This is a genomic window from Streptomyces sp. NPDC096132 (genome assembly GCF_044763345.1).
GTDB lineage: Bacteria > Actinomycetota > Actinomycetes > Streptomycetales > Streptomycetaceae > Streptomyces.
The window spans coordinates 1-46,427 of the sequence record NZ_JBIWGA010000044.1; the positions used below are offsets into that span (position 1 = coordinate 1).

Genomic DNA, 46,427 nt, shown 5'->3' on the forward strand with positions numbered 1-46,427 from the left:
GCCGCACTGCTCCATGTGAGCAACACCGAACAGTGGCTGAGGGAACATCTGCTCACCACGCGCCCCCACTGAGGCCCACCGCGGGCCGGGTCCCGCGCAGGTGCTCTCGCGAGCGCCCCACCCAGGGTGGATGCTGAAGGCGTCCGCAGAAGGAGATCCATGTCGCACGCCCCGTCACGGCTGCGCCCACTGCCCGGGCTCGCCGTGCTGGTCCGTTACCGTCGTACGTGGCTGCGCGGCGACCTGCTCGCCGGGGTGACCGTGGCCGCGTACCTCGTGCCGCAGGTCATGGCGTACGCGGGCGTGGCCGGGCTGCCGCCGGTGGCCGGGCTGTGGGCGATCCTGCCCGCCCTCGGCCTGTACGCGTTGTTCGGCTCCTCGCGGCTGCTGTCGGTGGGCCCGGAGTCGACGACCGCGCTGATGACGGCCACAGTGGTGGCGCCGCTCGCCGCGGGTGATCCGGGGCGCTACGCCGTGCTGGCGGCCGCGCTGGCCGTCACGGTGGGTCTGCTGTGTCTCGCGGCGTGGGCGCTGCGGCTGGGTTTCGTCGCGGATCTGCTGTCCCGGCCGGTCCTGATCGGGTATCTGACGGGCGTGGCGCTGATCATGATGGTGGACCAGCTGCCCAAGCTGACCGGGGTGGAGACCACGGGTTCGAAGTTCTTCCCCCAGGTCTGGTCGTTCATCCGGAACCTGCCGGAGCTCCACCTCGCCACGCTGCTGTTCTCGGTCGGCATTCTCGCCCTGCTGTTCGCGGTGGCCAGATGGTTCCCCAGGGTTCCGGGCCCGCTGCTGGCGGTGGTCCTCGCCACCTCCGCGGTGGCCCTGTTCGACCTGGACGACCGCTACGACCTGAAGGTGATCGGCGAGATCCCCTCGGGCCTGCCGAGCCTGTCCGTGCCGGACCTGTCGGACCTGCCGCAGCTCGTCCTGCCCGCGGTGGGTGTGCTCCTGGTGGCCTACACCGACTTCGTGCTCACCGCACGCGCGTTCGCCGACCCCGAGGCCGAGGGTCCGCAGCTCGACGCCGACCAGGAGTTCCTGGCGCTGGGCGCGGCCAACCTGGGCGCGGGCGCGCTGCACGGCTTCCCGGTCAGCAGCAGCGCCAGCCGCACCGCGCTGGCCTCCTCGGCGGGCGCCCGCAGTCAGGCGTACTCGCTGGTCGCGGGGGCGGTGGTACTGGCCGTCCTGCTGTTCCTCGGCCCGCTGCTGACCAACACGCCGTCGGCGGTGCTCGGCGCGCTCGTCGTCTACGCCGCCGTCCGCATGATCGACCTGGCGGGCTTCCGCCGGCTGGCCTCCTTCCGCCGCCGCGAACTGCTGCTCGCCCTCGGCTGCCTGGCCGGCGTCCTGGTCCTGGACATCCTGTACGGCGTGCTGGTGGCCGTCGGGCTGTCGGTGGCGGAGCTGCTGACCCGGGTGGCCCGCCCGCACGACGCGGTCGAGGGGCTGGTGCCCGGTCTGGCCGGGATGCACGACATCGACGACTATCCGCAGGCCCGTACGATCCCGGGACTGCTGGTGTACCGGTACGACTCCCCGCTGTTCTTCGCCAACGCGGAGGACTTCCGGCGCCGGGCGCTGGCCGCTGTCGACGAGCAGAAGGACCCGGTGCGGTGGTTCGTGCTGAACGCCGAGGCGAACGTGGAGGTCGACATCACCGCGCTCGACGCGGTCGACGAGCTGCGCCGCGAACTCGCCCGGCGTGATGTGGTGTTCGCCCTGGCGCGGGTGAAGCAGGACCTGCGGAACGACCTGGACGCGTACGGTCTGACGGAGTCCGTCGGCGAGGGGCTGATCTTCCCGACGCTGCCGACCGCGGTGGCCGGGTACCGGGAGTGGGGCGAAGGTCGCTGAGCGGCTGCCGGGCCGGCTCGCAACTTCCGCCCCGGCCTCGCAACTTGACGCGCCATCATATAGTGGCCGACTACGCGTGGTGATCCGTTGTCCCCACCACGCGGCCGTCTCCACCGGAAAGGCACGACCCTGCGGAACGACCCGCGCAGCAGCGGCTCCGACTCACCCGACCCCCTGTCCTCGCGCCGCCGGTCGGTGTTCTCCCCCGCGGCCGACGTCATCGGCTCGGAACTCGATCTGCGGCTGACCGGCAGCCATGTCGTCCACGCGCTGACGCCCGGCTTCTGCGACGCGGCGTCGGTGTACCTGCTGGAGCGCTGGCGCCGCGAGGAGGACACGCACGCGGTCGCGGATCCGCCCCGCGTCGAGGCGCGCCGGCTGGCGCTGCGGGTGGCGCCCGGAGCGGCCGAGGACTGGGAGGGGGCGCTGCCGGTCGGCGAGATGGTCTCCTTCCCCCGTGACACGCCGTACGCGCGTGTCCTGGCGGCCGGGCACGCGCAGGTGCTCGACAAGGTGGACCCGTACATGGTCGAGCGGCTCATCGCCTCCGGAGACGGCGAGGTCCGCGCCGGTGATCTGCTGCGCGTGGCGTCCTTCCTTGTCGTCCCGCTGTGGCTGCGGGGTGTGCCGATCGGGTTCATGACGTGTACGCGCGGGACGGGACGGAAGCCGTTCCGGCCGGCGGACGTGGCCGCCGTGGAGGCGCTGGCCGCCCGGGCCTGTGTGGCCCTGGACAACGCGCGCCGCTATGAGCGTGAGCGCCGTACCGCCCTGGCCATCCGGGACAGTCTGCCGCCGGGTCCCGCGCAGAAGTTCGAGGGCTGCCGTATCGCGCACGGCTGTCTGCCGGCCGGGAAGGGCAGTGTGGTCGGCGGCGACTGGTACGACGTGCTGCGGCGGCCGGGCGACCGGGTGGGTCTGATCGTCGGGGACGCCATGGGGCACGGTCCGGAGTCCGCCGTCGCGATGATCCAGCTGCGCACCGCCCTGCGCACGCTGGCGGGCCTCGACGTCCCGGCGGCCGAGCTCATACGGCGGCTCGACGCGCTCGCCAGCGAGACCCCGGGGGCCTCGTTCGCGACCTGTGTGTACGCCGAGTGGGACGCGCGGGAGCACACCTGCACCCTGGTGGGGGCGGGGCACCCTCCGCCGCTGCTGCGCGGCCCGGACGGCCGCACCTCCCCGGTCGCGCTGACCGGTGCGGGCCTGCCGCTCGGACTGGGCGCGGGCAGCTACGAGCCGACGGTGCTGAATCTGCCCGAACCGGCGCTGCTCGCGCTCTACAGCGACGGTCTGGTGGAGTCCCGGGACGCCGACATAGACCAGGAGATCGGCCGGTTCGCGCGCGCCCTGGACGAGGCCGCCGCCGAGTCCGCCGACACCGGGGACCCGGGCGCGCTGCCCGCCCTCTGCGAACGGCTCCTGAGCATGCCGTCGGGTACGGCCGGCACCGACGACCGCACCCTGCTGCTGGCCGAACTGACCCCGGCCGCGGGCTGATTCCACCACCCGGTCACCGCACGCTGTCTTGACGTGTTCATTACCGTCGTCGAGCATACCTGAGGCCGATCGCTTCTGGTCGATTCTGTTCCTCTCTGTTTTATGGAAGGGAGCTTCGTGTCCAGACGTCAGCGCATGGTCCGTGCATGGGCGCCGGCGGTCCCCCTGGTGCTCGGCGCGGGTCTCGTCACCGCCCCCGCCCCCGTCGCCGTCGCGGACACCCCCGCGGCGGCGAGCGCGGTCACCGTGCGGATCGATCCGTCGTACCAGCAGCAGGAGTTCGAGGGCTGGGGGACGAGCCTCGTCTGGTTCGCCAACGCCACCGGCGGCTACCCGGAGCCGATCCGGCGACGGCTCGTCGACCTGCTGTTCGGCGAGGACGGGCTCCGCCTGAACATCGCGCGCTACAACATCGGCGGCGGCAACGCCCCCGACGTCCGCACGGACTACATGAAGGCGGGCGCCACGATGGAGGGCTTCTGGAAGGCCCCCGAGGGCACCACCCGCAACGACATGGACTGGTGGGACCCGGACAACCCCGACCACTGGGACTGGGACGCCGACGCGGGCCAGCGCTGGTGGGTGGACCAGGTCAAGGACAAGGTCACCCGCTGGGAGGCGTTCAGCAACTCGCCGCCCTGGTTCCAGACGGTCAGCGGGTACGTCTCCGGCGGCTTCGACTCCGGTGCCGACCAGATCCGCGCGGACCGTGTCGACGACTTCGCCTCCTACCTCGTCCGCGTCACCGAGCGGCTGGAGCGGGAGCACGGCATCGCGTTCGACACCATCGACCCGCTGAACGAACCCAACACCACCTACTGGGGCACCCAGTTGGGCAGCGACGGCCAGCCCACGGGCGGGCGCCAGGAGGGCGCGCACGCCGGTCCCGCCCTTCAGCAGAAGGTGGTCCTCGCCCTCGGCGAGGCCCTCGGGGGCGCCACGACCGACGCCCGGGTGTCGGCGATGGACGAGACCAACCCCACGATCTTCACCCAGAACTGGAACGCCTACGACACCGCCGCCCGGGCCGCCGTCGACCAGCTCAACGTGCACACCTACGGCACGGGCGGGCGCACGAGCGCCCGGGACATCGCCAAGGGCGCCGGCAAGAAGCTGTGGATGAGCGAGGTCGAGGGCACCTGGGGCACCGGCACCGACTTCACCGGCATGGAACCGGGGCTCGGCATCGCCACCCGGATGCTGGACGACATGCGGGAACTGGAGCCCTCCGCCTGGGTGTTCTGGCAGCCGATCGAGGACGCGATCCCCCAGGCCGCGGCGGGCAAGAACTGGGGCAGCATCCACATCCCCTTCGACTGCACGGCCGAGGACACCCTGGAGACCTGCCCGATCCGCACCAACTCGAAGTTCCACACCATCCGGAACTTCACCCACTACATCCGCCCAGGTGACCACTTCGTGAAGGCCGACGACCCGTCCAGCGTCGCCGCCGTCGCCCGGTCCGGCCGTGCGGCCACCGTCGTGCACGTGAACGGCAACGCGTCCGCCCGCGCCGTCACCCTCGACCTCTCGCGCTTCGGCCGGATCGCGCCGGGCGCCTCCGTCACCCCGGTGGTGACGAGCGCGGACGGCGCCCTCGTCCGGGGCACTCCGGTCCCGGTCACCGGCCGCTCGGCGACCCTCACCGTGCCGGCCAAGTCGGTCACGACGTTCCTCGTCGAGGGCGTCGGCGGGGTCGCGAAGGACGCCGCACTCGTCCGCCCCGGCCATGTCTACCGGCTGCAGGGCGCACAGAGCGGGAAGTCGCTCACCCCGTCGGACGACGGCGCCGCCGCCGTGATCCGTACGACCGACCCGAGCAGTCCCCGACAGCTGTGGTCCCTACGGCAGTTGACGTCCGGCACCGGCAACCGCGAGCGCTACGCCGTCGTCAGCGCCGCCACCGGCAAACAGCTCGCGGTGCGCGACGACCAGGCCGTCCTGGAGGAACCGGGGGACGGCGAGCCCGGGAGCACCGCGCAGTGGATCATGTCCACGACCGGCGACGGCACCTGGACCCTCGTCAACGCGGCCACCGGCCGCCTCCTGGACGTCACCGGGCAGTCCACCGCGGACGGCGCCAAGGTGTCCACGTACACCCCGACCTCGGCGGCGAACCAGCGCTGGGCCGTCACGGACGAGACCGTGCTGCGCACCCGGCCGGCCGACGTGTTCACCGTCCCCGGTCTGGCCCCGGAACTCCCCGCGACGGTGACCCCCGTGTACCGGGACGGCGCCCGCGGCACCCTCCCCGTGGTGTGGGACCTGCCGCCGGACCGGACATGGCGCGAGCCCGGGACGGTACGCGTCACCGGCCGGGCGACCGACCCGCTCGGCCGGGAGATCCCCGCGAAGGCGGTCGTCACCGTCGACACCGTCGCCTCCACCCTGCCCGGCCGCGCCAAGACATACGTGGGCGGGAACCCGGAGCTGCCGGCCACGGTCGTCGGCGTGGGCGCCCACGGCGGCCGGACCGACCTGCCGGTGACCTGGGACCCCGCACCCGACGGGGCGTTCGCCACGACCGGCGTCGTGACACTCCACGGCGCCGCGCGGATCGTCGACGGCAGCACGGCCGCCGCGACCGTACGCGTGCAGGTCACCGAACCGGCGGAGGCCAACATCGCGCCGGACCCCGGTGTCCTGGTCGCCGCCACCTTCACCGAGAGCGGCTACTCCGCCGAGCGGCTGCGCAACGGCGACACCTCCGAGAAGGCGTGGTCCAACTGGAAGCCGGGGACCACCAAGAACCCCTCCGACACCGTCACCTTCACCCTGCCCGCGGCCCGCGACCTCACCCGGCTCGTGGCGCACTTCTACCGGGACGGGAGCAACGCGTCGTTCCCGGCGAGCCTCAAGGCCCAGGTGCGCGCCGCCGACGGCACCTGGAGCGACGCGAGCGAGGAGATCGCGGTCGGTACCGAGGGCACGCCGGTGGTCGACGTCCCGCTGAGGGCCGCCCCGGCAACCGGGGTGCGGCTGGTCATGACGGCACGGCAGGGCGGCTACCTGACCATGAGCGAGATCGAGGTGTACGCGAGGACGGCCGGGGTGTCCTCGGACGCGGCCGCCGCGTCGGTCGCGGTGGCCGACGTCCCGGTCGCGGGGTTCGACCCCGCCACGACCGACTACCGCGTGGTGACCGGCGATCCGGCCCGCGCCGTGGTCACGGCGACCGCCCGCGACCCCTACGCCACCGTCACGGTCACGAAGAGGCGCGAGTCCCACCGGACCCTGGCCGTCGTCTCCGTGACCGGTGAGGACGGGTCACGGACGACGACGTACCGGATCGAACTGGTACGGCGCTGACGGCTCTCAGCGCCTCAGGTTCGCCCGGGCCGCGGCGGCGACCACGGCGTCCCGCTCGGCCCGGGTGAACCGTCCCTCATCGGTCGGGGTCGGTCGTGGGCAGCCATACCCGCATGGTCGAGGGGCCGCGGTTCGCCCAGGAGTGGTAGGGCACGAGGACGACTCCCGTGCGGTCGGCGGGGGCCGCGGGGGCCGGGTCGAGCGGGCGGTACGGCCAGGCCCGTTCCCCGGGTGCGGTGAGCTCGCCGGGCACGACCACGGTCGCGTCGGGCCCGTCCTGCGGTGCGGCGGACGTGTCCACCCGGATCGCGTCGGTCTCGTGCCCGTCCGGCAGGTCCACCGACTCCGCGCAGTACACCAGCGGCCCGCGCTGGACGGCGGCCGTGCCGCGGACGGCGTCGATGCGCGGGTCGGGCGCGATCCAGCGCGGTGCGACGGGGAGTTCGAGGTGTATCTCGTCCCCGGGGCGGAAGACGCGGGTGACCGTGGCCGTGCCCGGCGCCACGGTCCGGTGTGCCCCGTCCGGGTCGGCCAGCCGGGCCGTGGCGCCCTCCGTCCAGGCGGGGACCCGCAGTGAGAGGGTCCAGGGATGGTCCGGCGACCGGTCGACCCGTACCGTCACCCGGTCGGCCGAGGGGTAGTCGGTACGGATCCGTAGCGCGACGCCGCCGGTGGAGATGTCCGCGTCGGCGTACTGGTGGAGCTGGATGCCGGACTCGTCCGTCGTCGCCAGGTACCCGGGCAGCAGGGCCAGGGTGCGCGCCACGTTGGTCGGGCAGCAGGACACCGCGAACCAGGGGGCGCGCAGGCTCGATTCGGCGCGCGGGAGCTGGACGTCCGCGGGAGGGACGGTGCCTCGGCGGCGGCGGTGCAGGGTGTTGGCGTAGAAGAAGGAGCGGCCGTCCTCGGACGGCGAGGTGGCGACCACGTTGAACAGGGTCCGCTCGGCCAGGTCGGCGAAGCGTGGCTCGCCGGTGGCGAGGAGGAGCCGCCAGCTGAGCATGACGGAGGCGACCCCGGCGCAGGTCTCCGAGTAGGCGCGGTCGGGCGGGAGGACGAAGTCGTCGCCGAAGGACTCGTCGCGGTGGTGGGAGCCCATGCCTCCCGTGAGGTAGGTGCGTCGGGCGACGGTGTTCTCCCACTGGCGTACGACCGCCGCGAGCAGGTCGTCGTCCCCGGTCTCCACGGCCACGTCGACGGCTCCGGCGGCGAGGTAGAGGGCGCGGACGGCGTGGCCGCGCAGGACGGTCGCCTGCCGTACGGGGATGTCGTCCTGGTAGTAGGCGTGGCCGAACTCGCCGTCGTCGAGGGTGCGTCGGCCTCTGCGCTCGATGAAGAGGGCGGCCTGGTCGAGGTAGCGCTGCTCGCCCGTCACGCGGGCCAGTTCGACCAGGGCCGTCTCGATCACCGGGTGTCCGCAGACGCCCTGGACGCCTTGGCTGCCGAAGGTGGCGCACACGTGGTCGGCGGCCCGTCGGGCGATCTTCGTCAGCTCGCCCTCGCCGCGCGCCCGGGCGTGGGCGACGCCCGCCTGGATCAAGTGGCCGTAGCAGTACAGCTCGTGTCCCCATTCGAGGTCGCTGTAGCGGGGCTGCTGGCCGGGACGGCCGTAGGCGGTGTTGAGGTAGCCGTCCGGTTCCTGGGCGGCGGCGACGGCCTCGGTGAGGGCGGGGTCGAGGTCGTGGCCGGTCTGCCAGGACATGGCTTCGAGGAGCTTGTAGACGTCGGAGTCGGCGAACTCCCGCCCGCGTCGGTCGTGTGGGACGCGGCCCTCGACGGCCGCGCGGAAGTTGCCGGTCCAGCCGACGCGTTCCATCCAGTCGCGGCAGTGGTCGAGCGTGGCGGTCGCGTTGACCTGCCGGCGCCGGGCCCAGAAGCCCCCGGTGATCCTGACCTCGTCCAGGCCGAGGGGCCGCAGCCGGCCCCGGGTCGGTGCCACCGGCAGCACGGGTACCCCCTCTGTGTTCCGCTTCACCGCGTCATCCCTTCAGCGCACCCGACATGAAACCCCTTACGTAATGCCGTTGGAGGAGCAGGAAGAGGAGGAGGCAGGGCACGGCGAGGACCACCACGCCCGCCTCGGTGGCGCCGTAGTCGACGGCGCCCATGCTCTGCTGGCGCAGGTTCGCGACGGCCAGCGGCAGAGGCGCCTTCTCGCTGTCGGAGATGAGGATCAGCGGGGCGATGAAGTCGTTCCAGGCGGCGAGGAAGGCGAAGAGGCCCACGGTGATCAGTCCGGGCCGTACCGCCGGCAGGAGCACCCGGCGCAGCGCGCCCGCCGTGCCGCAGCCGTCGACCAGCGCGGCCTCCTCCAGTTCGCGCGGCACCGCCTCGAAGGAGATCCGCATCATGAAGGTGGCGAACGGCAGTTGGAACATGGCCAGTACGAGGCTCAGCCCGATCAGCGAGTTCTGCAGATGGAGCCGGCCGAGCAGCACGTAGAGCGGGATGAGGAGGGTGGCGTACGGGACCATGAGGATGGCCAGGGTCAGCAGGAACAGCAGGTTCCTGCCGGGGAAGTCGAAGCGGGCGAAGGCGTAGCCGCCGAGCAGGGAGACCGTGAGGGTCACGGCGACGGTGAGGGCCGAGACGAGGGTGCTGTTGAGGAGGTAGCGCCACAGGCCGGCGTCGTAGTCGAGCAGGGTGCGGTAGTTGCCGAGGCCGTGGCCGGACTCCTGGGCGGTGCCGGGCTGGGCGCTGACCGAGGCCCAGGCGTTCCACAGCAGCGGGAAGAGGAAGACGACGGCGAGACCTCCGGCGACGACGTAGTGGGGCGTCCGGCCGAGGGCGCGGGTGAGCACCGTGGGATACCTCCTCAGGAAGCGTCGGCGTGGCGCAGGGCGCGGAACTGCAGGACGTTGAGCAGGAGCAGCACGGCCAGCACGACGATCGAGAGGGCGGCGGCGGTGCCGAGGTCCATCCGCTGGAACGCCTCCCGGTAGATCAGCTGCACGACCGTGACGGTGCTGTTGTCCGGTCCGCCCTTGGTGAGGACGAAGAACTGGTCGAAGGCGAGCAGGGATCCGGTCACGCAGAGAAGGAGGGACAGGGCGAGGGAGGGGCGCAGGAGGGGCAGGGTGATCGAGCGGAAGGTCTGGGCGCGGCTCGCCCCGTCCGTGCGGGCGGCCTCGTACACCTCGTGGGGGATGCGCTGGAGGCCCACGAGCAGGATCAGCATGTAGAAGCCGGCGAACTTCCAGACGACGAGGAACACCGTCGACAGCAGGGCGGAGGTCGGTGAGCCCAGGAAGGACACGGGGTCGTCGACGAGTCCGAGCCGTTCCAGGGTGCGGCTGAGGGGGCCGGTGGTGGGGCTGTACAGGCCCCAGAAGAGGAGGGAGGCGGAGGCCAGGCCGAGGGCTCCGGGCAGGAAGTAGACGGTGCGGAAGAAGCCGGCGCCGGGGCGGGACTCCTGGACGAGGAGGGCGAGGAGGAGGGCGAGGCCGAGGAGGACGACCGTGACGATCACGGTGTAGAGGAGTGTGAAGCGCACGGCGGGCCAGAACAGGGGGCTGTCGGTGACGTCGGTGTAGTTCTCCGGCGCGTTGCCGCCCTGGTCGCCCGCGAGCAGCGGCCAGTCGCTGAGGGACATCTGTCCGACGAGCAGCAGCGGAAGCAGGAAGAAGACGGCGACGAACAGGGCCGTGGGCGCGGCGTAACCGAGCCCCTGGAGCGTACGGGACACCCGCATGGCGCTCTCCTTGGTTCAGTCGGTGAGCGAGGCGGTGACGGCCTTGTTGTCCTTGTCGACGTTTCCTCCGTCGCCGAACACGGCGTCGCGCATCAGCTCCAGCCAGGGCCCGTTGGGGTCGTTGAAGGTCTGGCCGAACTTCAGCGCGTACGGGGTGCGGCCGGCGGCGACGAGCTGGTTGACGGTGACCAGGCGCGGGTCGGCCTTGGAGTACTTGTTGGCGGCGAGGTCGGTGCGGGCCACCACGTCCTTGTGGGCGGCGACCACGTCGACCTGGGCCTCCTCGCCCAGGGACCAGGCGAGGAAGTTCCACGCCTGGTCGGCCTTGTCGCTGGTGGCGGAGATACCGAGGGCGTCACCGCCGACGAAGGTGGACTCTCCGCCGTCGGGTCCGGGGATGGGTGCGACGCCGAGGTCGAGGTCCTTGGGCATCAGTCCGAGGGTCGTCGACGGCATGGGCATGATCCCGACGTTTCCCTTCGGGAAGACCCCGGTCCAGGTCGTGCCCGTCTCGTCCTTGGCTCCGGGCGCCACGATGTCGTCGCGCACCCAGCCCCGGTAGGTGTCGTAGACCTTCTTCGCGGTGGCGGAGGCGAGGTCGGCCTCGGTGCCGTCCTCGTTGAGCACCTCCTCGCCCGCGGCCCAGATCGACGGCCACCAGGTGAAGACCCCGCAGCCGCCGCAGTTGCCGCCGAAGAACGTGCCGTCGACGTCTCCACCGAGCGCGTCGACGGCCCGCGCCTGCTCGTCCCACTCGGCCAGGGTGGTGGGCGGCTTCTCGGGGTCGAGCTTCGCCTTGCGGTAGAGGTCCTTGTTGTAGAAGAGCACCGACAGGTCGAGGGTGTGCGGCACCACGTACTTCTTGCCCTCGTACGTCCCGGCCTTGATGTGCGACTGGGCCAGCTCGTCGGCGAAGGGCAGTGCGTCGATGCGTTCGGTGAGGTCGGCGAAGAGCCGGCTGGTGGTGTAGTTCGGGACGAACACCACGTCGGAGGCGAAGAGGTCGGGGAGGTCGCGTGAGCCGGCGGCCGCGCCGACCTTGGCCTGGTAGTCGTCGGTGGGCACGACGGTCAGTTCGATCTTGTTCTGGTGGCTGTCGTTGTACGCCTCGACCAGGGCCTCGCTCTGCGTCTTGGTCGCGGCACGGGTCCACATCGTCAGCTCGGTCCCGTCGTCGACCCCCTTGGCGTCCGCCGCGCCGCCACCTCCCCCGCCGCCCGAGCCCCCGTCGCCCGAGCCGCAGGCCGTGACCAGGGTGGCGGTGGCGAGGAGCGCGACGGCACCGGTGACGAGCCGGTTCATCGGTCCACGTGATCGGGTCGTGCTCCCCATGACGTTCCCCCTCGACAGAAATGAACCGAAAAGGCTTTCTGAAAGCTAGGACCGGGCTGACGGCCCGTCAATCCCTCTGTCGGCAACGGTTTTCGGGACCTCTCCGAAACATCTCGCGTACGGTTTACGCACGCGCCGCGAGACAGGAGAACCGTCCATGACACCGGCTGCCGGCTCCGCCCGTTCGCATCCCGCCACCCTGAGCGACGTCGCCCGGCTGGCGGGTGTGTCCGTCGCGACCGCCTCCAAGGCCCTCAACGGCCGCAGCCAGGTGCGCGCCGAGACCCGGCAGCGGGTGATCGACGCGGCCGAGCGGCTGTCGTTCCGGCCCAACCAGCTGGCCCGCGGCCTGCTCGTCGGACGGTCCGGCACGGTCGGTCTGCTCACCAGCGACCTGGAGGGCCGGTTCAGCATCCCGATCCTCATGGGCGCGGAGGACGCCTTCGGAGCGGGCGAGGTCGCGGTCTTCCTGTGCGACGCGCGGGGTGACGCGATCCGCGAGCGGCACCATGTCCGCGCGCTGCTCGGGCGCCGGGTCGACGGGCTGATCGTGGTGGGCAGCCGGACCGACCCCCGCCCGTCCCTGGGCCGTGAGCTGCCGGTGCCCGTGGTGTACGCGTACGCGCCGTCTCAGGACCCGGCGGATCTGTCCATCGTCCCGGACAACGTCGACGCCGGCCGGATCGCGGTGGAGCACCTGCTGGCCTGCGGGCGGACCCGGATCGCGCACATCACCGGCGACCCCGGGTACGCCGCCGCGCACGACCGGGCCGAGGGAGCCGCCGCAGCGCTCGCCGACGCCGGTCTCGCCCCGGTCGGCGACGCGCGGTTCGGGGCCTGGTCGGAGGGGTGGGGACGGGCCGCCACCGCGCTGCTGCTGGACCAGCACCCCGAGGTCGACGCCGTGCTGTGCGGCAGCGACCAGATCGCCCGTGGCGTGATGGACGTCCTGCGCGAGCGGGGCCACCGGGTGCCGGAGGACGTGGCGGTCATGGGCTTCGACAACTGGCAGGTGCTGACCACCGCCTCCCGTCCGCCGCTGACCAGCGTCGACATGAACCTGGAACAGGTCGGGCGGGCGGCCGCGCACGCCCTGTCCGGCGCGATCGGCGGGACCCGGCGCTCGGGCGTGGAGACCGTGCGCTGCCGTGTGGTCATCCGGGGCTCCACGGCACCTCTGTCCTGAACCGCACCTTCACCCGACACCGGCCTCATCGCGCTCCCTTGACACGGCATCAGCTCGCTCCTACGTTGCGAAAACCTTTCAGGTCCGTTTCCGTGCCTCTCGTCACCCCGCCCCAGGGAGCCTCCGATGAGAAGACCGCACGCCCTGCTCGTCGCCCTGCTGCTGACCTTCTGTTCTCTCCTCGCCGCGCCGTCGGCCCACGCGGCGCAGACCATCGGGTTCCCCACGTTCACCGGGCCCGCGATCCCGTCCCCGCCCGTGGCCTACACGCCTGGCGACATGATGCGGAGCATCTACGACGCGGAGAGCGCCGGCACCGACTTCTGGATGGACCGGCTGCTGGCCCGCTCGGGCGACGACCCGGCCGGGCCCTGGCTGATGAGCCGTGGCCGCGCGCTCTTCATGAAGACCCACGACCCCGCGGTGCTCGGCTTCGGCGGCCATGTCGCCTACTGGGAGAGCATCAGCGACAACAACGCCTACACCGTCGCGATCACCCCCGGCACCTTCACCGAGCAGGTCGCCCAGCGCCGCCAGGCCCCCAGCAACTGGCAGAGCGTGCACACCAGCGGCTCGGTCACGGTCACCCAGACCAAGTTCGTCACCGACAACAACGTCGCCGTGACCAACCTGTCGATCAAGAACAACGGCAGCGCCTCCACCACGCTCCAGCTGCGGGCGACCTCGCCGTACGCCACCACGGGCTCCGGCAGTGAGCTGACCGGCCAGGTGAACGCCTACAACAACCTCACCACGCTCCGGCCCCGGCTGACCGGCGACGGCTTCTCGGTCACCAACGGCGGGCTGAACCGGTCGGTCACCGTCGCGGCCGGCGCCACGGTCACCGCCAAGGTGGTGATGGGCTTCGTCACCGACGAGATCCCGGAGTCGCTCACCGAGTACAACGCCTACGCGGGCTACTCCAACGCGACGGCCTTCGCCACCCACGTGCGAGCCTACAACCTGTGGTGGGCGAAGAACGTTCCCTACGTCGACGTACCGGAACCGGCGATCAAGAAGAACATCTACTACCGCTGGTGGCTGATGCGCTTCAACAACCTCGACGCCGACATCCCCGGCCAGACCTTCCAGTTCCCGACCTCCACCGAGGGCGTCCTCGGCTACAACAACGCGATCGCACTCACCCAGCCGATGCACATCGACGACCTCAAGTACCTGCGCGACCCGTCCTACGCCTACGGGGACTGGCTGAGCGTCGGCCAGGTCTCCAAGGGCGGCCGGTTCCTCGACAACCCGGGCGACCCGGAGAACTGGTCCAACAGCTACACCCAGTACATCGCCGAGGCGGCCTGGAAGAGCTACCAGATCCACGGCGGCCAGCCCGCGATCGCCGGCAACCTGGCCCACTACGCCGAGGGAGACGTCAAGGGCCAGCTCGCCTACTACGACCACGACAACAACAAGCTCATCGAGTACGACTGGGGCGCCCTGACCGGCAACGACGCCGACGCGGTCTCCTTCCACTGGAAGCCCGGGAACATGGACCGCGCCGAGTCCGCCTACCAGTACAGCGGCGCGCTCGCCGCCGCGCAGGCCTACGAGGCGACCGGCAACACCGCCAAGGCCACCGAGATGCGCACGCTCGCGAACCAGATCAAGGACGCGATCGTCAACGTGCTGTGGAACCCGAACCGGCAGCTCTTCGAGCACCGGCTGAAGTCGACCAACGAGTGGGTGCCCTGGAAGGAGATCAACAACTACTACCCGTTCTCCGTCGGGGCAGTCCCCAACACCGCGACCTACCGGCAGGCTTTGCGCCTGTACGACGACCCGGCCCAGTACCCGGTTTTCCCCTTCTACACGGCCAACCAGGTCGACAAGAAGGCGGCGGCCGACGCCGGCGAGCCCGGTTCCAACAACTTCTCCACCATCAACTCCACGGTCCAGTTCCGGCTGTACTCCTCGGTCCTGCGCAACTACCCCAACTCCTGGACGACCGCGACCGACTACAAGAAGCTCCTCTACTGGAACACCTGGGCGCAGTACGTCGGCGGCAACACCCAGTGGCCGGACGCCAACGAGTTCTGGGCCGACTGGAACGGCAGCGCGATCACCTACCGCTCCTGGATCCACCACAACATCCTGGGCAGCAGCAACTGGACGGTGATCGAGGACGTCGCGGGTCTCAGGCCGCGGGGCGACGCCAAGGTGGAGCTCTCCCCGATCGACATCGGCTGGAGCCACTTCACGGTCAACAACCTGCGGTACCGCAACGCCGATCTGTCGATCGTGTGGGACGACCCGTCCGACGGTGTGGTGCGCTACCCGGGCGTCCCGGAGGGTTACTCGATCTTCGTCAACGGCACCCGGGCCGCGACCGTGAACTCCCTGGTGCCCTTCACCTGGGACCCGGCCACGGGTGAGGTCACCACGAGCGGCACGGTCGCCTTCCACACCGCCGTCCCCGGTCTCCAGGCACCGAACCAGGTCGTGCAGAACAGCGCCCGCATGACCGACATGCTCGCCAAGGCCGGCGTCGACCTGACCGCCGATCTCACCAACCTCGCCGCCGGGGCGACCGTCTCCGCCTCCTCCACCGGCTCCGGCACCACCGCCTCCGGCGCGGTCGACGGCTATCCGACCAACGAACCGTTCTGGGGCGCGAGCGGCTCGGGCGCGCAGGACTGGTACGAGCTGAACCTCGGCACCGCGCGCCAACTCAACGAGGTCCGGCTGTACTTCAAGGACAGCCGCCCGGCGAGTACGACCTACCGGGCGCCCTCCGCGTACACCATCCAGTACCACAACGGCAGTTCCTGGGTGGACGTGCCGAGCCAGACCAAGAGCCCGGCGGCGCCACGGGCCAACTACAACCTGGTGCGGTTCCCGGCCGTCACCGCCCAGCGGATACGGGTCCTGGCCACCAACGCCTCCGGGGCGAGGACCGGGCTCACCGAGGTGAAGGTCCTCAACCGGGGCGGGGTCCAGCCACCGGCCAACCAGGCCGGCTCCGCGACCGCTTCGGCGTCGTACACCTCGCCCTGGGAGACCGTCACCGCCGTCAACGACGGCCTCGACCCGCCCTCCTCCAACGACACGGTCAACCCGCGCTGGGGCACCTGGCCGGAGACCGGCCAGCAGTGGGCCGAGCTGACCTGGCCGTCGGCGAAGACCCTGAACAAGGCCGAGGTGTACTTCTTCGACGACGACCAGGGCATCGACATGCCGGCCTCCTGGAAGCTGCAGTACTGGAACGGCGGCGCCTACGTCGACGTACCCGGCGCGAGCGGCTATCCGCTGGCGAAGAACCAGTACAACAGCGTCACCTTCACCGCCACGAGCACCACACGGCTGCGCGTGCTGCTCACCGGCAACGGCTCCAGCTCCGTCGGCCTCCTCGAAGCGAAGGTGTACAGCCCGTGACCCGGTCCAGATGTCTCTCCGCGCTCCTCGCGCTGTTCACCTTGGCGGTGGCCTTCCTGGTGGCACCGCCCGCGTCCGCCGCCGTCGCGTTCGGCTCGACGGGGGTCAACCAGAACGGCGGCAACTGCCTGGACCTGCCGGGCGGTTCGACGACCTCCGGAGCCCAGCTGCGTGCTTTCACCTGCTCCTCCGGGGCGAACCAGACCTTCGCCCACACCCCGGTCGGCGCGACCAGTGACACCTATACGATCACCACCCAGTCCGGCCAGTGCGTCGACGTCTACGGGGCCTCGACGGCCGACAACGCGGCGATCATCCAGTGGCCCTGCCACGGCGCGACCAACCAGCAGTGGCGGCTCGTCCCCGTCACCGTGTCCGGCACGGACAAGACCTTCAACCTGGTCTCCGTGGGCTCCGGCAAGTGCGTGGCGCCCAGCGGCGGTTCGTCCGCCTCGAACACCAACCTGGTGCAGCTGCCGTGCTCGGCCGCGAACGGCAGGGTGTGGCGGCTGCCCGGGTTCACCGGCGGCGGCACGAGCCCGGGCACCTTCACCAACCCGCTCTCCCAGCACGGTCCCGACCCCTGGCTGACGTTCTACGACGGGTACTACTACCTGGCGACGACCACCTGGAACTCGACGATCACCATGCGCAAGGCCGCCACCCTGGCGGGCCTCGCCACCGCCACCGACCAGGTGATCTTCAACCTGACCCGGCCCAACGGCGCCGGCACGATGTGGGCGCCGGAGTTCCATCTGCTCGACGGCCCGAACGGCAAGCGCTGGTACTTCTACTACACGGCCGGACGGGAGCCGTACGACCTGGGCACCCAGCGGATCCATGTCCTGGAGAGCGCGGGTGCCGACCCGATGGGTCCCTACACCTTCAAGGCCGATCTGCTCGACCCGACGCAGGACAACACCTGGGAGCTGGACCCGAGCATCCTCCAGCTCAACGGCAACCTCTATCTGCTCGGGACCTACTACAACGGTTCGCAGCCGATGTTCATCCGGCCGCTGTCGAACCCGTGGACCGCGAGCGGCACCCGGCGGGTGCTGTCCACCCCGACCTACAGCTGGGAGACGGTCGGCGGCGCGGTCAACGAGGGCGCCGAGGTCCTCCAGCGGAACGGGAAGACCTTCATCGTGTACTCCGCCAGCCACTGCTCCACGCCCGACTACAAGCTGGGCATGCTCACCTACAACGGCGGGGATCCGCTCAGCTCCTCGTCCTGGGTCAAGTCACCGAACCCGGTGTTCCAGCGGTCCAACGCCAATGGGGTGTACGGCCCCGGCCACAACGGCTTCTTCAAGTCGCCCGACGGGACCGAGGACTGGATCGTCTACCACGCCAACGCGTCGGCGAGCGGCGGCTGCGACATGAACCGCACGACCAGGGCGCAGAAGTTCACCTGGAACGCCGACGGCACCCCGAACTTCGGCACCCCGGTACCGCTCGGTGTCGCCCTGACCGCTCCGTCTGGCGAGTAGCCCGCGGGCTCACGGCTCCGAGGTCTCGGATTCGAGGGACCTGCGGGTCGCCTTCCCGTAGACGCCCGACTCGTCCGCCAGGACGAGCCGGGCGATCTGGTAGCCGCGAACGGCGTCCTCGACCTCGCCGTCGAACTCGCCGTCCGCCTCGCCGTCGTAGAAACCGGCCTGTTCAAGGCGGAGTTGGAGTTCGGTGACCTCCGGTCCGCTGTCGCCGGGACGGAGGACGGGGGCCTGACCGCCGGACTGGGTCGGTGCGGGGGCGGACGTGGCGGTGGCGGTGGCGCCGGTGCCGGTCGGGGACGCGGTCGGGCCGGGGGAACCGGTCGGGGTGGCCGGGCTCTCGGAGGGGGTCGCGCTGGGTGACGCCGTGGGGCTCTCGGACGTCTGCGTGGGGGACGCGGTGCCGGACGGGGTGGAGGACGGTGTACCGGTCCCGGCGGCGCCGGCCGGAACACTCGCCCGAACGTCGTCGGGTCCCGCGCCGTCCCGCGAGGGGCTCTGGTAGGTGAAGAGCGCGGCCAGGACGCCGCCCGTCACCGCCACGGCCGCGGCGGCCGCCACCCCGGCCGTCAGCACGAGGCGGCGGGGACGCCGCCTGCCGCCCTGGTCGCCGTCGGCCGATGCCGAGGGCGGTGGCGGTGACGACGGCGGTGGGGACTGCTCGGTAGGGAGCGGGGCGACATCGGCGGCGGGCGCGGGTACGGCGTCGAGGTCCTGTGACCCGTCCGGCTCGTCCCGTGACGACCCGCGCTCGGGTAAGTCCTCCGCGTCCTCCGGGGCGACGGACGGTTCCGCGAACGGCCGGATGCGCAGGGGGTCGAAATCCTCCGCGGCCGCCGCCTCCGCCGCGCGGGTCTCCAGGTGGACGTCGGCCGCGCGGCGGGCGCAGGAACAGGCCGGACTGCCGTCCGCCGCCCTGGGCGTACCGCACTCCGGGCAGACGAGGCCTGTCGGTTCACTCACGCGCGATTCCTCTCCCGGTCCCTCTCCCTGCGAACTACGGAATTCAACCAAATCTTCTGCACGGAATCCCCAGCAGTCCCTGGAATCCGGAATCAGAGCCTCCGAACCGTCGAGAAACAGCCACCACGGAGAGTCACCACGGAGGCAGTGGATAAATGTCCTGTATGTGCGACAGATGCTTGATCGACCTATTCTGATGCCGTGAGGACTCGGGGCAATCTATGGCCGGTCCTGAGCCGGCGGGAATCGAGCTGCTATGGCTGAGCGGCTGAAAAGATCGGGATTGGTCGGCGAGCTGTCGGCCGAATTCGCCGGAACCATGGTTCTCATCCTCTTCGGCTGTGGCGTGGTGGCCCAGGTCGTGGCCGGCGGAGGACTCACCACACCACCCGGCGGACTGGGCGACCACGACAGCATCGCCTGGGCGTGGGGCATCGGCGTCACCCTGGGTGTCTATGTCTCGGCACGGCTGAGCGGTGCACACATCAACCCCGCGGTGACCCTCGCCCTGGCCGCGTTCAAGGGGTTCCCCTGGAGCAAGGTGGCGCCCTACGCGCTGGCCCAGACAGCCGGCGCCTTCGTGGCGGCCCTCATCGTGCGCTGGAACTACACCGAAGCGCTGGGGACGTACGACCCCGGACACACCATCAAGTCGCAGGGCGTGTTCTCCACGCTCCCCGCCAACGGCAACACCAACCTGCCGGTCCACGAGTGGGGCGCGTTCCGTGACCAGGTCATCGGCACCGCCATCCTGCTGCTGCTGGTCCTGGCCGTCACCGACCTGCTGAACAATCCGCCCGGCGCGAATCTGGCCCCGTGGATCGTCGGCCTGATCGTGGTGGGCATCGGCATGGCCTGGGGCACCGACGCGGGGTACGCGATCAACCCGGCCCGTGACTTCGGCCCCCGGCTGGCCAGCTTCATCACGGGGTACGGCACAGCCTGGAGGGATCAGTACGGCAACTTGTACTTCTGGGTGCCGATCGTCGGCCCGCTGATCGGCGGACTGCTCGGCGCGTTCCTGTACAAGTTCTTCGTCGGCCGGTTCCTGCCGACGGCGGAGCCGGAGCCCCCCGGGCGCGTTCCGAGCCCCGAGGGCAAGGACTGACACCCCCGACGAAAGAGGCGGCATCCCCATGGCGGACTTCGTGGGCGCGGTGGACCAAGGCACCACCAGTACCCGTTTCATGATCTTCGACCACAACGGCAACGAGGTGGCGAAGCACCAGCTGGAGCACGAGCAGATCCTCCCGAAGGCGGGATGGGTCGAGCACGACCCGGTGGAGATCTGGGAGCGCACCAACTCCGTGATCCAGAACGCCCTGCGGCACGGGAACCTCTCCCCGACCGACCTGGCGGCGATCGGCATCACCAACCAGCGGGAGACCACCGTGGTGTGGGACCCGCGCAACGGCCGGCCGTACTACAACGCCATCGTCTGGCAGGACACCCGCACCGACTCCATCGCCGCGGCCCTGGAGCGCGACGGCAAGGGCGACGTCATCCGCCGCAAGGCGGGCCTGCCGCCGGCGACGTACTTCTCCGGAGGAAAGATCCAGTGGATCCTGGAGAACGTCGACGGCGTCCGCGAGGCGGCGGAGCAGGGCCACGCGCTGTTCGGCAACACGGACTGCTGGGTCCTGTGGAACCTCACCGGGGGTCCCGATGGCGGCATCCACGCCACCGACGTGACCAACGCCAGCCGCACGATGCTGATGGACCTGGAAACCCTCGACTGGGACGACGAGTTGCTGGGCTTCTTCGGCATCCCCCGGGCGATGCTGCCCAAGATCAACCCCTCGTCGCACGCGGAGGCCTACGGCACGACCCGGACCTCCCGGCCCCTGCGCGAGGCCATCCCCATCGCCGGTGTGCTCGGCGACCAGCAGGCGGCGACCGTGGGGCAGGTCTGTTACGCACCGGGCGAGGCGAAGAACACCTACGGCACCGGCAACTTCCTGGTGCTGAACACCGGTACGGAGCTGGTCCACTCGCAGAACGGGCTGCTGACCACCGTGGCCTACCAGTTCGGCGACAACCCGGCGATCTACGCCCTGGAGGGCTCCATCGCGGTCACCGGGTCGGCGGTGCAGTGGCTGCGCGACCAGATGAAGATCATCAGTAGTGCGCCGGAGAGCGAGACGCTGGCCCGTACCGTCGAGGACAGCGGAGGCGTCTACTTCGTGCCCGCCTTCTCGGGCCTGTTCGCCCCGTACTGGCGCTCCGACGCCCGGGGCGCGATCGTCGGTCTGACCCGCTACAACGACAACGGCCATCTGGCGCGGGCGGCCCTGGAGGCGATCTGCTACCAGAGCCGTGACGTCGTCGAGGCCATGGAGCAGGACTCCGGGGTCCACCTCGACGTCCTGAAGGTGGACGGCGGAATCACCGGCAACGACCTGTGCATGCAGATCCAGGCCGATGTCCTCGGCGTACCGGTGAGCCGTCCGGTCGTCGCCGAGACCACCGCGCTCGGCGCCGCCTACGCGGCGGGGCTGGCCACCGGCTTCTGGCAGGACACGGACGAGCTGCGCACCCACTGGCAGGAGTCCAAGCGCTGGGAGCCCCAGTGGTCCGACGACCAGCGCGCGGAGGGCTACGACGGCTGGAAGCGGGCGGTGGAACGCACGCTGGACTGGGTCAAGGTCAAGTAGACCGCCGCCGTTCGTCCGCGACTCCCGGCCGCCGTGGCCGGGAGTCGCCGCGGTTGTCGGCGCACGCGGTGCTCAGCGCACGTAGTCGATGATCTGCATCATGCCCTCGTCCTCGTGCTGGGACTGGTGGCAGTGCACCATGGCGCGGCCGACGAAGTCCGTGGCGCGCAGCCGGAAGGTGATCGAGCCGTGGGGCGGGAGGCCCACGGTGTCGTGCCAGACGGGGGTGGCCAGCGGTCGGTTGTTGATCTTTGTGAGGAGGAAGTGGTTGGTGTGCAGGTGGAGGGGGTGGTGGGCGTGGCGGCGGGAGTCGTTGGTGACGGTCCACTCCTCGACCTGGCCCAGCCGGACGCGATGGTTGACGTAGTCGGCCCGGAAGCGGCCCCAGGCGAGGTCGTTCCGCCCGGCCTCGGGGTCGGCGTGCGGTGTCTCGCCCTGGCCCAGGATGCGGTAGGCGTGGGGGAAGGCGCCCGGGAAGACGTTCTCGTAGCTGCGGAAGGTCAGCGCACGGGTGCGGGTGGGTTCGGGCAGGACGGGGGGCCGCCCGGGCAGGCTGGTGGGCATCGGCATCGGACGGGGGGTGCCTTTGACCTTCACGGTCACCAGGGGCTTGGGGAGGCCGCCCGCGGTCAGCCGGTAGACGCCGGGCTCCCCGCCGCGGACCAGCAGGTCGACTCGTCCGCCCACCGGCAGCTGGAAGGCGGTGACGGCGACGGGTTTCATGAAGGTGATGCCGTCGCAGGCGATCTGGTGCATCTTCTGCCCGTCCAGGGTCAGGTAGAGCGTGGTGAGCGCACCGGCGTTGACGATCCGCCACCGCTGGACCTGCCCCGGGGCGATGTTGAGCACGGGGTTGACCGAGCCGTTGACCAGGAAGGTCGAGGTGATGCGCTCGTAGGTGGTCTCCGTGGTCAGGTCGGGCACCCTGCCGCCGGACACCTTGAGCTCGTTGATGCACATGATGATGTCCTCGGCGGCGGCCACCTCGGGCACCTCGTCGATGTCCCCCTCGACGATGAGCACGCCGGACAGGCCGTTGAGCAGCTGGGTCGCGGTGGACCCGTGGTGATGGGGGTGGTACCAGAACGTGCCGGCCGGGTGGTTGGCCGGTACGTCGACGACGCTGCGCCAGGTCGTGGTCTTCCCGGGCGTGTCGGCGGGCGTGAAGGAGCGGAAGACGTTGTCCGCCTCGCCCGTGGGGTCGACGTGCATGCCGTGCAGATGCAGGTTGAAGGTGTTGAAGCCGTGCGGGACGTTGAGGGAGGCGCCGTGGTGCTCCGGCCCGGTGTTGGGCGGCAGCGCGTTGACGTGCGTGATCTCCAGGGAGTCCCCGGGGCGCACCCGCAGGGTCGGCCCCGGGACGGCTCCGTCGTAGGTGCGGCTGAGGACGGTGCCGACCCCGGGCAGTTTCTGCTCGGTGAACCGGACCGTCAGCCGGGTCTTCAGCCTCCTCGGACGCGGCCGGGCCGCGCGGGTCGCGGGTTGCGGGAAGGCGCCCTCGGCCGCCTCACGCGGCGCCGCGTGCGCGCTCGTCGCCCTCCCGGTCATGGCGGCTCCGGCCGCGATCGGCAGGCCTTTCAGAACACCACGACGCGGCAGAGATGCCATGAATCGCCTCCACGGGGCAGCAGCGGGCAGACCATCGGGTTCGGACACACCACACCCCGGGATCACGGAGTGTGATGATAATAGTACGTTGAGTGGCATGCCCGGAGGGTGAACGGCGCGGCCGGACGGGTCAGAGCGGTACCCCGGAACCGGGAGTCGCGTCGATCCGTACGGCGTCGCTGTCACCGTCCGAGAGGAACCGGGCCAGGGCCTGCGCCTCGTCGGCCACGTCGGTGTGCTCGGCGCGGGAGAGGCCGCGCAGCGGGGTGACGCGGACCGTACCGGGCTCGGCGGTCCAGGTGGCGGCGACCCGCCCGTCGACCAGGACCACTCGGGCACCGGCGACCGACAGGCCGCGGTGGGTGTCGTCGACGATCCGGCCGCGGTCGTGGTAGCCGAGGAGCGCGTTGTCGAACGCCGGCAGGAACCGCACCGGAGCGGGCGTGTCGGTGTCGGGGCGCGGCGCGTCGGGGAGGTCCAGCAGTTCCCGGCCCCGCTCGTCGCGGAAGGCGACGAGTTCCTCGCGCAGCGCCGCCACCGCGGCCGGCAGCCCGGCCAGGCCGCACCAGGCGCGCAGGTCGGCCGAGGCGGCCGGACCGAAGGCGGCCAGATAGCGCCGTACCAGTGCCTGGCCCACGGGATCGGAGCCGTCCGGGGACGGCGGGTCGATCTCGCGGCCCAGCCAGACCGAGAGCGGCACATTGCGCACGCCCGCCCTGGTCCGCCACAGTCCGCGCGGTGGCAGTTGCGCCATCGGGACGAGAGCCGCGATCAGCATCTCCCCCAGCGCCCGCGGGCCCGGTCCGGGCCAGCGCCCGGCGAGCGCCCGCGTGAGCTCGGTCATCGTGCGGGGTTCGCCGTCGGCCGTCAACGCCCGCCCCGCCGCGGCGAGTTCGTCGAGATCGACATCGTCCAGCTCGCGGCGGTAGGTGCCGAGCACGCGCTGGCGCAGCATGGGCTCGTGGCGGGCCCGCCAGGCCAGCGCGTCGTCGGCGGTGACGAGGTGGACGGTGCGGCGCATCAGGTGGGTCCGCACCACCCGCCGCCCGGTCAGCAAGCCGGAGAGCACGCCGGGGTCGAAGGCGCGCAGCCGCGACCAGAGGCCGACGAACGGCTCCTGCGGTTCCTGCGCCTGCAACCCGCCGAGGTGCGCGACCGCGTCCAGGACGGGTACGTCGGTACGGTCGAGCAGCAACTGCCGGGCGAGCGTGGCGCGGTTGAGCGCCCGGCTGTCCAGAACGGTCATCGGTCACCCCGTGGTCGGTGTCGTCGTCGGGCCGGGATCACCCTCACAGGGGAAGAGGTCAGGATGTGTCCTCTTCTCCGGTGCGATCCGCCGGCGCGTTGTCCGCGAATCACCCCGGAATTGTCCGTGATCCGTAACAGAGGGATCCCGTGACCGCCCGCCCCCGTCATGCCAGGTGCGCGAAGGACGCGGCAGGCATCGCGGAACGACGGAAATGGGGCGGACATGGCGCGGCACGGCGGGCGGGGCTGGTACGGCAAGGTGGCCGTGGCGGCGGTCGGGGTGACGGTGCTGGCGGCCGGTGCCTCGCAGTGGACCGCGCAGGCCGGTGCCGTGGGCGGCTCGCCCCGGGCGGAGAGCTCCGCCAAGCCGGGCAGTGCGGTCAAGCCGGTGGCGATCACCATCGCGCACGCCTCGGACAAGGGGGCGCGGGGCGTCAACATCACCATCGACGACGGACCCGACCCGGTGTGGACGCCGCAGGTGCTCGACGTGCTGCGGGAGTACGGCGTGAAGGCCACGTTCTGCATGGTGGGGACGCAGGCGCAGGCCCACCCCGACCTCGTGAAGGAGGTCGTCGCGGCCGGGCACCGGCTGTGCGACCACTCCGTGTCGCACGACACCACCATGGACACCAAGTCCCAGACCTACCAGTCGCAGCAGATACTGGACGCCGAACGCATGATCACGAAGGCGTCCGGAGGTGTCCGGCCGATGTACTACCGGGCCCCCGGCGGTGCCTTCACCCCGTACAGCCGCAAGCTCGCCGCCTCACGGGGCATGCGCCCGCTGGGCTGGAACGTGGACACCAAGGACTTCGAGCGCCCGGGCGCCGACGCGATCGTCACCACCGTCCAGCAGGAACTCCCCAACGGGCCGACGCTCCTCTTCCACGACGCGGGCGGCGACCGCTCGCAGACCGTCGAAGCGCTGCGCCGGATCCTGCCCTGGCTGAAGGAGCAGGGCTACTCCTTCGGTTTCCCGGTGCGCTGAGCCCGAGGACCCGCCGCTCATCGGTCCGGCCGCGGCGCCATGTACACGAGCAGGTAACCGGCCCGGGCCGGGGTCCATGAGCGGGCGTAGGAGGGCGGAGCTCCGCCCGGCGGGACGAGTGCGGCGACGGGCACGCGGCGGGCGGTGCGGTGGAGGGCGGCCGCCGTGGTGTTGACGTCGTGGCCGCCGGTCGCGGCGGACGAGCAGCCCGCGTAGTAGGCGATCGGGACGTAGTTGTGCCCGGTGAGCACACAGGGCGGGCGTACGCCCAGACGGTGCAGCCCGGCGGCGGTGCGGGCCCACTCGCGGTGGGAGGCCGTGGTGCGCCGCACGGTGTGCTCCAGCACCGCGAACTGCACCGCCAGATGCCCCGCCAGGGCGACCGTCATCAGCGCCACGGTCAGTGGCCGCCGGATCCGCCCCGGCGCCCTGACCAGGTGCACCAGGAGAGCGGCGACGGGCACGGCGAGCAGCGCGTAGGCGGGCAGCAGGAAGCGGGGGGCCGCGTAGCCGATCAGGAAGAGGTAGGGGACGGCCGCCGAGGCGGCGCACGCCAGCGGGACCAGCGTGGTGGCGGCGCGGCGGGCGCGGACGGCGACGAGGGCCGCGCAGACGGCGAGCACCGGCAGGGTGAACCACCACAGGGTGACCACGGCGGGCGGCAGGGCGCCGGTGCACGGGCGGCACAGCGTACGTCCGGACAGACCGCGCAGCTGGTCCATGACGGCGATGTTCCAGCCGAGGCCGCCCTGGATGCGGGAGGCGTCGGACAGGCGCTGCGCGAGACCGCCGTAGGAGACGTACGCCTCGATCACCCACTCGGCCGCTCCGGCGGCGAGGCCGCCGACCAGCGCCACCAGCAGCGCGGGGCGCCGCCATCGTCGTACCCCCACCAGCAGGACGAGCAGGGGCAGGGTGGCCCAGACCGCGTCCGTGGGACGCATCCAGGCCATGAGAGCGGCACTCAGGGCCAGGCCCCACGGGGCGGTCCGGTCACGGCGCCTCGCCCGGGCGCGCAGGAAGCAGCCCGTGCCGGCCAGGGCGCCGACGGCGACCCAGTAGTTGGGCATGGCCTGCGGGCCGTAGAACAGCGTCACCCACAGGGTGGCGAACAGGGCTCCCGCGGTCATGAGCACACGGGACGGGAAGACGCCCCGCCAGGCGCGCAGCGCGAGCCAGAGCGCGAGGCCGGACAGGACGGCCAGGTAGATCCGCAGCAGCGCGGTGGACGAGGACCAGGCGGCGACCGGCGCCACCAGCAGCGGGACGCCACGGGCGCGCGGGGCGCTGAAGAACGCGGCCGGGGCGTGCGGGGAGACCTGGCTGACGTAGACCGACTCGTCCCAGCCGAGGCCCATCCACGGCCGTACCAGGAGGAGTTGGGCCAGGGTGAAGGCGGCGGCCACGGCCGCGAGGCCCACCTCGCCCCGGAACCGGGACCGCCACGGTGAGCGGACGATGTCCAAGGGGCCGGGCCTGCGCGCTCCGGTCAACGTGGCCTGCGGGCTGTCACTCACCACTCACCCCTGGTCCGTACGGCGGGCGGGTCACGGAGACCGTCCGGGCGGGAAGATCCCTTCCAGGCCACGGTTCCAGTCAGGGCCGGGACGGGCCCCCGGGGCGGAGCCGAACGGCGTAACGCCGGTGGCGGCGGACGGTCGGGCCGTGCGGGGAACGGGCCCCATAGCATGGCGATCATGCAGCCGCTCGTGCCCGCGCCCGTCCATCCCGACCAGGTCCTGCAAGGCCTGGCCGTCAACCCGGCGCTGCCGGTGGCCCTGGTGCGCCGGCTGCTGCCGGACCGCTCGGCCGGTCACCGCGCGGCGCAGTTCCGCGAGGACCTCACCGAGGAGCTGATCGAGGAGATCATCGGGCGGGGGGACGACGACCTCGTGCACAGCCTCGCCTGCAACTGGCACCTGCCGCCCGAGGTCCAGGCCCGCCTCGCGGACTCCCCGGAGGACTCCGTCCGCGCGGCGATCGTCATTCGTGGCAAGGAGCTGCCGAGGCGCGTGTGGGAGCGCGTGGTCACCGACCCGTCCACGGAGGTGCGGAAGTTCGCCGCCGCCAACGCGCACCTCCCGTCCGACTTGCGGTCCCGGTTCGCCGGTGATCCGGATGCGGACGTCCGGGCCGAACTGGCCCAGTGGTGGACGGACGCGCCGGAGGAGGTCCGGCGGGCGCTGCTCACCGACCCGGAGGCGACGGTCCGCGCGGCCGCCTGCTCGACGTACTTCCGCAGGCTCCCGCATCCGGTGCCGCCCGCCGATCTGCACCCCGCGCTGCTCGCCGACCCGGCGACCCGGGCGGGCGTGGTGGCCCATCTGCGGCTCGACGCCGACACGGCCCGCGACCTCGCCGGGGACCCCGACGAAGATGTACGACGAGCCGTCGCGGCCCACCCCGAACTACCGCCCCCGCTACGGGACCTGCTCGCCACTGACCCCGAACCACGGGTGCGCGTCGAGGTCTTCGCCCGCCGGGACACCCCCGAGGAGACGCGGGCCGCGATCCACGCCGAGGTGCACGCCGGATCGGACCCGGCCCGGGCCGACCTCCTCGCCTCGGACGAGCAGGGGTTCTCCTACTACCTCGCGTACCTGGACCTCGTACGGCGGCACATCCCCTGGGCCGCCGAGGCCCCGCTCGACCACCTCGACTCGCCCTATGTGGCCTTCCGCCGTTCGGCGGCCGCGAGCGACGCGCTGCCGGCGGAGACCCTCGCACCGCTGCTCGACGACGAGGACTCCGGCGTCCGGGCGATCGCGGCCCGGCGGATTCCCGTTCTGGATCCCGTGACGGCCGAACGCGTCGAGCGCCGCCACCGCGAGAACCGCAAGGTGCGGGGCGGCCTCCGCCCGGCCGATCGCGTCGTGTTCCCCCGGGAGACCCTGCACCGTTTCGCGACCGACCCGGACCCCCGGATCCGGGACCTCGCGCCGAGGGATCCCGGGCTTCCCGCCGCGCTGGCCGAGCGGTTGGCGGTCGACGGGGCCACCCGGGTGCGGCGCGCGGTGATCGGTCACCCGAACCTGCCGGTCCCCGCCCTGCTGGCCCTGGTCGCGGACCCCGACGCGTATGTGGCCCGCGCCGCCGCCGAGTCACCGACGCTGCCCGTGGAGGCGATGGAAGGGCTCCTCGCCCACGCGGGGCTGTGATCAGAGCCAGGTGGTCCCCAGCCAGGCCGCCGCGGCGGCGGCCACCAGCAGGGCGATGTTGAGTCCGATCATCCGGGCCTCGCCGCGCGAGACGTGCACGACGATCCCCCCGACCTGGATCAGCACCAGGCCGATCGCCGCGGCCACGGCGAGGACGGGCGCGACGCCCGTGAGCGGCGGCAGGACCAGACCGGCCGCGCCGAGGACCTCCAGGGTCCCGATGAGCCGCACGAGCGGCATGGGGACGCGGTCGACCCACCCCATCATGGGCCGGAGCCGCTCCTGGCTCTGCACGACCTTCTTGCCTCCGGCGTAGAGGTAGAACAGCGCCAGCAGCGCGGCGACGATCCAGTAGGCAATGTCCACAGCGGGCCCCCTGCATGATGGTTACCAGGCGTAAGTTGCCCCATCATGAGTCCCCGGCGAGGGGCTTACAAAAGGCACACACATGTGCGTTGGCCACAGGGAGTTGTCATGTCGCAGTACAAACACACGTGTCTGATCCGGGGGGACGGCGGGCGGACGATCCGTGCCGTGCTCGACCGGATCTGCGACAAGTGGACGCTGCTGATCGTGGCGACGCTCGAGCAGGGCCGTCTGCGCTTCACCGATCTGCAGCGGCAGATACCGGGCATCTCGCAGCGGATGCTGACGCTGACCCTGCGGAACCTGGAGCGCGACGGACTGGTCTCCCGGACGGTGTACGCGGAGGTCCCGCCACGCGTCGAGTACGCGCTGACCCCCACCGGGGAGAGCCTCATCCCGCCGGCGCTCGCCCTCGCCGGCTGGGCGATCGAGCACATCGCGGAGATCGAGGCCAGCCGGGCCGCCTACGGTGAGCGGAGCGGGTGATCCCGGGGCGCCCGGCCCGCCGGTTGCGGCGCCTCCGGCACCCGGTGAACGGGGTCACAGTCAAGGGGAGGGCAAGGTCACAGCCGTGCCCTCTGCTGCCCCTTTGTGACTCTGGCCTAACATCCGAGCATGACGGTCCTGCCTGACGACGGGCTTGAGCTGGCCGCCGAGTTCCCTGACTCCACCCACGAGCAGTGGCAGCGCCTCGTCGCTGGCGTGCTGCGCAAGTCGGGCAAGGACGTCGAGGGAGCTCAGGCCGAGGAAGCCCTGTCCACCGCGCTGGAGGACGGGGTGCGCACCCGGCCTCTGTACACCGCGCACGACACCGCGCCCGAGCCCGGCTTTCCCGGATTCGCCCCCTTTGTCCGCGGCAACAGGCCGGAGGGGAACACCGTCGGAGGGTGGGACGTACGGCAGCGGCACACGGCGGCCGACGGCGGCGCGGTGCTCACGGACCTGGAGAACGGCGTCACCTCCCTCTGGCTGGTCGTGGGCGAGACGGGCATCCCCGTGTCGTCGCTCGGCCGGGTCCTCGACGGGGTGTACCTCGACCTGGCACCGGTCGTCCTCGACGCCGGCCGTGAAGTCGAGCCCGCCGCACGGGAGTTGCTGCGGCTCTACGAGGAGCGCGGCGTCGCGAGGGACGCGGCGCGCGGCAACCTGGGGGCGGATCCGCTCGGTCACGAGGCCCGCACCGGGGAGTCGTCCGACTTCGCCCCCGTCGCCGGGCTCGCCCTGCTGTGCGCCGAGACGTACCCGGGGCTGCGGGCGCTGACCGTGGACGCGCTGCCGTACCACGAGGCCGGCGGCTCGGCCGCCCAGGAGCTGGGCGCGTCGCTCGCGACCGGGGTGGCGTATCTGCGGGCGCTGACCGAGGCCGGTCCGAGCGTCGAACAGGCCTGTGCGCAGCTGGAGTTCCGTTACGCGGCCACCGCTGACCAGTTCCTGACGATCGCCAAGCTGCGAGCCGCGCGCCGGCTGTGGGCCCGGGTGGCCGAGGTGTGCGGTGCGCCCGACGCGGGCGCGCAGGTCCAGCACGTCGTGACCTCGCCGGTGATGATGTCGCGCCGTGACCCGTGGGTGAACATGCTGCGCACGACCGTCGCCACGCTGGCGGCGGGGGCGGGCGGGGCGGACTCCGTCACCGTGCTGCCCTTCGACGACGCGCTCGGGCTTCCGGACGCGTTCGCGCGGCGCATCGCCCGCAACACCTCGACGATCCTCATCGAGGAGTCGCAGCTGTCCCGGGTGATCGACCCGGCGGGCGGCTCCTGGTACGTGGAGCGGCTGACGGACGAACTCGCCCAGGCGGGCTGGGAGTTCTTCCAGGAGATCGAGCGCGCCGGCGGACAGGCCGCCGCGCTGCGCTCGGGGCACCTCCGGCAGCGGCTGGCCGACACCTGGGGGGTCCGCAGCAGCAGGCTCGCCAAGCGGCGCGAGCCCATCACCGGTGTCAGCGAGTTCCCGTTCCTCGCCGAGAAGCCGGTCGTCCGCGAGGCCGCGCCCGCGCCGCGCCCGGGCGGTCTGCCGCGCGTGCGCCGCGACGAGGCGTTCGAGGCGCTGCGGGCGCGTTCGGACGCCCAGCTGGCCGCGACCGGCGCACGGCCCCGGATCTTCCTGGCGGCGCTCGGCCCGGCCGCCGCGCACACCGCGCGGCTCACGTTCGCCGCGAACCTCTTCCAGGCGGGCGGCGTCGAGCCCGTCACCGAGGGCACGTTCGAGGAGAGCGGTGCCACGGAGGTCTGTCTGTGCTCCAGTGACGCGCTGTACGAGGAGCAGGCCGAGGCGGAGGCCGCGCGGCTGAGGGCCGCCGGTGCCTCGCACGTGTTCCTCGCGGGGCGCCCCGGGCAGTATCCGGGTGTCGACGCGTACGTCTTCGCGGGCTGTGACGCCGTCGCCGTGCTGTCCGCCACCCTCGACCGCATGGGAGTTGTGTCCTGATGGGAATCCCCGACTTCTCCGGGATCGAGCTGGGGACCCCGGCCGCCGCCGGCGGCGCCGACGAGTGGCGTACGGCCGTGAAGAAGGCGGCCGGCGGGGACGATCTGCTCTGGGACACGCCGGAGGGCATCGCGGTCAAGCCGCTGTACACCGGGCAGGACCTGGAGGGCCTGGACTTCCTGGGCACCCACCCGGGCATCGCCCCGTACCTGCGCGGCCCGTACCCCACCATGTACGTCAACCAGCCGTGGACGATCCGCCAGTACGCGGGCTTCTCCACGGCCGAGGAGTCCAACGCCTTCTACCGCCGCAACCTGGCGGCCGGCCAGAAGGGCCTGTCGGTCGCCTTCGACCTGCCCACGCACCGCGGCTACGACAGCGACCACCCGCGGGTGACCGGTGACGTCGGCATGGCGGGCGTGGCGATCGACTCGATCTACGACATGCGGCAGCTGTTCGACGGGATCCCGCTGGACAGGATGACGGTGTCGATGACGATGAACGGCGCCGTGCTGCCGGTGCTGGCGCTGTACATCGTGGCGGCGGAGGAACAGGGCGTACCGCCCGAGAAGCTGGCCGGGACCATCCAGAACGACATCCTCAAGGAGTTCATGGTCCGCAACACCTACATCTATCCGCCGAAGCCGTCGATGCGGATCATCTCCGACATCTTCGCCTACACCTCGCAGCGGATGCCCCGCTACAACTCCATCTCCATCTCGGGCTACCACATCCAGGAGGCCGGTGCGACGGCGGACCTGGAGCTGGCGTACACCCTCGCGGACGGTGTGGAGTACATCCGGGCGGGACGTGAAGCGGGCCTGGACGTGGACGCGTTCGCGCCCCGGCTGTCGTTCTTCTGGGCGATCGGCATGAACTTCTTCATGGAGGTCGCCAAGCTGCGGGCGGCACGGCTGCTGTGGGCCAAGCTGGTCAAGCAGTTCGACCCGAAGAACTCCAAGTCGCTGTCCCTGCGCACCCATTCGCAGACCTCGGGCTGGTCGCTGACCGCGCAGGACGTCTTCAACAACGTCACGCGGACCTGTGTCGAGGCGATGGCGGCGACCCAGGGCCACACCCAGTCGCTGCACACCAACGCGCTCGACGAGGCGCTCGCGCTGCCCACCGACTTCTCGGCGCGCATCGCCCGCAACACCCAGCTGCTCATCCAGCAGGAGTCCGGCACGACCCGGGTCATCGACCCATGGGGCGGCAGCGCCTATGTGGAGAAGCTGACCTACGACCTCGCGCGGCGGGCCTGGCAGCACATCCAGGAGGTCGAGGCGGCGGGCGGCATGGCCAAGGCCATCGACGCCGGCATCCCCAAGCTGCGCATCGAGGAGGCGGCGGCCCGTACGCAGGCCCGGATCGACTCCGGCAGGCAGCCCGTCATCGGTGTCAACAAGTACCGGGTGGACAGCGACGAGCAGATCGAGGTCCTCAAGGTCGACAACTCCTCCGTACGCGCCCAGCAGATCGAGAAGCTGCGGCGGCTGCGCGCGGAGCGGGACGAGACCGCCTGCCGGGACGCGCTCGACGCGCTGACCCGGGCCGCCGGGGGCGACGGCAACCTGCTGGAGCTGGCGGTGGACGCCGCCCGTGCCAAGGCGACCGTCGGCGAGATCTCCGACGCCCTGGAGAAGGTGTACGGGCGGCACGCGAGCCAGATCCGTACGATCTCCGGGGTGTACCGCAACGAAGCAGGCGAGTCCCCGTCCGTGGACCGCACCCGGTCCCTGGTGGACGCCTTCGCCGAGGCCGAGGGCCGCCGCCCGCGCATCCTGGTCGCCAAGATGGGCCAGGACGGCCACGACCGCGGCCAGAAGGTGATCGCGACCGCGTTCGCCGACCTCGGCTTCGACGTCGACGTCGGCCCGCTGTTCCAGACCCCGGCCGAGGTGGCCCGGCAGGCGGTCGAGGCGGACGTGCACATCGTCGGGGTGTCCTCCCTGGCCGCCGGGCACCTCACCCTCGTCCCGGCGCTGAAGGAGGCCCTCGCCGAGGAGGGGCGCGAGGACATCGTGATCGTGGTGGGCGGGGTCATCCCGCCGCAGGACGTGCCCACGCTCCTTCAGATGGGCGCGGCGGCCGTCTTCCCGCCCGGCACGGTGATCCCGGACGCGGCGTACGACCTCGTGGCGCGGCTGTCGGCCGACCTCGGGCACGAGCAGTGATCGATGTCGACGCGTATGTGAAGGGCGTACTCGACGGGAAGCGGGCGCTCGTCGCCCGCGCCATCACGCTCGTCGAGTCCACCCGGCCCCAGCACCGGGCGCTGGCCCAGGAGCTGCTGACCGCGCTGCTGCCGCACAGCGGCCGGGCGCGGCGGATCGGTGTCAGCGGGGTGCCGGGGGTCGGCAAGTCGACGTTCATCGACGCGTTCGGCACGCTGCTGACCTCGCTCGGGCACCGGGTGGCGGTGCTCGCCGTCGACCCGTCGTCGACCCGTACGGGCGGCTCGATCCTGGGCGACAAGACCCGGATGGAACGCCTCGCCGTCGACCCGGCGGCCTTCGTCCGCCCCTCCCCCAGCGCCGGCACCCTCGGCGGGGTCGCCAAGGCGACCCGGGAGTCGATGGTGGTGATGGAGGCGGCCGGCTACGACGTGGTCCTCGTCGAGACGGTCGGCGTCGGACAGTCCGAGACCGCCGTGGCGAACATGGTCGACTCCTTCCTGCTGCTCACCCTCGCCCGGACCGGCGACCAGCTCCAGGGCATCAAGAAGGGCGTCCTGGAGCTGGCCGACGTGATCGCCGTCAACAAGGCGGACGGCCCGCACGAGCGGGACGCGCGGGCCGCGGCGCGGGAACTCTCCGGTGCCCTGCGGCTGATGCACGGCCCGGACCCGGCCTGGACCCCGCCCGTGCTGAGTTGCAGCGCGCGCGAGTCGACCGGCCTGGACACCGTCTGGGAGCGCCTCGAACAGCACCGCGAGCTGCTGGACTCGACGGGCCGTCTCACCGCCAAGCGCCGGGACCAGCAGGTCGACTGGACCTGGAGCATGGTCCGCGACGAACTCCTCGGCCGCCTGCACGCCGACCCCGGGGTACGAGCCCTGGCGCCCGCCCTCGAACAGGGTGTCAGGGACGGCGAGTTGACGGCCACTCTGGCCGCCGAGCGCATCCTGGAGGCGTTCGGGGGACCCGGGCAGCCGGCGACCTGACCCCCGTGATGCCGGGCGCTGCCTCAGTTCGCGGGCGAGCGCACCGCCATCAGCAGTCCACTGGCCCACGCCATGCGGACGCACCGGAAGTCCTTGCGCCCCTCGAGCTCGGCCAGCAGCCGTTCCACGGAGGCCTCGTGGCCCTCCGGCCAGCCGGGCTGGGGGTAGAGGTCGTCGATCAGATAGATCCCGCCGGTGGCCACCAGCTCCAGCGCCCGGTCGAGGTGGGTGAACTTCCCCGGCCAGGTGTCCGCGAACACGAGATCGAAGGGCTCCCCGTCGTACGCCTCCAGCCACGCGCCGCCGTCCCCCGCCACGAACGTCACCCGCTCGTCGTCGCCCAGTTCCTCCCGGGCGACGGCCTGGAGGGCGGGGTCGAGTTCGACGGTGACCAGGCGGGCGGCACCGCTCATCCCGCTGAGGAGCCAGGCCGTCCCCTCCCCCGTCCCGGTGCCGAGTTCGAGGATCCGCCCTCCGGGCCGGGCGGCCGCGAGCACCGCCAGGAGGCTTCCGGTGCGCTCCTCGCAGGACATGATGAATCCCGCGGCACGGGCCTCGGCACGCAGGGCGGGCAGGGCGGCGGGGAACCGGCTCGGTGTGTCGTCCATCAGGAGATGATGCGGGGGCCGTGTTCGCGCGGGCAAGGTCGTTTTCGGCGGCCGTGGCGGACAGGGCCGTGTCCGCGGCCGTGGCGGACACCGGCCCGTTGAGCGGCCCTGCCCCCGCGTCATCCGCCGCGAGGGCGGGCGGGGACACCTCGCTGAGCGAGGGTCAGAACGCCGACAGGCCGTTCGGGGTGCCGTTGCCGGTGGGGGCGTCGTAGCCCGGCACCGCGGTGCAGAGGTAGTTGCCGTGGCAGGTGCCGGTGGAGCCGGTGGTCACGTCGTTGAGGCCCTGGGCCGGCGCGGAGTACAGGCGGGAGGCGTCGGAAAAGGCGGCGGGGTGGCCGGCGAGCGCGATCACTCCGGCGATGTACGGTGACGCGGCGCTGGTGCCGCCCACGACCGTCCAGCCCCCGCTGCCCTGCTCCGTGGTGGTGACGTAGACGGCGGGGCCGGTCGCGGGGTCGGCGACGGCGGAGATGTCCGCGATCGTGCGGCCGGGGCAGTCGGTGTCCGGCTGCCAGGCCGGCTTGTCGACCCAGGCCGAACAACCGCTGCCCGACCCGCCCCAGGCGGTCTCCTGCCAGCCGCGGTCGTTGTCCGCAGGGGTGAGCGAGGTGCCGCCCACCGCGATGACACTGGAGTACGACGCCGGGAACGGCGGAATGGTGTAGCCGGAGTCGCCGGACGCGGCGACCACCGCCACGCCGGGGTGGCTGTAGTTCTTGGCGAAGCCGACCGTGCCGTGCGCCTCGGTGCCGCCGTAGCTGTTGGACACCACGGTGGCGCCGAGGGCGACAGCGGTGTCCACCGCGGCGCCCAGGTCCGACATCAGGGGTTCGTCGGCCTCGACCAGCAGGATGTCGCACCGGGGGCAGGCGGCGGAGGCCATCTGCAGGTCGAGCGCTGTTTCCACGGCCCAGCCGCTGGGGCCACCGGACGCGGGCAGCGGTTCGGTGTCGCCGCGCTGGTTGACCTTGCGGAAGCAGCCGTTGTCCGCGGTGCACGGGGGCAGTCCGTAGGTCGCGCGGTACACGGCCAGGTCGGACTCGGCGGTCGGGTTGTCGTAGGCGCCGACCAGGGCGATGGTCTGGCCCTCCCCGCCGGTCGACGGCAGACCGTAGGCGGCGCGCAGGTCCGCCGGGCCGTAGCCCGCGGGGAGCTCCGTCTCGGCGGTGTCGGCACCGCCGACGCGCGCTTTGGCTGCCGCGGCCGGCCCGCGTACTCCCAGGCCGCCGTGGACGTCGGTGCGGATGAGGGCGAGGCACCGGGCCTGCCCGGCGGGGGCGGTGTCGCAGGCGCGCTCGACGTTCGGCTGTTCCGTGGCGGCGCCGGCCGCCTGGACGCTGCCGGCGGCCGGGCTCACGAGGGTGACGAGCACGGCGGTCGCGGCCGTCACGGCGGTCCGTGCCGTGCGTATCAGGCGGACGGTCATGCGGACGGTCATCCGGGGATTCATTACGGGGGTCTCTCTCCTGTTCTGCCGGTCGGGGGCGGGCGTGGTCATGACGTGGTCGCCGCGACGGTGTAGGCGTGGGTGATGGTCTCGCTGAGCGCGTTGCCGTCGGCGTCGGTGGCGGTGACGCGGATCGCCGGGCTGGTGCCGCGCGCGGAGTGCGGGTTGGTCCAGTGGGCCCGGTAGTGGCCCCGGGAGCCCTTCAGGTCGCTGTCCCGCCAGGTCTGGCCGCCGTCGAAGGAGACCTGCACCGCGGCGGAGGTGATCGCCGCCCGTGAACCGGCTCCGTCGAAGGTCACGTGACCGATGTCCAGGCCCATGCTCTGGACGGTTCGGTGACTGGTGTTCCGGTCGTCCGCGGCCAGGTCGAAGCTCGCGGTGAGCAGCGGCAGGACCATGCAGGGCGTGGTCGGCGACTGTCCCTCGCAGCTGAACCGGTCCGGCAGGAGGGAGCCGGTGTCGGCGGCCGAGGGCAGGCCGAAGGTCAGCTCGGTGTGGGCGGTGGTGGACTGGCTGAGGCCGGTGTCGCCGGTGAAGTCCTGTTCGGCGACCAGGCGGTACCGGGCGTCGGCAGCGGTCTGGCCGTCGACGTAGACGGCCGGGTTGCGGGGCTCGTCGGCCACGAGCGTGCCGTCCCGGTACAGCTGGGCGCGGACGGCGTGCGGCTGCTCGTCGTAGACGCTGATGCCGCCGTCGTGGTCCGGTTCGCTGTCGGTCGTGGTGAGGAAGGCGAACAGGTTGCCGTCCGCGACGCAGGCGGAGCAGAACGCGCCGTCGAACGGGCCGCTCGTGTACGCGCCCACGCCCAGGCCGATCGGGCCGCGGGCCCAGTCCTGCGTGTAGGTGCGGCCCGGGACGAAGGTGCGGGCGCCCGAGGTGAAGGCGAGGGAGGTGCCCGGGAAGGACTGCTGGATCCAGACGCCTCCGTTGGCGGCGTTCACATAGTCGGTGACCCGGGCGGGCATGGTCTGTGCCACGGCGGCCGAGAACGCGGCCGGGAGGTCGGGGTTGAGTTCGCCGCTGGTGATGATGCCGTCCGGGGAGGCCGCGGGGTCGCGGACGTAGCGTTGCCGGACGGTGGCGAGCTGGTCCGCGGTGACCGTGATTCGCTGGTCGGCCGCCACCTGGTCGGAAAGCTGCCCGCCGAGGTCGTAGCGGTAGGGGTCGGCGGTGTCCGTGCCGCGGCCGGACCACTGGGTGCGGTAGGCGACCTTGCCGACCGTGGCGGACGGCTGGGGATTGACGTAGACGGGGGTGGTGTCGGTGGAGACCGCCGAGGCGGTGGGTGCCGTGGAGGCGGAGCCGCCGCCGGCGTCGGTACGCGCCCAGGTGGCGGCGGCGAAGTCGGCGGTGGCCGTACGGGGCGTGGTGGCGGCGATCTGCGCGGTGGCCGTACGGGCGTCCAGGTCCGCGGTGGTCGCGCCGGTCACGCTGAGGTCGGTCAGCGTGACCAGGGACTGCGCGGTGACATTGCCCGAGGCGTCGAAGTCCACCACCGGCGCGGCCAAACTGTAGTGACCGGTCGGCACGGCCACCTTCTCGATACCGTCGTCCACCGGGAGGACCGCGGTCATCATGGCGGCGTCGTCGGTGTTGGTCACCAGGAGCACCCCGTTGACCCCGCCGCCGGACCGGTCCTCCGCCGTGATCCGGAGGATGTGGAGCTTGTAGTCGGCCGCCGCGCTGCTCGTGGCCGGTGTGCTCACGCCGTCCGTGGCCGACGTACTCGCTGCGTCCGTGGCCGATGTGCTCGCGGTGGTCGCGCCGGTGCGGCCGACCGAGGTCACTCCCGCGAACAGCGGGGTGCTGCCCGGCTTGTGGCCGGCCCGTACGTCAGCGGCGATCCGCTGCTTCAGCAGCCGTGCCAGCTTCCTGCCGGACGCGGCCGTGGTGTACCCGCGGGCGGACGAACCGCTGGTGGACGTGGACGTCAGCGTCAGCCCGGTGGGGGTGCTCGGCTTCGCGCCCTTGGCGAAGGACACGGTGACCGGGACGCGGTCGCTCGTCGACGTGTCCTCGGCGAGCGCGGTCACGTCGAACAGCGAGAGGTCCAACTGCCTGCCGACGTACGGCTGGGCGGCGGCCGGGATCACATATTGGTCACCCGAGGCGTCCTGGAACGACAGGAACGCACCGCTGCCGGCGGCGCGCGAGGCCGGGTTGACGGCGAGGACGCGCGGCTGCCCGGACTCGCCGGTCGTGACCATGACCTGATCGCCCGTCACCAGCGTGACGGTCCGGGTGGCGGAGGCCTGTGCGGCCGCCTTGACCGACAGGGTCTCCTGGGCGGCGAGCGCAGGAGCGCCCAGCGTGGCGGTGGCGGTGGCGGTGGCGGTGGCGGTCATCATGACGCCCAGGGCGGCGGCTGCTCTCGCGGTGGCGGACAACCTGCTGGACAACGGGGTTGATCTCACGCGTGTCTCCTTGGGGGGTGGCTTCTGGCGGGGCTTGCTCGGGCTCCTCAGCGGCTCAGCGAGTCGGCGTCACCCATGACGACGACGGGGTTCAGGGCGGGGTCCAGTGCTCGCAGCAGCTCCCTCATACGGTCCTTGCGCAGGCTGACGCAGCCGTGTGTGGGGCCGCCGTGGTCGACGTGGAGCCATATGCCGCCGCCGCGGCCCGAGCCGAGCGGCCGGGTCCGGTCGAGGGGCGATGTGCCCGGCTCGCGGTTGTAGTTGATGGCGATCACGTAGTCGAAGGAGCCCGCCAGCGGCTCTCCCTCGAAGCCCGTGCCGCTCACGGTGAAGCTGCCGGAGCGGTCGTAGGGCAGCCGGGACCCGGGGTCGGGGAGCAGTCCGCCGGCGTCCGTGAGGCCGTAGACGCCGATGGGAGAGCGCAGGTCCCCGGCCATGTGGTGGTCGCTCCAGCCATTGAGGGCGTTGTGCGCGGGCCGGCTCACCCCGGCCCGCCAGCCCGCCTCGGTGCGCTCGTACAGCACCACGGTGGACAGCGGCGAGTCCTTGCCGCGGCCCGTCACCACGACGGCCTGCCGGGTCTCGGGCGGCACCTCGGCCAGGGTCTTGGGTCCGAGGCCCGGAAGTCGCTGCGGCAGTTGCTGCGGGGCCTCCTTCAGGGAGACCTCGGGCACGGACGACGTCCCCCTCTGCGAGGGTGCGGCCGACGTGGGTCCGGGAGATGCCTCTGCGCCGCCCCCGCAGCCGGTGAGCAGGAGCGACGCGGCCAGAGCCGCGACCGGAACGCACAACGCCGCCGGTCGCGACGCAACGTGGCGGATGGGTCTGATCATGCTTCGACCTTGGCCGACACATATGAGGAACTCGTCAGCCTCTCGGACTTGTTCAGGTTCTCTCGCGGCGCCGCGTCGATCTTGCGGGACCAGTCGAGCGGTCGCCCTGGACGGAGGTCCACGCCACCGTCACACTGGGAGCGCTCCCAAGCGCCTGCGTGTCATGAACCGAAAGTGAGCCGCCCCATGCAGAGCCTGACCAAACGCCGTCTGTCCCCGGTCGAGTTGGACGACCTGATGCGCAAGGCGACGGGGGTCGGTTGCCGTCTGGAGGCCGAGCTGACCGACGGGTGGTTCAACACCGCCTACCGGGTGCGGTTCGACGACGGGCGCGCGGCCGTGGTGAAGCTCGCACCTCCGGCGGACGTCCCGGTCCTGCGGTACGAGCGCGGCATCATGGCGACCGAGGCGATGGTGTACCGGCGCCTCGCGTCCCCGGCCGGCGACGGGGTGCCGACCCCCGCGCTGCTGCACGCGGGGGACGACTTCCTCGCCGTGTCCGTGCTGGAGGGAACCCCGTGGGACAAGGTGGCCGAACGGCTGCCCGCCACCACCCGTACGGTGCTGCGCCACGAGTTGGGCGCGATCACGGCACGGCTGCACACCCTGGCCCCCGAGGACGGCCGGTTCGGCTATCCGGCCCCCGGGTCCGCGCTGTCCGCTGCCGACTGGCGTACGGCGTTCACCGCCATGGTGGACGCCCTGCTGGACGACGCCGAGCGCTGGCGGTGCGAACTCGGCGTGGCCGCGGCCGACGTACGCGCTCTGGTGGCCGAGGGCGGAGCCGCCCTCGACGAGGTCACCGAGCCGCGCCTGATCCACTTCGACCTGTGGCCGGGGAACATCTTCGTCGGCGTTCCCGAGGAGGCCGAAGCAGCGCCCACGGACGGTCGGGACGCCCGTATCACCGGCCTCATCGACCACGAGCGGGCCTTCTGGGGCGACCCGGCCGCCGAGTTGGTCTCCCTGGAGTTCGGCGGGGACACCGGTCCCGACAGCGATCTCGTGGCCGGTTACCTCCAGGCCGGCGGCCGCCTCGACTTCACCGCCGCCCTCCGCCACCGCCTGGCGCTCTACGGCCTCTACCTGGGCCTGATGCTGGTCGCGGAGTGTGGCCCGCGCGGGTACGAAGCGGACCGTGTCGCCTTCGCCCGTGGGTTCCTGGACGAGCGGGTGGCCGCGGTGCGCGCCCTGGGGTAGGTGGGCGGCACTCAGGGAGACGGCGCGGGCTCGGGCGCGGGCCGGCGGTCGGTGATGGTGGCGGGGACGGGGACGGGGACGGCATTGGTGGCGGTGGCGGAGACGGCATCAGTGGCGGTGGCGATGGCGGGGACGGCATCAGTGGCGGTGGCGATGGCGGGGACGGCATCAGTGGCGGTGGCGATGGCGGGGACGGCATCAGTGGCGGTGGCGATGGCGGGGACGGCATCAGTGGCGGTGGCGGTGTCAGCGGGGCGCGGGAGTCGTGCGCCCCGTTCGACGGCCTGTCCCCAGTACGTTCCGGTGACGATCAACGCGGCTCCGAGGGCGGCGAGCGCGGTGAGCCGTTCGTCGCCGAAGCCGATGCCGACCAGGAGCGCCCAGACCGGTTCGGTGCCCAGCAGGAGACTGGCCCGGGTCGCGGAGGTGCGCTGCACCGCCCAGGTCTGGGCCAGGAAGGCGAACAGACCGCAGAACAGGGCGAGATACACCAGCTGGGCCCAGGTCCCGGCGCCGGCCTGGGCGAGCACCGGCAGCCCGCCCGCCGCGAACGGCAGGAAGAGGGCCGTACCGACGACGCACTGCACGGTCGTCAGTTGCAGCGGGCGCAGCGCCCGGCCCGCGGTGACCCGGCCCACGAGCACGACGTGGCCCGCCCGGACCACCGCCGCCGCGAGCATCAGCAGGTCGCCGGCGCCGGGGGCGTGCAGGCCGTGTCCGGAGACGAGCAGTCCGACGCCCGCGACGCACAGACCGGCGGCGAGATAGAACCTCGGTGGCGGTCCACCGGGGCGTCCGGCACGGTCCAGGAGGGGGGTGAGGACGAGGGTGAGGCTGATGATCAGGCCCGCGTTCGCGGCGCTGGTGCGGGCGACGCCGTACATCTCCAGGGTGAGGACGGCGGCCTGGGTCAGTCCGAGCAGGGTGCCGTACACCGTCTCGTCCCGGGTGAGGGGACCGGTCGGACGGGTCTTCCGCAGAGCGGCGACGACGGCGACACAGCCCAGGGCGGAGAGGGCGTAGCGCACGAAGAGGACGATCAGCACCGGTGTGGTGGCCGTGGCCGTCTTCGCCGTCAGGTAGCTGGAACCCCAGACGACGGCGACGGCCAGGAGCACCACATCCGTACGGCGGGTGGTTGGCATGGCTTCCACCCTTCCCGACCGGTATTTTGAAGTAAATGACCAGTTGCTCAAGCAATCTTGTAGCGGAGCTACACTGATGGCGTGGACGAGAGGCAGCTGCGCGTTCTGCGGGAACTGGGCGAGCTGGGCAGCGTCACCGCGGTCGCCGAGGCGATGCGGGTGACGCCTTCGGCGATCTCGCAGCAACTCCGGCTGCTGCAGCGGTCGATCGCGGTTCCGCTCACCGAGCGCGACGGGCGGCGACTGGTCCTGACGGCTGCCGGGCAGGCTCTGGCCGACGCGGCGATCGGGGTGGAGACGGCGCTGGCCCGGGCGCGCCACACCGTCGACGAGTTCGTCGAACGGCCCGACGGCGCGGTGTCGGTGGCGGCATTCCACAGCGGAGCGGCCGCCTTCTTCCCCCTCCTGCTACGGCGCCTGCGCGCCCCGGGGTCGCCGAACGTCGCCCTGCACGACAAGGACGTGGCGCAGGACGACTTCCCTCCCCTGACCCGCCACTACGACCTCGTCATCGCCCACCGGCTGGACCACGCGCCGCCCTGGCCCCGCACCGCCACGGCCACCCCCCTGCTGCACGAACCGCTCGACATCGCCCTGCCCGCCGACCACCCCCTGGCCGCCAAGCCCGCGCTGACCCCGCAGGACGTCGCCGACCAGCCCTGGATCACCGTCCACGACGGCTTTCCGCTCATGGCCACCATCGAGGCCGTCTCCGCCGCCGCCGGACGGCGCGTCGAGATCGTCCACCGCATCAACGAGATCGCGGTGGTCGCGGAAGTGGTGGCCGCCGGCGGCGGCGTGGCCCTGATGCCCCGCTGGACCTCCCGCCCCCACCCGGCCGTGGTCCTCCGCCCCCTCAGCGGCATCCACGCCCACCGCCATATCGACGTCCTCCACCGCCCCGAACGCACGGCCCGCAGAGCCGTCCGCACAGTACTCACCGAACTCCTACGCGCAGCGAAAACCATCCGCGCCCGGGACGAGGCCGCCACCTCAGCACACGACTAGTCCCGCCAGTCCCCTGCCTCCCCTGACCAGCCAGGCCCCCACAGCCGGCCGCCCTCTCGGGTGTGCGGCACGGGTGACAGCGAGTCCGCGGCTCCTCGGACGGGCGGCACGGGTGAGAGCCCGCCCGCCACCGTCCGGTGCGGCCGGAAGCGTACGCCGGCTCCGCCGCCCGTCAGGCCGGCTCGGCTGTGCTGGTGCGGATGACGAGGTGGGGTGGGAGGACGACCTCGCGGGGGTCGGTGCGGTCCTGGTCGAGGCGTTCGACGGCGGCGGCCACCGCGTGCCGGGCCTGTTCCTTCGCGCTCTGGCTGACGGTGGTCAGGTTGAAGCAGCTCAGGCGGGAGAGCGTGTCGTCGTCGTAGCCGGCCACGGACACCCGGCCGGGCACGTCGACACCGGCCCGGGCGAGGGCGGTCAGGACACCGATGGCGCACTGGTCGTTGAACGCGACGACGGCGGTGGGCAGCCGGGGACCGCCGAGCAGCTGGCGGGCGGCGCGTTCGCCGGCCGCTTCGGTGTGGTCGCCGGCGAGGACCCGGACGTACTCGTCCAGACCGCGCCGGCGCATGGCGGTGCGGTAGCCGCGGCGCCGGTCGGTGGCGATGCCGCCCTTGCCGCCGTCCACGTACACGATCTCGCGGTGGCCGAGTTCGGCCAGGTGGTCGACGATCTGCCCGACGCCGTCGTCGTCCGCGGTGCGTACGACGTCCAGCGCGGCGTCGGCGATCCGGCGGCCGACGGCGATGACGGGGGCCTTGTTGTCGAGGGCGGCGAGCGCGTCCCCCGGTGCGGTCGGACCGAGCAGGATCAGCGCCTCGCTGCGGAAGGCCAGCAGGGTCTCCACGGCGGTGTGCTCGTCCCGGGTGCGGGTGAGCGTGCTCAGGACGAGGTCGTAGCCGACCTCCTCGGCCGCGGTGTGCAGATGCTCGACCAGTTCGGCGTGGAACGGGCTGTGGATGTCGACCATGACGCCGAGCAGCCGGCTGCGCCTGCTGGCCAGGGTGCTGGCGGTACGGTCCACCTGGTAGCCGAGGTCGGCTGCCGCCTTCAGCACCCGCTGCCTCGTCCGCTCGCTCGGCCCGGGCACCCCCCGCAGCACCAGGGACACCGACGCGGTGGACAGTCCCACCCGTGCGGCGACGTCCTCCAACCTGGGGCGTTTGTGCGTGCCGTTCCGGTGACGCGCGGATCCGACGTCGTCCACTTGTGCCTCCCCGCGGCAAATCTCCTTGCGCAACGCCCTTGACACCCTCATGAAACAAGGCTGATAGTACCAGCACTTAAAGCGCTTTAAATTGTCCTGTTGTTCCAACGAAGCAGGTCCGGAGCATCGCAACCCCCGGCCCTGAGCCCGGCCGCACCCGCGACGACGGCCGGTGACCTTTTGCCCACACTCCCCTCCCCGATGCACAGTGAGGTGCACGCAGCATGAGCCGCATGTCTCTCCCCCGTTCCCGCAGACTCGTCCCCTTCGTGGCCGTGGCCGCCGCGGCCACCCTGACCCTCGCGGGCTGTTCCAGCAGCTCCGGTGGCAAGAAGGCCGAGGAGAGCGCGGCCGGCGCCTCCGCGGGCAAGGCCGACACCCCGCGGATGACGGTCGCGATGGTCACCCACGCACCCTCCGGTGACACCTTCTGGGACACCATCCGCAAGGGCGCCGAGGCCGCCGCCGCCAAGGACAACATCAAGCTGATCTACTCCAACGACGAGACCGCCGGCGACCAGGCCAACCTGGTGCAGAACGCGATCGACCAGAAGGTCGACGGCATCGCCGTCACCCTCGCCAAGCCGGACGCGCTCAAGGACGTCGTCGCCAAGGCGGAGCAGGCCGGCATCCCGGTCGTCGGCCTCAACGCGGGCCTGAGCGTCTGGAAGGAGCAGGGCCTGCTGTCGTTCTTCGGTCAGGACGAGTCCGTCTCCGGCCAGGCGCTCGGCACCAAGATCGACGGCACCGGCGCCGAGCACACCCTCTGTGTCATCCAGGCCCAGGGCGACGTCAACCTCGAAGAGCGCTGCGCGGGCGTGAAGAAGACCTTCGGCGGCAAGACCGACATCCTCTACGTCAACGGCACCGACATGCCGTCCGTGAAGTCCACGATCACCGCCAAGCTCAAGCAGGACAGCTCCATCGACCAGGTGGTCACCCTCGGCGCCCCCGTCGCCCTGACCGCCGTCCAGGCCGTGTCCGAGGCGGGCTCCAAGGCGAAGATCGCCACCTTCGACCTCAACAAGGAACTGGTGTCCGCGATCGAGAAGGGCACCATCGAGTTCGCCGTCGACCAGCAGCCCTACCTCCAGGGCTACCTGGCGGTCGACTCCCTCTGGCTCTACGAGAACAACGGCAACTACAGCGGTGGCGGCGAGGCTCCCGTACTGACGGGTCCGGCCTTCGTGGACAAGTCCAACGTGGAAAGCGTCGCCGCGTTCGCCGCGAAGGGCACCCGGTGATGAGCATGACCCAGCAGGCTGCGCCGGCGGTGACCACACCGCCGGCCTCCGGCCCGAAGCAGACCGACGGCCGGACCGCGACGCGTCCCCTGGCCCTGCGTCTGCTGGCCCGTCCCGAGGTCGGCGTCCTCCTCGGCGCGGTCGCGGTGTACGTCTTCTTCCTCGTCACCGCCCCGCCGGTGCGCGAGGCCGGCTCGATGGCCAACGTCCTCTACCAGTCGTCCACCATCGGGATCATGGCCCTGCCGGTGGCGCTGCTGATGATCGGCGGCGAGTTCGACCTCTCGGCCGGCGTCGCCGTGATCACCTCGGCGCTCACCGCGAGCATGCTGACCTACCAGCTCACCCTGAACGTCTGGGCGGGCGTGTTCGTCGCCCTCCTGGTCTCCCTGGGGATCGGCTTCTTGAACGGCTGGCTGCTGGTGAAGACCGGCCTGCCCAGCTTCCTGGTCACCCTCGGCACCTTCCTCATCCTCCAGGGCGTCAACCTCGCGATCACCAAACTGGTCACCGGCAACGTGGCCACCGACGACATCAGCGACATGGACGGCTTCGACCAGGCACGGGCGGTCTTCGCGTCCTCGTTCGACGTCGGCGGTGTCCAGGTGAAGATCACCGTCGTGTGGTGGCTGGTCTTCGCCGCCCTGGCCACCTGGGTCCTCCTGCGCACGAAGTACGGCAACTGGATCTTCGCGGTCGGCGGGAACAAGGAGAGTGCACGGGCGGTCGGCGTGCCCGTGACGTTCACGAAGATCTCGCTGTTCATGCTGGTCGGCTTCGGCGCCTGGTTCGTCGGCATGCACCAGCTGTTCTCGTTCAACACGGTGCAGTCCGGCGAGGGCGTGGGCCAGGAGCTCATCTACATCGCGGCGGCCGTGATCGGCGGATGCCTCCTCACCGGCGGCGCCGGCAGCGCGATCGGCCCGGTCTTCGGCGCCTTCATGTTCGGCATGGTGCAGCAGGGCATCGTCTACGCCGGCTGGAACCCCGA

At 71.8% G+C, this 46,427-nt stretch carries 32 protein-coding genes and 1 pseudogene; 18 read left to right on the top strand and 15 right to left on the bottom strand.

Annotation, left to right across the window (positions count from 1 at the left end; all coding sequences use genetic code 11):
- Positions 1–159: 159 nt before the first annotated feature.
- From ACIRF9_RS48525 to ACIRF9_RS48535, 3 genes are all read left to right on the top strand, one after another.
- Positions 160–1,857 carry a SulP family inorganic anion transporter gene (locus tag ACIRF9_RS48525; protein ID WP_403836637.1) on the top strand — a complete coding sequence of 566 codons (1,698 nt, stop codon included), beginning with the start codon at positions 160–162 and terminating at the stop codon, positions 1,855–1,857.
- An 87-nt stretch (positions 1,858–1,944) separates the two neighbouring features.
- Entirely contained in the window at positions 1,945–3,357 is a 1,413-nt protein-coding gene (locus ACIRF9_RS48530; protein ID WP_403836639.1) for a PP2C family protein-serine/threonine phosphatase, read from the top strand.
- Between the two features lie 102 nt (positions 3,358–3,459).
- A complete protein-coding gene (locus ACIRF9_RS48535; protein ID WP_403836641.1) occupies positions 3,460–6,666 on the top strand; it encodes an RICIN domain-containing protein in 3,207 nt (1,068 codons plus the stop codon).
- A gap of 76 nt (positions 6,667–6,742) precedes the next feature.
- On the opposite strand, the gene ACIRF9_RS48540 is transcribed toward ACIRF9_RS48535, so the two are convergent.
- From ACIRF9_RS48540 to ACIRF9_RS48555, 4 genes are read right to left on the bottom strand one after another with little or no spacing between them, the layout of a single operon-like run.
- Positions 6,743–8,641, bottom strand: coding sequence for a glycoside hydrolase family 127 protein (locus ACIRF9_RS48540; RefSeq protein WP_403836643.1), 1,899 nt, complete (start codon positions 8,639–8,641; stop codon positions 6,743–6,745).
- A gap of 4 nt (positions 8,642–8,645) precedes the next feature.
- Positions 8,646–9,467: a carbohydrate ABC transporter permease gene (locus tag ACIRF9_RS48545; protein ID WP_403836645.1), complete on the bottom strand. Its 822-nt coding sequence runs from the start codon at positions 9,465–9,467 to the stop codon at positions 8,646–8,648.
- A 14-nt stretch (positions 9,468–9,481) separates the two neighbouring features.
- Complete coding sequence (locus ACIRF9_RS48550) at positions 9,482–10,357, bottom strand: carbohydrate ABC transporter permease (protein ID WP_403836647.1); 876 nt, start codon at positions 10,355–10,357, stop codon at positions 9,482–9,484.
- A 15-nt stretch (positions 10,358–10,372) separates the two neighbouring features.
- Positions 10,373–11,689, bottom strand: coding sequence for an ABC transporter substrate-binding protein (locus tag ACIRF9_RS48555; RefSeq protein WP_403836649.1), 1,317 nt, complete (start codon positions 11,687–11,689; stop codon positions 10,373–10,375).
- A 157-nt stretch (positions 11,690–11,846) separates the two neighbouring features.
- Here ACIRF9_RS48555 and ACIRF9_RS48560 point away from each other — a divergent pair, with 157 nt between their 5' ends.
- From ACIRF9_RS48560 to ACIRF9_RS48570, 3 genes are all read left to right on the top strand, one after another.
- Positions 11,847–12,875 carry a LacI family DNA-binding transcriptional regulator gene (locus ACIRF9_RS48560; RefSeq protein WP_403836651.1) on the top strand — a complete coding sequence of 343 codons (1,029 nt, stop codon included), beginning with the start codon at positions 11,847–11,849 and terminating at the stop codon, positions 12,873–12,875.
- A 126-nt stretch (positions 12,876–13,001) separates the two neighbouring features.
- Positions 13,002–16,259 (top strand): discoidin domain-containing protein, encoded by a 3,258-nt coding sequence (locus ACIRF9_RS48565; protein WP_403836653.1) that lies wholly within the window; start codon positions 13,002–13,004, stop codon positions 16,257–16,259.
- The gene (locus ACIRF9_RS48570; protein WP_403836655.1) at positions 16,256–17,749 is read left to right on the top strand and encodes a family 43 glycosylhydrolase; all 1,494 of its coding nucleotides are present in this window, start codon (positions 16,256–16,258) and stop codon (positions 17,747–17,749) included. Before ACIRF9_RS48565 ends, ACIRF9_RS48570 begins: the two co-directional genes overlap by 4 nt.
- 9 nt (positions 17,750–17,758) lie before the next feature.
- Here the strand turns inward: ACIRF9_RS48570 and ACIRF9_RS48575 are convergent, their stop codons facing one another.
- Positions 17,759–18,715 (bottom strand): peptidoglycan-binding protein, encoded by a 957-nt coding sequence (locus tag ACIRF9_RS48575; RefSeq protein ID WP_403836657.1) that lies wholly within the window; start codon positions 18,713–18,715, stop codon positions 17,759–17,761.
- A 256-nt stretch (positions 18,716–18,971) separates the two neighbouring features.
- Here ACIRF9_RS48575 and ACIRF9_RS48580 point away from each other — a divergent pair, with 256 nt between their 5' ends.
- Together ACIRF9_RS48580 and glpK are read left to right on the top strand one after the other, a co-directional pair.
- On the top strand, positions 18,972–19,823 hold the full coding sequence (locus ACIRF9_RS48580) for an MIP/aquaporin family protein (RefSeq protein WP_403836659.1): 852 nt from the start codon (positions 18,972–18,974) through the stop codon (positions 19,821–19,823).
- Between the two features lie 28 nt (positions 19,824–19,851).
- Positions 19,852–21,369: a glycerol kinase GlpK gene (gene glpK, locus ACIRF9_RS48585; protein WP_403836661.1), complete on the top strand. Its 1,518-nt coding sequence runs from the start codon at positions 19,852–19,854 to the stop codon at positions 21,367–21,369.
- A gap of 72 nt (positions 21,370–21,441) precedes the next feature.
- On the opposite strand, the gene ACIRF9_RS48590 is transcribed toward glpK, so the two are convergent.
- Both ACIRF9_RS48590 and ACIRF9_RS48595 read right to left on the bottom strand, forming a co-directional pair.
- Entirely contained in the window at positions 21,442–22,977 is a 1,536-nt protein-coding gene (locus ACIRF9_RS48590) for a multicopper oxidase family protein (RefSeq protein WP_403836663.1), read from the bottom strand.
- Positions 22,978–23,107: 130 nt separating this feature from the next.
- Positions 23,108–24,223, bottom strand: a complete 1,116-nt coding sequence (locus ACIRF9_RS48595) for a winged helix DNA-binding domain-containing protein (protein WP_403836665.1) — start codon at positions 24,221–24,223, stop codon at positions 23,108–23,110.
- A gap of 225 nt (positions 24,224–24,448) precedes the next feature.
- On the opposite strand from ACIRF9_RS48595, the gene ACIRF9_RS48600 reads away from it, so the two are divergent.
- Complete coding sequence (locus ACIRF9_RS48600; protein ID WP_403836667.1) at positions 24,449–25,216, top strand: polysaccharide deacetylase family protein; 768 nt, start codon at positions 24,449–24,451, stop codon at positions 25,214–25,216.
- A gap of 17 nt (positions 25,217–25,233) precedes the next feature.
- Here ACIRF9_RS48600 and ACIRF9_RS48605 read toward each other — a convergent pair whose 3' ends face one another.
- Entirely contained in the window at positions 25,234–26,733 is a 1,500-nt protein-coding gene (locus tag ACIRF9_RS48605) for a hypothetical protein (RefSeq protein ID WP_403836669.1), read from the bottom strand.
- Between the two features lie 180 nt (positions 26,734–26,913).
- Here ACIRF9_RS48605 and ACIRF9_RS48610 point away from each other — a divergent pair, with 180 nt between their 5' ends.
- Positions 26,914–28,374, top strand: a complete 1,461-nt coding sequence (locus tag ACIRF9_RS48610) for a hypothetical protein (protein ID WP_403836671.1) — start codon at positions 26,914–26,916, stop codon at positions 28,372–28,374.
- Here ACIRF9_RS48610 and ACIRF9_RS48615 read toward each other — a convergent pair whose 3' ends face one another.
- On the bottom strand, positions 28,375–28,740 hold the full coding sequence (locus ACIRF9_RS48615; protein WP_403836673.1) for a DoxX family protein: 366 nt from the start codon (positions 28,738–28,740) through the stop codon (positions 28,375–28,377).
- Positions 28,741–28,848: 108 nt separating this feature from the next.
- Here ACIRF9_RS48615 and ACIRF9_RS48620 point away from each other — a divergent pair, with 108 nt between their 5' ends.
- The 4 genes from ACIRF9_RS48620 (at position 28,849) to meaB (ending at position 34,330) form a co-directional block, all read left to right on the top strand.
- Positions 28,849–29,226: a winged helix-turn-helix transcriptional regulator gene (locus ACIRF9_RS48620; RefSeq protein WP_403836675.1), complete on the top strand. Its 378-nt coding sequence runs from the start codon at positions 28,849–28,851 to the stop codon at positions 29,224–29,226.
- A gap of 129 nt (positions 29,227–29,355) precedes the next feature.
- Positions 29,356–31,167 carry a methylmalonyl-CoA mutase family protein gene (locus ACIRF9_RS48625; RefSeq protein WP_403836677.1) on the top strand — a complete coding sequence of 604 codons (1,812 nt, stop codon included), beginning with the start codon at positions 29,356–29,358 and terminating at the stop codon, positions 31,165–31,167.
- Positions 31,167–33,341 carry a methylmalonyl-CoA mutase gene (gene scpA / locus ACIRF9_RS48630; protein WP_403836679.1) on the top strand — a complete coding sequence of 725 codons (2,175 nt, stop codon included), beginning with the start codon at positions 31,167–31,169 and terminating at the stop codon, positions 33,339–33,341. The genes ACIRF9_RS48625 and scpA overlap by 1 nt, the downstream gene beginning before the upstream one ends.
- Positions 33,338–34,330, top strand: a complete 993-nt coding sequence (meaB, locus tag ACIRF9_RS48635) for a methylmalonyl Co-A mutase-associated GTPase MeaB (RefSeq protein WP_403836681.1) — start codon at positions 33,338–33,340, stop codon at positions 34,328–34,330. Before scpA ends, meaB begins: the two co-directional genes overlap by 4 nt.
- 23 nt (positions 34,331–34,353) lie before the next feature.
- Here the strand turns inward: meaB and ACIRF9_RS48640 are convergent, their stop codons facing one another.
- The 4 genes from ACIRF9_RS48640 to ACIRF9_RS48655 all read right to left on the bottom strand — a co-directional run bounded on the left by ACIRF9_RS48640 (position 34,354) and on the right by ACIRF9_RS48655 (position 39,635).
- The gene (locus ACIRF9_RS48640) at positions 34,354–34,938 is read right to left on the bottom strand and encodes an O-methyltransferase (protein ID WP_403836683.1); all 585 of its coding nucleotides are present in this window, start codon (positions 34,936–34,938) and stop codon (positions 34,354–34,356) included.
- A 163-nt stretch (positions 34,939–35,101) separates the two neighbouring features.
- A complete protein-coding gene (locus ACIRF9_RS48645) occupies positions 35,102–36,379 on the bottom strand; it encodes a S8 family serine peptidase (RefSeq protein ID WP_403836685.1) in 1,278 nt (425 codons plus the stop codon).
- Positions 36,380–36,435: 56 nt separating this feature from the next.
- The gene (locus ACIRF9_RS48650) at positions 36,436–38,802 is read right to left on the bottom strand and encodes a hypothetical protein (protein WP_403836687.1); all 2,367 of its coding nucleotides are present in this window, start codon (positions 38,800–38,802) and stop codon (positions 36,436–36,438) included.
- 47 nt (positions 38,803–38,849) lie between these two features.
- Positions 38,850–39,635: a L,D-transpeptidase family protein gene (locus tag ACIRF9_RS48655; RefSeq protein ID WP_403836689.1), complete on the bottom strand. Its 786-nt coding sequence runs from the start codon at positions 39,633–39,635 to the stop codon at positions 38,850–38,852.
- A 186-nt stretch (positions 39,636–39,821) separates the two neighbouring features.
- Between ACIRF9_RS48655 and ACIRF9_RS48660 the strand changes: the two genes are divergently transcribed.
- Positions 39,822–40,835, top strand: coding sequence for a phosphotransferase family protein (locus tag ACIRF9_RS48660; protein WP_403836691.1), 1,014 nt, complete (start codon positions 39,822–39,824; stop codon positions 40,833–40,835).
- A 227-nt stretch (positions 40,836–41,062) separates the two neighbouring features.
- On the opposite strand, the pseudogene ACIRF9_RS48665 reads toward ACIRF9_RS48660, so the two are convergent.
- Positions 41,063–41,980: pseudogene (locus ACIRF9_RS48665) on the bottom strand (DMT family transporter); the annotation flags it as partial.
- A gap of 81 nt (positions 41,981–42,061) precedes the next feature.
- Between ACIRF9_RS48665 and ACIRF9_RS48670 the strand changes: the two are divergent.
- Positions 42,062–42,988: a LysR family transcriptional regulator gene (locus tag ACIRF9_RS48670; protein ID WP_403836693.1), complete on the top strand. Its 927-nt coding sequence runs from the start codon at positions 42,062–42,064 to the stop codon at positions 42,986–42,988.
- A 172-nt stretch (positions 42,989–43,160) separates the two neighbouring features.
- Here the strand turns inward: ACIRF9_RS48670 and ACIRF9_RS48675 are convergent, their stop codons facing one another.
- Positions 43,161–44,192, bottom strand: a complete 1,032-nt coding sequence (locus ACIRF9_RS48675) for a LacI family DNA-binding transcriptional regulator (RefSeq protein WP_403836695.1) — start codon at positions 44,190–44,192, stop codon at positions 43,161–43,163.
- A gap of 224 nt (positions 44,193–44,416) precedes the next feature.
- Between ACIRF9_RS48675 and ACIRF9_RS48680 the strand changes: the two genes are divergently transcribed.
- Both ACIRF9_RS48680 and ACIRF9_RS48685 read left to right on the top strand, forming a co-directional pair.
- A complete protein-coding gene (locus ACIRF9_RS48680; RefSeq protein WP_403836697.1) occupies positions 44,417–45,436 on the top strand; it encodes a sugar ABC transporter substrate-binding protein in 1,020 nt (339 codons plus the stop codon).
- On the top strand, positions 45,436–46,427 hold a 992-nt coding region (locus tag ACIRF9_RS48685; protein WP_403836699.1), incomplete at its 3' end, for an ABC transporter permease. The genes ACIRF9_RS48680 and ACIRF9_RS48685, both read left to right, overlap by 1 nt.

What these genes read in the sequence shown, in the direction of transcription:
- ACIRF9_RS48620 (WP_403836675.1), top strand. Translation starts at nt 28,849, where the DNA reads ATGTCGCAGTACAAACACACGTGTCTGATCCGGGGGGACGGCGGGCGG.
- ACIRF9_RS48580 (WP_403836659.1), top strand. Translation starts at nt 18,972, where the DNA reads ATGGCTGAGCGGCTGAAAAGATCGGGATTGGTCGGCGAGCTGTCGGCC.
- ACIRF9_RS48560 (WP_403836651.1), top strand. Translation starts at nt 11,847, where the DNA reads ATGACACCGGCTGCCGGCTCCGCCCGTTCGCATCCCGCCACCCTGAGC.
- ACIRF9_RS48645 (WP_403836685.1), bottom strand. Translation starts at nt 36,379, where the DNA reads ATGACCGTCCGCATGACCGTCCGCCTGATACGCACGGCACGGACCGCC.
- ACIRF9_RS48525 (WP_403836637.1), top strand. Translation starts at nt 160, where the DNA reads ATGTCGCACGCCCCGTCACGGCTGCGCCCACTGCCCGGGCTCGCCGTG.
- ACIRF9_RS48610 (WP_403836671.1), top strand. Translation starts at nt 26,914, where the DNA reads ATGCAGCCGCTCGTGCCCGCGCCCGTCCATCCCGACCAGGTCCTGCAA.
- ACIRF9_RS48625 (WP_403836677.1), top strand. Translation starts at nt 29,356, where the DNA reads ATGACGGTCCTGCCTGACGACGGGCTTGAGCTGGCCGCCGAGTTCCCT.
- ACIRF9_RS48590 (WP_403836663.1), bottom strand. Translation starts at nt 22,977, where the DNA reads ATGGCATCTCTGCCGCGTCGTGGTGTTCTGAAAGGCCTGCCGATCGCG.
- glpK (WP_403836661.1), top strand. Translation starts at nt 19,852, where the DNA reads ATGGCGGACTTCGTGGGCGCGGTGGACCAAGGCACCACCAGTACCCGT.
- ACIRF9_RS48660 (WP_403836691.1), top strand. Translation starts at nt 39,822, where the DNA reads ATGCAGAGCCTGACCAAACGCCGTCTGTCCCCGGTCGAGTTGGACGAC.
- ACIRF9_RS48550 (WP_403836647.1), bottom strand. Translation starts at nt 10,357, where the DNA reads ATGCGGGTGTCCCGTACGCTCCAGGGGCTCGGTTACGCCGCGCCCACG.
- ACIRF9_RS48565 (WP_403836653.1), top strand. Translation starts at nt 13,002, where the DNA reads ATGAGAAGACCGCACGCCCTGCTCGTCGCCCTGCTGCTGACCTTCTGT.
- ACIRF9_RS48680 (WP_403836697.1), top strand. Translation starts at nt 44,417, where the DNA reads ATGAGCCGCATGTCTCTCCCCCGTTCCCGCAGACTCGTCCCCTTCGTG.
- ACIRF9_RS48600 (WP_403836667.1), top strand. Translation starts at nt 24,449, where the DNA reads ATGGCGCGGCACGGCGGGCGGGGCTGGTACGGCAAGGTGGCCGTGGCG.
- scpA (WP_403836679.1), top strand. Translation starts at nt 31,167, where the DNA reads ATGGGAATCCCCGACTTCTCCGGGATCGAGCTGGGGACCCCGGCCGCC.
- ACIRF9_RS48595 (WP_403836665.1), bottom strand. Translation starts at nt 24,223, where the DNA reads ATGACCGTTCTGGACAGCCGGGCGCTCAACCGCGCCACGCTCGCCCGG.
- ACIRF9_RS48535 (WP_403836641.1), top strand. Translation starts at nt 3,460, where the DNA reads ATGGAAGGGAGCTTCGTGTCCAGACGTCAGCGCATGGTCCGTGCATGG.
- ACIRF9_RS48640 (WP_403836683.1), bottom strand. Translation starts at nt 34,938, where the DNA reads ATGGACGACACACCGAGCCGGTTCCCCGCCGCCCTGCCCGCCCTGCGT.
- ACIRF9_RS48555 (WP_403836649.1), bottom strand. Translation starts at nt 11,689, where the DNA reads ATGGGGAGCACGACCCGATCACGTGGACCGATGAACCGGCTCGTCACC.
- ACIRF9_RS48655 (WP_403836689.1), bottom strand. Translation starts at nt 39,635, where the DNA reads ATGATCAGACCCATCCGCCACGTTGCGTCGCGACCGGCGGCGTTGTGC.